Origin of the sequence: Saccharothrix coeruleofusca (assembly GCF_017876325.1) — a bacterium.
In the GTDB taxonomy this organism is placed as follows: domain Bacteria; phylum Actinomycetota; class Actinomycetes; order Mycobacteriales; family Pseudonocardiaceae; genus Actinosynnema; species Actinosynnema coeruleofuscum.
This window is the reverse complement of the sequence record NZ_JAGINV010000001.1, coordinates 508803-565064: the sequence shown is the minus strand read 5'-3', so window position 1 is coordinate 565064 and position 56262 is coordinate 508803. Positions and strand designations below refer to the sequence as shown.

General features: G+C 73.6%; 56 protein-coding genes, 1 tRNA gene and 1 riboswitch (2 of these 58 running past the window's edge). Of the genes, 31 read left to right on the top strand and 26 right to left on the bottom strand.

Going from position 1 to position 56262, the window contains the following annotated elements:
• Window positions 1-354, bottom strand: the 5' portion of a protein-coding gene (locus JOF41_RS02815) for a glycerate kinase family protein (protein ID WP_209615915.1). It extends 654 nt beyond the left edge of the window; 354 of the gene's 1008 nt are visible here — the first part of the coding sequence; it begins with the start codon at window positions 352-354; its stop codon lies off the left edge, out of view.
• A gap of 42 nt (window positions 355-396) precedes the next feature.
• Here JOF41_RS02815 and JOF41_RS02810 point away from each other — a divergent pair, with 42 nt between their 5' ends.
• Together JOF41_RS02810 and JOF41_RS02805 are read left to right on the top strand one after the other, a co-directional pair.
• Window positions 397-1026 (top strand): DUF3043 domain-containing protein, encoded by a 630-nt coding sequence (locus JOF41_RS02810; protein ID WP_189221958.1) that lies wholly within the window; start codon window positions 397-399, stop codon window positions 1024-1026.
• A gap of 48 nt (window positions 1027-1074) precedes the next feature.
• Window positions 1075-2061, top strand: a complete 987-nt coding sequence (locus tag JOF41_RS02805; RefSeq protein ID WP_189221959.1) for an aldo/keto reductase family protein — start codon at window positions 1075-1077, stop codon at window positions 2059-2061.
• A 39-nt stretch (window positions 2062-2100) separates the two neighbouring features.
• Here JOF41_RS02805 and JOF41_RS02800 read toward each other — a convergent pair whose 3' ends face one another.
• The gene (locus JOF41_RS02800) at window positions 2101-2277 is read right to left on the bottom strand and encodes a DUF397 domain-containing protein (protein ID WP_209615910.1); all 177 of its coding nucleotides are present in this window, start codon (window positions 2275-2277) and stop codon (window positions 2101-2103) included.
• A complete protein-coding gene (locus JOF41_RS02795) occupies window positions 2270-3130 on the bottom strand; it encodes a DUF5753 domain-containing protein (RefSeq protein ID WP_209615907.1) in 861 nt (286 codons plus the stop codon). The genes JOF41_RS02800 and JOF41_RS02795 overlap by 8 nt, the downstream gene beginning before the upstream one ends.
• A gap of 122 nt (window positions 3131-3252) precedes the next feature.
• On the opposite strand from JOF41_RS02795, the gene JOF41_RS02790 reads away from it, so the two are divergent.
• A complete protein-coding gene (locus JOF41_RS02790) occupies window positions 3253-4065 on the top strand; it encodes a tetratricopeptide repeat protein (protein ID WP_209615905.1) in 813 nt (270 codons plus the stop codon).
• 340 nt (window positions 4066-4405) lie between these two features.
• On the opposite strand, the gene JOF41_RS02785 is transcribed toward JOF41_RS02790, so the two are convergent.
• Entirely contained in the window at window positions 4406-4609 is a 204-nt protein-coding gene (locus tag JOF41_RS02785; RefSeq protein WP_189221964.1) for a hypothetical protein, read from the bottom strand.
• A 76-nt stretch (window positions 4610-4685) separates the two neighbouring features.
• On the opposite strand from JOF41_RS02785, the gene cobU reads away from it, so the two are divergent.
• From cobU to JOF41_RS02765, 4 genes are all read left to right on the top strand, one after another.
• The gene (gene cobU / locus JOF41_RS02780) at window positions 4686-5228 is read left to right on the top strand and encodes a bifunctional adenosylcobinamide kinase/adenosylcobinamide-phosphate guanylyltransferase (protein WP_209615902.1); all 543 of its coding nucleotides are present in this window, start codon (window positions 4686-4688) and stop codon (window positions 5226-5228) included.
• A 31-nt stretch (window positions 5229-5259) separates the two neighbouring features.
• Entirely contained in the window at window positions 5260-6297 is a 1038-nt protein-coding gene (cobT, locus tag JOF41_RS02775; RefSeq protein WP_209615898.1) for a nicotinate-nucleotide--dimethylbenzimidazole phosphoribosyltransferase, read from the top strand.
• Complete coding sequence (cobS, locus tag JOF41_RS02770) at window positions 6297-7013, top strand: adenosylcobinamide-GDP ribazoletransferase (protein WP_209615895.1); 717 nt, start codon at window positions 6297-6299, stop codon at window positions 7011-7013. Before cobT ends, cobS begins: the two co-directional genes overlap by 1 nt.
• Before the next feature lie 77 nt (window positions 7014-7090).
• Window positions 7091-7588 carry a VanZ family protein gene (locus JOF41_RS02765; RefSeq protein WP_189221967.1) on the top strand — a complete coding sequence of 166 codons (498 nt, stop codon included), beginning with the start codon at window positions 7091-7093 and terminating at the stop codon, window positions 7586-7588.
• Here the strand turns inward: JOF41_RS02765 and JOF41_RS02760 are convergent.
• Both JOF41_RS02760 and JOF41_RS02755 read right to left on the bottom strand, forming a co-directional pair.
• Window positions 7575-8675 (bottom strand): branched-chain amino acid aminotransferase, encoded by a 1101-nt coding sequence (locus tag JOF41_RS02760; protein WP_209615892.1) that lies wholly within the window; start codon window positions 8673-8675, stop codon window positions 7575-7577. The genes JOF41_RS02765 and JOF41_RS02760 overlap by 14 nt on opposite strands.
• Before the next feature lie 16 nt (window positions 8676-8691).
• Window positions 8692-9954 carry an APC family permease gene (locus tag JOF41_RS02755; protein ID WP_209615889.1) on the bottom strand — a complete coding sequence of 421 codons (1263 nt, stop codon included), beginning with the start codon at window positions 9952-9954 and terminating at the stop codon, window positions 8692-8694.
• Between the two features lie 195 nt (window positions 9955-10149).
• Here JOF41_RS02755 and JOF41_RS02750 point away from each other — a divergent pair, with 195 nt between their 5' ends.
• Entirely contained in the window at window positions 10150-11643 is a 1494-nt protein-coding gene (locus tag JOF41_RS02750) for a leucyl aminopeptidase (RefSeq protein ID WP_209615886.1), read from the top strand.
• 40 nt (window positions 11644-11683) lie between these two features.
• On the opposite strand, the gene JOF41_RS02745 is transcribed toward JOF41_RS02750, so the two are convergent.
• A complete protein-coding gene (locus JOF41_RS02745; RefSeq protein WP_189221970.1) occupies window positions 11684-12007 on the bottom strand; it encodes an oxidoreductase in 324 nt (107 codons plus the stop codon).
• A gap of 174 nt (window positions 12008-12181) precedes the next feature.
• Between JOF41_RS02745 and lpdA the strand changes: the two genes are divergently transcribed.
• The 7 genes from lpdA (at window position 12182) to JOF41_RS02710 (ending at window position 19303) form a co-directional block, all read left to right on the top strand.
• The gene (gene lpdA, locus JOF41_RS02740; protein WP_189221971.1) at window positions 12182-13552 is read left to right on the top strand and encodes a dihydrolipoyl dehydrogenase; all 1371 of its coding nucleotides are present in this window, start codon (window positions 12182-12184) and stop codon (window positions 13550-13552) included.
• Window positions 13553-13606: 54 nt separating this feature from the next.
• Entirely contained in the window at window positions 13607-15373 is a 1767-nt protein-coding gene (gene sucB / locus JOF41_RS02735) for a 2-oxoglutarate dehydrogenase, E2 component, dihydrolipoamide succinyltransferase (RefSeq protein ID WP_209615883.1), read from the top strand.
• 145 nt (window positions 15374-15518) lie between these two features.
• The gene (locus JOF41_RS02730) at window positions 15519-16409 is read left to right on the top strand and encodes a TIGR01777 family oxidoreductase (RefSeq protein ID WP_189221973.1); all 891 of its coding nucleotides are present in this window, start codon (window positions 15519-15521) and stop codon (window positions 16407-16409) included.
• Window positions 16409-17014, top strand: a complete 606-nt coding sequence (locus tag JOF41_RS02725) for a phosphatase PAP2 family protein (protein ID WP_209615881.1) — start codon at window positions 16409-16411, stop codon at window positions 17012-17014. Before JOF41_RS02730 ends, JOF41_RS02725 begins: the two co-directional genes overlap by 1 nt.
• Window positions 17001-17744 (top strand): lipoyl(octanoyl) transferase LipB, encoded by a 744-nt coding sequence (gene lipB / locus JOF41_RS02720; protein WP_209615878.1) that lies wholly within the window; start codon window positions 17001-17003, stop codon window positions 17742-17744. Before JOF41_RS02725 ends, lipB begins: the two co-directional genes overlap by 14 nt.
• A 61-nt stretch (window positions 17745-17805) precedes the next feature.
• Complete coding sequence (locus JOF41_RS02715; protein ID WP_209615875.1) at window positions 17806-18822, top strand: serine hydrolase; 1017 nt, start codon at window positions 17806-17808, stop codon at window positions 18820-18822.
• Between the two features lies 1 nt (window position 18823).
• On the top strand, window positions 18824-19303 hold the full coding sequence (locus JOF41_RS02710) for an ArsR/SmtB family transcription factor (RefSeq protein ID WP_209615870.1): 480 nt from the start codon (window positions 18824-18826) through the stop codon (window positions 19301-19303).
• Here JOF41_RS02710 and JOF41_RS02705 read toward each other — a convergent pair.
• Window positions 19288-20223, bottom strand: a complete 936-nt coding sequence (locus JOF41_RS02705; RefSeq protein WP_209615867.1) for an LLM class F420-dependent oxidoreductase — start codon at window positions 20221-20223, stop codon at window positions 19288-19290. The two genes, JOF41_RS02710 and JOF41_RS02705, sit on opposite strands and share 16 nt — an antisense overlap.
• 82 nt (window positions 20224-20305) lie before the next feature.
• On the opposite strand from JOF41_RS02705, the gene JOF41_RS02700 reads away from it, so the two are divergent.
• Complete coding sequence (locus JOF41_RS02700; protein ID WP_209615864.1) at window positions 20306-21232, top strand: oxidoreductase; 927 nt, start codon at window positions 20306-20308, stop codon at window positions 21230-21232.
• Between the two features lie 14 nt (window positions 21233-21246).
• Window positions 21247-22251: a lipoyl synthase gene (gene lipA, locus JOF41_RS02695; RefSeq protein WP_189221980.1), complete on the top strand. Its 1005-nt coding sequence runs from the start codon at window positions 21247-21249 to the stop codon at window positions 22249-22251.
• Here the strand turns inward: lipA and JOF41_RS02690 are convergent.
• From JOF41_RS02690 to JOF41_RS02655, 8 genes are all read right to left on the bottom strand, one after another.
• The gene (locus JOF41_RS02690) at window positions 22226-23272 is read right to left on the bottom strand and encodes a saccharopine dehydrogenase family protein (RefSeq protein ID WP_209615862.1); all 1047 of its coding nucleotides are present in this window, start codon (window positions 23270-23272) and stop codon (window positions 22226-22228) included. The genes lipA and JOF41_RS02690 overlap by 26 nt on opposite strands.
• A 164-nt stretch (window positions 23273-23436) precedes the next feature.
• Window positions 23437-23727 carry a hypothetical protein gene (locus JOF41_RS02685; protein ID WP_209615859.1) on the bottom strand — a complete coding sequence of 97 codons (291 nt, stop codon included), beginning with the start codon at window positions 23725-23727 and terminating at the stop codon, window positions 23437-23439.
• A gap of 70 nt (window positions 23728-23797) precedes the next feature.
• Window positions 23798-24070, bottom strand: coding sequence for a hypothetical protein (locus tag JOF41_RS02680; protein ID WP_209615856.1), 273 nt, complete (start codon window positions 24068-24070; stop codon window positions 23798-23800).
• The gene (locus tag JOF41_RS02675; RefSeq protein WP_209615853.1) at window positions 24037-24249 is read right to left on the bottom strand and encodes a hypothetical protein; all 213 of its coding nucleotides are present in this window, start codon (window positions 24247-24249) and stop codon (window positions 24037-24039) included. The genes JOF41_RS02680 and JOF41_RS02675 overlap by 34 nt, the downstream gene beginning before the upstream one ends.
• Window positions 24250-24371: 122 nt before the next feature.
• Entirely contained in the window at window positions 24372-24554 is a 183-nt protein-coding gene (locus JOF41_RS02670) for a hypothetical protein (RefSeq protein ID WP_189221985.1), read from the bottom strand.
• Between the two features lie 134 nt (window positions 24555-24688).
• Window positions 24689-24763 (bottom strand) — tRNA-Val (locus tag JOF41_RS02665).
• Window positions 24764-24787: 24 nt separating this feature from the next.
• Window positions 24788-25252: a peroxiredoxin gene (locus tag JOF41_RS02660; protein WP_209615851.1), complete on the bottom strand. Its 465-nt coding sequence runs from the start codon at window positions 25250-25252 to the stop codon at window positions 24788-24790.
• A gap of 2 nt (window positions 25253-25254) precedes the next feature.
• Entirely contained in the window at window positions 25255-25686 is a 432-nt protein-coding gene (locus JOF41_RS02655) for a DUF3052 domain-containing protein (RefSeq protein WP_189221987.1), read from the bottom strand.
• 299 nt (window positions 25687-25985) lie between these two features.
• Between JOF41_RS02655 and aceE the strand changes: the two genes are divergently transcribed.
• From aceE to JOF41_RS02640, 3 genes are all read left to right on the top strand, one after another.
• Window positions 25986-28745: a pyruvate dehydrogenase (acetyl-transferring), homodimeric type gene (gene aceE, locus JOF41_RS02650; RefSeq protein WP_209615848.1), complete on the top strand. Its 2760-nt coding sequence runs from the start codon at window positions 25986-25988 to the stop codon at window positions 28743-28745.
• A 146-nt stretch (window positions 28746-28891) separates the two neighbouring features.
• On the top strand, window positions 28892-30952 hold the full coding sequence (locus tag JOF41_RS02645) for a substrate-binding domain-containing protein (protein ID WP_209615845.1): 2061 nt from the start codon (window positions 28892-28894) through the stop codon (window positions 30950-30952).
• Entirely contained in the window at window positions 30949-32235 is a 1287-nt protein-coding gene (locus tag JOF41_RS02640; RefSeq protein ID WP_209615842.1) for an ABC transporter substrate-binding protein, read from the top strand. Before JOF41_RS02645 ends, JOF41_RS02640 begins: the two co-directional genes overlap by 4 nt.
• On the opposite strand, the gene pnuC is transcribed toward JOF41_RS02640, so the two are convergent.
• The 3 genes from pnuC to JOF41_RS02625 form a co-directional block, all read right to left on the bottom strand.
• Complete coding sequence (pnuC, locus tag JOF41_RS02635; protein ID WP_189221991.1) at window positions 32222-32854, bottom strand: nicotinamide riboside transporter PnuC; 633 nt, start codon at window positions 32852-32854, stop codon at window positions 32222-32224. The genes JOF41_RS02640 and pnuC overlap by 14 nt on opposite strands.
• Before the next feature lie 45 nt (window positions 32855-32899).
• Window positions 32900-33020, bottom strand: a riboswitch (FMN riboswitch).
• Window positions 33021-33097: 77 nt separating this feature from the next.
• Window positions 33098-33868: a mechanosensitive ion channel family protein gene (locus JOF41_RS37605; protein ID WP_209615839.1), complete on the bottom strand. Its 771-nt coding sequence runs from the start codon at window positions 33866-33868 to the stop codon at window positions 33098-33100.
• A 299-nt stretch (window positions 33869-34167) separates the two neighbouring features.
• A complete protein-coding gene (locus JOF41_RS02625; RefSeq protein ID WP_244989491.1) occupies window positions 34168-35688 on the bottom strand; it encodes an alpha/beta fold hydrolase in 1521 nt (506 codons plus the stop codon).
• A 118-nt stretch (window positions 35689-35806) separates the two neighbouring features.
• On the opposite strand from JOF41_RS02625, the gene JOF41_RS02620 reads away from it, so the two are divergent.
• From JOF41_RS02620 to JOF41_RS02600, 5 genes are all read left to right on the top strand, one after another.
• Entirely contained in the window at window positions 35807-36994 is a 1188-nt protein-coding gene (locus JOF41_RS02620; RefSeq protein WP_189221993.1) for a PucR family transcriptional regulator, read from the top strand.
• 151 nt (window positions 36995-37145) lie between these two features.
• A complete protein-coding gene (locus JOF41_RS02615) occupies window positions 37146-38096 on the top strand; it encodes an ACP S-malonyltransferase (RefSeq protein ID WP_307867195.1) in 951 nt (316 codons plus the stop codon).
• Entirely contained in the window at window positions 38093-39070 is a 978-nt protein-coding gene (locus JOF41_RS02610) for a beta-ketoacyl-ACP synthase III (protein ID WP_189221995.1), read from the top strand. Before JOF41_RS02615 ends, JOF41_RS02610 begins: the two co-directional genes overlap by 4 nt.
• Before the next feature lie 61 nt (window positions 39071-39131).
• Entirely contained in the window at window positions 39132-39371 is a 240-nt protein-coding gene (locus JOF41_RS02605) for an acyl carrier protein (RefSeq protein WP_189221996.1), read from the top strand.
• The gene (locus tag JOF41_RS02600; protein ID WP_189221997.1) at window positions 39368-40603 is read left to right on the top strand and encodes a beta-ketoacyl-[acyl-carrier-protein] synthase family protein; all 1236 of its coding nucleotides are present in this window, start codon (window positions 39368-39370) and stop codon (window positions 40601-40603) included. Before JOF41_RS02605 ends, JOF41_RS02600 begins: the two co-directional genes overlap by 4 nt.
• Before the next feature lie 56 nt (window positions 40604-40659).
• Here JOF41_RS02600 and JOF41_RS02595 read toward each other — a convergent pair whose 3' ends face one another.
• Window positions 40660-41310: a hypothetical protein gene (locus tag JOF41_RS02595; RefSeq protein ID WP_209615833.1), complete on the bottom strand. Its 651-nt coding sequence runs from the start codon at window positions 41308-41310 to the stop codon at window positions 40660-40662.
• Window positions 41311-41697: 387 nt separating this feature from the next.
• Between JOF41_RS02595 and lanKC the strand changes: the two genes are divergently transcribed.
• The 4 genes from lanKC (at window position 41698) to JOF41_RS02575 (ending at window position 47883) form a co-directional block, all read left to right on the top strand.
• Entirely contained in the window at window positions 41698-44265 is a 2568-nt protein-coding gene (gene lanKC, locus JOF41_RS02590; RefSeq protein ID WP_209615830.1) for a class III lanthionine synthetase LanKC, read from the top strand.
• Between the two features lie 2 nt (window positions 44266-44267).
• Window positions 44268-44429, top strand: a complete 162-nt coding sequence (locus tag JOF41_RS02585) for a SapB/AmfS family lanthipeptide (protein WP_209615827.1) — start codon at window positions 44268-44270, stop codon at window positions 44427-44429.
• 149 nt (window positions 44430-44578) lie between these two features.
• Window positions 44579-46186, top strand: a complete 1608-nt coding sequence (locus JOF41_RS02580) for an ABC transporter ATP-binding protein (RefSeq protein ID WP_209615824.1) — start codon at window positions 44579-44581, stop codon at window positions 46184-46186.
• Window positions 46183-47883 (top strand): ATP-binding cassette domain-containing protein, encoded by a 1701-nt coding sequence (locus tag JOF41_RS02575; protein WP_209615822.1) that lies wholly within the window; start codon window positions 46183-46185, stop codon window positions 47881-47883. Before JOF41_RS02580 ends, JOF41_RS02575 begins: the two co-directional genes overlap by 4 nt.
• 27 nt (window positions 47884-47910) lie before the next feature.
• Here the strand turns inward: JOF41_RS02575 and JOF41_RS02570 are convergent, their stop codons facing one another.
• Window positions 47911-48414 carry a DUF3145 domain-containing protein gene (locus JOF41_RS02570; protein ID WP_189222002.1) on the bottom strand — a complete coding sequence of 168 codons (504 nt, stop codon included), beginning with the start codon at window positions 48412-48414 and terminating at the stop codon, window positions 47911-47913.
• Window positions 48415-48770: 356 nt separating this feature from the next.
• Here JOF41_RS02570 and JOF41_RS02565 point away from each other — a divergent pair, with 356 nt between their 5' ends.
• Window positions 48771-50018, top strand: coding sequence for a hypothetical protein (locus JOF41_RS02565; protein ID WP_209615819.1), 1248 nt, complete (start codon window positions 48771-48773; stop codon window positions 50016-50018).
• A 28-nt stretch (window positions 50019-50046) separates the two neighbouring features.
• Here JOF41_RS02565 and JOF41_RS02560 read toward each other — a convergent pair whose 3' ends face one another.
• From JOF41_RS02560 to JOF41_RS02545, 4 genes are all read right to left on the bottom strand, one after another.
• Complete coding sequence (locus tag JOF41_RS02560) at window positions 50047-50418, bottom strand: hypothetical protein (RefSeq protein ID WP_209615815.1); 372 nt, start codon at window positions 50416-50418, stop codon at window positions 50047-50049.
• Between the two features lie 314 nt (window positions 50419-50732).
• A complete protein-coding gene (locus tag JOF41_RS02555) occupies window positions 50733-52112 on the bottom strand; it encodes a dihydrolipoyl dehydrogenase family protein (protein ID WP_307867194.1) in 1380 nt (459 codons plus the stop codon).
• A gap of 36 nt (window positions 52113-52148) precedes the next feature.
• Window positions 52149-52793 (bottom strand): TetR/AcrR family transcriptional regulator, encoded by a 645-nt coding sequence (locus JOF41_RS02550; RefSeq protein ID WP_307867193.1) that lies wholly within the window; start codon window positions 52791-52793, stop codon window positions 52149-52151.
• Window positions 52794-52917: 124 nt separating this feature from the next.
• Entirely contained in the window at window positions 52918-53595 is a 678-nt protein-coding gene (locus tag JOF41_RS02545; RefSeq protein WP_307867191.1) for a hypothetical protein, read from the bottom strand.
• A gap of 234 nt (window positions 53596-53829) precedes the next feature.
• Here JOF41_RS02545 and JOF41_RS02540 point away from each other — a divergent pair, with 234 nt between their 5' ends.
• On the top strand, window positions 53830-56079 hold the full coding sequence (locus JOF41_RS02540) for a HelD family protein (RefSeq protein WP_209615812.1): 2250 nt from the start codon (window positions 53830-53832) through the stop codon (window positions 56077-56079).
• A gap of 18 nt (window positions 56080-56097) precedes the next feature.
• Here the strand turns inward: JOF41_RS02540 and crcB are convergent, their stop codons facing one another.
• Window positions 56098-56262 carry the end of a fluoride efflux transporter CrcB gene (gene crcB, locus JOF41_RS02535; protein ID WP_189222006.1) on the bottom strand. Its footprint extends 180 nt past the window's final position, so only the last 165 of its 345 coding nucleotides appear in the window; its start codon lies off the right edge, out of view; it ends in the stop codon at window positions 56098-56100.

Genomic DNA, 56262 nt, shown 5'->3' with positions numbered 1-56262 from the left:
GATCAACTCCCCCACGCCGGCGGTCGTCGTCGTCTCGCACACCTGCGGCCGCAGCTCGGCGGGCACCAGGTGCAACCCGCACGCCTGGGCGGACTCGACGTAGGCGGTGCCGTCGTGCTCCAGCCACTCGGCGGTCACCGGGTCGCCCAGCGGGCCGGTCACGGTCTCCCGGTGCACGGTCCCGCCCAGCGCGGCGTGCAGCACGTCCACGAAGCCGGGGCCGCCGTCGGCCAGCGGGCGCAGCAGCAGCTCGTCACCGGGCGCGGTCCGCCGCCACCCCTCCGCGATGGCCTGCGCGGCCTCCCTGGCGGTCAGCGTGCCGCCGAAGCAGTCGGGCGCTATCACGATTCGCACCTGGCGAAGGGTACGGAACCGGGCATCTCCTACCCTGGTCCCGTGAGGTTCCTGCGCCGCAACACCGCCGAGGCCACCGAGACCGTCGAGGACACCCCCGCGGAGGTGACCCAGGTCGACCCGTCGCGCACCCCCGGCAAGGGCAGGCCCACCCCCAAGCGCCGCGAAGCCGAGGGCAAGCGGCGCGGCCCGGTCCCGCCGCCGCCCCGCACCCAGCGCGAGGCGCTCAAGCGGATGCGCGGCAACAAGGTTTCCAAGGAGGAGCGCCGCGCCGCGGCGGCCGAGCGCCGCCAGCGGATGATGGCGGGCGACGACAAGTACCTGCTGCCGCGCGACCGCGGCCCGGTCAAGGCCTACATCCGCGACGTGGTGGACTCCCGGCGCAACCTCATGGGCCTGTTCATGCCGCTGGCGATCGTGGTGTTCGTCGCGCTGCTGGTGCCCTCCCCGCTGATCCAGCAGTACGCGACGCTGCTGACCACGTTCATGCTGCTGGCGATGATCGTGGAGGGCTTCGTGCTGGGCCGCTTCGTCACCAAGCGGGTGCGGGCGAAGTTCCCGAAGGAACCGGTCAAGGGCCTGTCGGTGGGCTGGTACTCGTTCATCCGGGCCAGCCAGCTGCGCAAGCTGCGGGTGCCCAAGCCCAGGGTCGCCCCCGGCGCCAAGGTCTGAGCGCCAACTCGTTAGCAGGACGAAAGACTTCGTATTAGGCTCTCGGGCATGGAGTTCCGACGTCTTGGCCGCAGTGGCCTGAACATCAGCGAGATCTCGTACGGGAACTGGCTCACCCACGGATCGCAGGTCGAGGAGGAGCAGGCGGCGGCTTGCATCCGGGCCGCCCTCGACGCCGGGATCACCACCTTCGACACCGCCGACGCCTACGCCAACACCAAGGCCGAGGAGGTGCTCGGCCGCGCCCTCAAGGGTGAGCGCCGCGCCTCCATCGAGGTGTTCACGAAGGTGTTCTGGCCCACCGGCCCCGGCGGCCCCAACGACAAGGGCCTCGGCCGCAAGCACATCATGGAGTCCATCGACGGCTCCCTCAAGCGCCTCCAGACCGACTACGTCGACCTCTACCAGGCGCACCGGTTCGACCGCACGGTGCCGCTGGAGGAGACGATGCTCGCCTTCGCCGACATCGTCCGCCAGGGCAAGGCGCTCTACATCGGCGTCTCCGAGTGGGACGCCGACCAGATCGCCCGCGGCGCGGCGCTGGCCCGCGAGCTGAGGGTGCCGCTGATCTCCAACCAGCCGCAGTACTCGATGCTGTGGCGGGTCATCGAGTCGCAGGTGGTGCCCACCTCCGAGCGCGAGGGCATCAGCCAGATCGTCTGGTCGCCGATCGCCCAGGGCGTGCTGACCGGCAAGTACCTGCCCGGTCAGCAGCCGCCCGCCGGGTCGCGCGCGACCGACGAGAACGGCTCGAAGTTCATCTCCCGGTTCATGCGCGACGAGGTGCTGGAGAAGGTTCAGCAGCTCAAGCCGCTGGCCGAGGAGGCGGGCCTGACGCTGGCGCAGCTCGCGGTGGCCTGGGTGCTGCAGAACCCGAACGTGGCCTCGGCCATCATCGGCGCCTCCCGCCCCGAGCAGGTGACCGAGAACGTCAAGGCCGTCGGCGTGAAGCTGGAGGCCGAGCTGCTGGAGAAGATCGACGCCGTGCTGGAGGGCGTCGTGGAGACCGACCCGAGGCTGACCGTCAGCCCGTGACACCCGGCGGGGGCGCTCGGACGAGCGCCCCCGCTCCGGTCAGCCCTTCTTCACCCCCACCAGGAACGCGGCGAACGCCGCGCGGCTGAAGCTCAGCGTCCCGGCGTCGCGGTTCTTGGAGTCCCGAACGGCGGTGGAGCCGAGCCCCACCAGGAGTTCGACGCACTGCGGGTTGGTGGAGCTGTAGCTGGACTTGCGCCACTGCTGGTCAGGCATACCGGGTGTCCCTCACTTCTCGGATGAGCTTCGCGGTCCGCTCCGGGCTGAGCGCGAGCTGAGCCGCGTCATCCCACGCAGCGGTCAACACGCCTACCGCACGTTCATCCTCCACTGCCCTCACTCCATCGTGTCCCTCGATGTACACCGACAGCGGCTCGTCCGGTTCGGGGTAGTCGAGCAGGGTCAACGCTCCGAAGTGCGCGCCGTAGGCACCTGCACCGAACGGCAGGACCCGGAGAGTGACATTGTTCTGCTCGCCGACGCACAGCAAGTGCGTCAGCTGCTCGGCCATCAAATCCCGCCCGCCGACAGCCCGGTGAAGCGCCGCCTCGTCGATCAAGGCGTGCAGTTGCAGCGGTTCGGACTCCCTGCTCAGGAGTTCCTGCCTACTGAGGCGTTCATTGGCCGCCTTCTCCGTCCACCCCGTGCCGAAGGTCATGGCCTGCGCCCGGTGGCAGAGCGCCTCGGCATAGCCGCCGAGTTGGAGAAGTCCGGGGATGAGTTGCTGATCAAGCGTCCGTTCGCCTGCCGCTTCACCTTCGTCCATGCGGAATCGCAGGTAGTTCGGCGGCAAGGTCGCCGCGTGCTCTATGACGACCGCGTCCTTGTCGGCCCGCTCCCAGAGCGCGATGCCCTCGGCGAACTCCTCCGGGGTCGCCTTGATGATCATCATGATCGCCAGGAAGGTCGGGTAGCGGGGAAGGTGCGCTCCTGACACCAGGCGGTCGACCGTGTCTCTCGACGTCTTCACGAGCTTGGCGACTTCGGTGGTCTTCAACCCGGTTCGTTCGAGGATCGGCCGCACGTGCCGCCCCAGCTTGCGCTTCGCGCGCGTGGTTCCTACCGCCATGCGGTCACCCTAGCCACTCTCCGTAGCCACTCCGACGCGCGACACCACTCTATTGCGTAAGCGTCTTCTGAGATCGCAAACGATATGGTCCCGGCAACACCGCCGCAAAAAGGAGTCCTCGTATGACTTCACCTGGGGAAGCGCTGCTGGCCGCTCGGCATCTCATGGCCGAGGACGACCCGGACACCGCCGCCAAGCTCCTCCAGTTCCTGTGGGTGCTGCTGCCGAACAACCCGGAGCTGACCAAAGATGAACTGCGGAGCGTGACATTTGATCTGGCGGACCGCTTCCCGTTCTCGCGGTCGGTCCCGCTTCCTCTGCGCGAAGCCGTGGGCGCGTACGTGCGCGCGGGAGACCTCACGACCGCCACCGAAGTCGCGACGCGCATGGTGACGCTGGCACGTGCGCTGTGCCGGGAGGAACCAACCGAGGACACCCTCCACAGCCACGCCTTCGCGCTGGACACGCTCGCGAGCGTCTACCGGCTGCGGGGCATGACCGAGCAGTTCACCGCGTGCCTGGTCGAGCTGATCGACGTGCAGTTCGAGCACGCCAACCCCTGCGGCGCGGCGTGGGGCGTGCGCGAACTGGGCGCGCTGGACCTGCTGGCGGGTGACCTGGACGCGGCGGTGGCGAAGTTCAGCCGCGCCGAGCAGCTGTACCTCGAAAACGGCGAAGACGCCGAGACCTCATCGGAACTGGCGGAGTGCCGCGTGCTGCTGGGGCGAACCGCCCTGGCGCGGGGCGATCGGGACACCGCCCTCGTCCACTTCGCACGAGCACTCGACGGGGTGACCTGCGGCAGCACGCTCGCACGGGAAGTCGAGCGGCTGCGCGACGCCGCGCAGCGCGGTCAGGCGCTGCCGGACACCACCGTGCTGCGAATCGGCGAGTTCGGCACGGTGACTTTCGAACGCCCCTCCCCCACCACTTGACCCACGTCAAACCCCCAACTCCCCAGCCCCTCCTTCCCGTCACACATCACCCATTGGTCCGCGTGTCGCGCACTTCCAAGCCGCGAGTCGAACCTCCAGACACCACGAATTCAACATTCGCGCACGTCGGGTAGTAGTTACCGACCCCCGCACGCCCCTCGGGTAGTACTTGCCGACGCACCAGGGCGGCGCGACCCGCCATCCTTGGCGACCTGCCGCGCGGCGAGCGCACCTCCCGAGCCCCAACGCTCAGTTCGCGCGACCTGAACGTAGAACTCACACGACCTGAGCGTTGAACTCAGGGGTTCTGGGGGTTCGACTCGCGGAGCGAGGGGTGGGGTCAGTCGGCGGGGGAGAGGGACATGGGGCCGTAGACCTCCGACTCGTTGTGCAGGAGGGTCACGCTGGCCACGCCCGCCGCGCGCAGCTCGGGCCAGTGGGCGCTGAGCCAGTCCTCCGCGTCCACCTGGTCGGCGAAGGTGTCCGAACCGGAGGTGTCGACCTCCCGGCCCTGCTCGTCCTGGTACCGCCAGCGGTACTCCACGACGGCCTCCCGCGTTGCGTCCGGGTAACGTTCGACGCCCAGGCTAGGTCGCGCGGGAGAAACGGTGGGGCTTGGTGTGACGCGTCGGACACTCGTGCTGGGCGGCGCGCGGTCGGGGAAGTCCGCGCACGCCGAAGGGCTGCTCACGGCCGACGCGGCGACCTACGTGGCCACCGCGCGGCGCTACCCCGACGACCCGGACTGGGGGCTGCGCATCGCGCAGCACGTGGCCCGCAGGCCCCCCGCGTGGCGCACCGTCGAGGCGCCCGCCCCCAACGACCTGATCTCCCTGCTGGGCGCGGCCGTCGAGGGCGACCCGCCGATCCTGGTCGACGACCTGGCGACGTGGCTGGTGGGCGTGATGGAGGACGTCGACGCCTGGGAGGGGCGCGGCGTCGGCGAGGTGGAGCGGGAGTGCGCGGCGCTGGTCGAGGCCGTCGCCGCGGTGCGCGCCCGGCTGGTGCTGGTCTCCGCGGAGGTCGGCCTCGGCGTGGTGCCCAGCACCCGTTCTGGCAGGCTCTTCCGCGATCACCTCGGCACGCTCAACGCGCGGCTGGCGGAGGTGTGCGACGAGGTCCTGCTGGTCGTGGCGGGCATCCCGTTGAAGCTGCGCGAGTGAGACCGCCTGGAGCCTGAGGAGGCAGCACCCGATGACCGTCGAGTTCCCACCCGTCGAGGCGCCCAGCGAGAGCGCGCGGCGGGAGGCCGTGGCCCGGCACGCGGTGCTGACCAAGCCGGTCGGTTCGCTGGGCAAGCTGGAGGAGCTGGGCTGCTGGGTGGCCGCCTGCCAGGGCGAGTGCCCGCCCCGGCCGTTCACCCGGCCCCGCGTGATCGTCTTCGCGGGTGACCACGGGGTGGCCCGGCACGGCGTGTCCGCCTACCCCAGCGAGGTCACCGGGCAGATGGTGGCCAACTTCCTGGCCGGTGGCGCGGCGGTGAACGTGCTGGCCAACGCGGCGGGCGCGACGGTGCGCGTGGTGGACGTCGCGGTCGACTCCGACACCCCGGTGAGTGATCTGAAGGTGCGCCGCGGTTCCGGGTCCATCGACCGCGAGGACGCGCTGACCCTCGACGAGGCCGAGCGGGCCGTGGAGGTCGGCAGGCGCGTCGTGGACGACGAGGTGGACGGCGGCGCGGACCTGCTCATCGCCGGTGACATGGGCATCGGCAACACCACCCCGTCCTCGGTGCTGATCGCCGCGCTGACCGGCGCGGAGCCGGTCGCCGTGGTCGGTCGCGGCACCGGCGTGGACGACCGCGGCTGGATGCGCAAGACCGCGGCCATCCGGGACGCGCTGCGCCGGGCCCGGCCGGTGCTGGGCGACCCGGTGCGGCTGCTGGCCACCGCGGGCGGGGCCGACCTGGCGGCGATGGCCGGGTTCCTGGCGCAGGCCGCGGTGCGGCGCACGCCGGTGATCCTGGACGGCCTGGTGGCGGGCGCGGCGGCCGTGCTGGCCGAGGAGCTGGCGCCGGGCGCGCGGGAGTGGTGGGTCGCCGGGCACCGCTCGGCCGAGCCCGCGCACGCGCTGGCGCTGGGGCACCTGGGGCTGGAGCCGCTGCTGGAGTTCGACCTGCGCCTCGGCGAGGGTTCCGGCGCGGTGGTCGCGCTGCCGCTGGTGGTGATGGCGACCCGCGTGCTGGCCGAGATGGCGACCTTCGAGGGCGCGGGCGTCTCCGGGCCCGCCTGATGCGCCTGGCGCTGTCGTGGCTGACCGTGCTGCCGGTGCGGGTGGGCGCGGTGGACGCGCGCGCCGCCCGCCGTGCCATCGCGCTGACGCCGCTGGTCGGCGTGCTGCTGGGTGCGGTGGCGGCGGGCGCGCTGACCGCGCTGGCCCAGCTGGGCGCACCGGGGCTGCTGGCCGGGTTGTTGGTGGTGGGCGGGTTGGGGCTGGCCACCAGGGGGATGCACCTGGACGGGTTGGCCGACACGGCGGACGGCCTTGGCTGCTACGGCCCGCCCGAGCGCGCGCTGGCGGTGATGAAGGACGGCGGCGCGGGGCCGTTCGCGGTGGTCACGCTCGTGGTGGTGCTGGGCGCGCAGGCCGTGGCGCTGGGCGAGGTGCGGTGGGGCGCGGTGGTGCTGGCGCTGACCGCCGGGCGGGCCGCGTTCGTGCTGTGCTGCGTGCGCGGTGTGCCCGCGGCGCGGCCGGAGGGGTTGGGCGCGCTGGTGGCGGGCACGCAGTCGCCGCTGGTCGCGGCGGCCTGGTGGGTGCTGCTGGCCGTGGCCGGGTGGTGGGTGGACCCGTGGCGCGGCCCGGTCGGGGTCGCGCTGGCGGCGCTGCTGGTGGTGCTGCTGCTGCGGCACGTGCGCAGGCGCTTCGGCGGTGTCACCGGGGACGTGCTGGGGGCGGCGTGCGAGACGGCCACGCTCGCGGTGCTGGCGGTGTGCGCACTGGCCCCGTGAGTGCGCCCGTGAGCACGCCCGTGAGCACCGGATGATCGGCGACGACCGCCCGCGAGGGCCGTATGATCGGCTCTCTCATGATCACCGATTTCCTGCTCGACCACTCGGCACTGGTCCCGGTGGCGCTGCTCCTGGTCGCGCTCGTCTGCCTCGGCGTCGGCCACCTGCTCCTGCGCGCCAGGCGGCACGGGCAGCGGATCATGTGGGCGCTGGTGGCGCTGTCCGCGCTGCCGGTCCTCGCGCTGACCCTCGTCCCCACCGCCACCGGCCAAGCGGACTACGTGGGCTGCACGGTCCAGTTCGCCCTCCCGGCGCCGGGCAGGGTGGAGCTGCTGGCCAACGTGGCGCTGTTCTTCCCGCTCGTCTTCTTCGCCACGCTGGCCACCCGGCGTCCGCTGCTGGTGCTCGCGGCCGGGGCGGGCCTGTCCGCCGCGATCGAGGCGTTGCAGGCCCTGGTGCCCGTCATCGGCCGCGCGTGCGACACCAACGACTGGGTGATGAACGGCATCGGGACCGTCGTCGGCGTCCTGCTGGCGCGCGCCGCGATCGCGCTCGCGGCGGTCAGCCGAGCTTGACCATCCAGCCGTGCGGGTCGGCGACCCGGCCCTGCTGGATGCCGGTGAGGTGGTCGCGCAGCTTCATGGTGACCTCGCCGGTCGCCCCGCCGGACACGCTGAACCGGCCGTCGGCGTGCTTGACGTGCCCGACCGGGGTGATGACCGCCGCCGTGCCGCAGGCGAAGACCTCGGTCAGCTCACCCGACTCTGCCTTCTTCTCCCACTCCTCGGTGGAGATCCGGCGCTCCTCGACCGCGTAGCCGAAGTCGGCGGCCAGCCGCAGCAGCGAGTCGCGGGTGATGCCGGGCAGCAGCGAGCCGGACAGCTCGGGGGTGACCACGCGCGCGCCCTCGCCCGAGCCCAGGACGAAGAACAGGTTCATCCCGCCCATCTCCTCGACCCAGCGGCGCTCCACCGCGTCCAGCCACACCACCTGGTCGCAGCCCTGCTCGGCGGCCTGGGCCTGGGCGACCAGGGAGGCCGCGTAGTTGCCCGCGAACTTGGCCGCGCCGGTGCCGCCGGGGGCCGCGCGCACGTACTCGGTGGACAGCCACACCGTCACCGGCTTCAGGCCGCCCGCGAAGTACGAGCCCGCGGGCGAGGCGATGAGCACGTAGAGGTACTCCCCCGCCGGGCGCACGCCCAGGCCCTTCTCGGTGGCGAACAGGTACGGCCGCAGGTACAGCGACGCCTCCGCGTCCGAGGGCACCCAGCGGCCGTCGACCGCGACCAGCTCGCGCAGCGACTCCAGGAACACCTCGTCGGGCAGCTCGGGCATGGCGATGCGGCGGGCCGACGCGCGGAAGCGCGCGGCGTTGGCCTCGGGGCGGAAGGACGCGATCGAGCCGTCGGGCTGGCGGTAGGCCTTGAGCCCTTCGAAGATCGACTGGCCGTAGTGCAGCACCATCGCCGCCGGGTCCAGCTCCAGCGGGCCGTAGGGGCGCACCTCGGCGCTGTGCCAGCCCTGGTCGCGCCCCCAGCGGATGGTCACCATGTGGTCGGTGAAGTGCTGCCCGAAGCCCGGCTTGGCGAGTACCTCCGCAACGCGCTCCGGGGTCGCCGGCTGCGGGGCGGGGATCCGGCTGAAAGGCAACGCGGTCGTCATGCGAGCACAGTAGCTCTCACTTCGACCTCAGAAAATCGCCGTCCCGACGCTCGGACGTCCCACCATCCGGCCGAGGGGTGGACCGGCGTCCGGTCACCCACCCGGACAGCCCGCACAGGCCCGTGCCGACGGCCATCACCACCCCGGTGACCACCAGCGCGCCGGTGGGCGCGCTCATCGCCAGCAGCACCGACAGCGCCAGGCCCAGGCACGCGCCGCGCATCGCCCACGTGCCGCCGTCGGTGAGCATCACGCGCGCGGCGGCGTTGCCGAACCCGTAGTGGAAGGCGGTGCCGCAGGCGCCCACGGCCAGCGCCGCGGACGGCGTCATGAGCAGGCCGGACAGGGCCAGCGCGCCCGCGAGGACCTCCAGCGGCCACCGCCCGCGCACCGGCGGCAGGTCACCGGTGCGGGCCATGCCGCCCAGCGTGCGGCCGGCCGAGGCGAGCACGAACCACAGCGCCGAGCACCCGGCCGCCACCGCGGCCACGCCCAGCAGCGGCAGCAGCCACGCGCCGTCGGCCGCGGTCAGCGCGGTGCGCAGCGGCGCGGGCGAGAGCGCCAGCCGCCACTGCCCGAGCTGGCGGTCCAGCGCGACGGCCACCGCCACGCACAGCGCCAGCACCGAGCCGATCGCCACCGGCACGGCGACGCGCAGCTGCCGCGCGGTGAACACGCGGTCGCCGGGGTGCGGGGCGGTGACGCGCTCGAAGCCGGTGAAGGCGACGAACAGCAGGCAGGCGGCCCCCATCAGGCCGTCGAGGCCCGGTCCCGCCGAGGCCGGGACGGTCTCGGGCGGCGGCAGGGCGAAGCAGGTGGCCACCACCAGCACCAGCGTGCCCACCACCACAGCGGTGAGCACCGCGGTGAGCTTCCCGCTCCACCGCAGCCCGGTGGCGCGCAGCCCGGTGACGACCACGACCACGGCGACCGCGGCGAGCGGCCGGTGCTGGGGGAAGGCGTGCGCGGCGACCGCGCCCGCCAGCGCGGCGGCCACGCCCGCGCGCCCGACCAGGTGGGCGCTGGCGGCGATGCGGGCGGGCCACGGCCCGAGGTGGTCGCGGACGTGGGTGTAGCCGCCCGCCGCGTCGGGTCGGGCGCGGTGCTGTTCGGCGGTGGCGAAGGCGCAGCACAGCGCGGCCAGGGCGGCGACCGCCGCGGCGAGCGGGGTCCACGGGCCCGCCAGCGCGGCGGCGGGCGCGAACCCGCTGAAGATCCCGGCTCCCAGCATCGCGCCGAGGGCGAGCACCGCGGCGCTCGCGCGGGGCGTCACTGTCACCGCTCCACAGTTCCAGATGGAGCGGCCGCTGGCGAACGGCCGCACGGTCGACACCTGTTCGTGTTAATTGTTACTCCGAGCTATCGAAGGTGCCCCGACCGGCCTGCTCCGGCGGACCTCTAGCATTCGACCTGATCCACCTCCGTTCCCGTCGCACGACCAGGAAGTGCCGGGAGGAAGCGCCGAGGAGCCGCAGTGACCGCGCCGAAGCTGGCCATCACCGACAGTGATCTGACCGCCACCGCCGACGCCGTGGTGGTAGGCGTCCTGCAGGGCCCGGACGGCCCAGCGCTGGTGTCCTCCGCCGAGGCGGTGAACGCCGCGTTCGACGGAACGCTGCTGGACGTGCTGGGTGCGCTGGGCGCGTCGGGCAAGGCCGAGGAGGTCGTGGCCGTGCCCACCATGGGCAAGCTGGCCGCCCCGCTGGTGCTGGCCGTGGGCCTGGGCAAGCCGGACGCCGACGGCGCGGTCACCGAGGAGCAGGTGCGCCGCTCCTCCGGCGCCGCCGCCCGCGTGCTGGCGGGCAAGAAGCGCGCCGTGACCACGCTGTCCGCGCTGCACCTGGCCGCCGCCGCCGAGGGCACCCTGCTGGGGGCCTACACCTTCACCGCCTACAAGTCCGCCAAGGGCGACGGGCCGGTGGCGCGGGTCGACCTGGTCGCCCCCGCCGAGGGCACCACCAGGGCGCACCGGGCGACGCTGAAGGCCGCCACCGCGATCGCCGAGGCCGTCACCACCGCCCGCGACCTGGTCAACACCCCGCCCAACGACCTGTACCCGGCCTCGTTCGCCGAGCGCGCCGCCGCGCTGGCCAAGGGCGAGGGCCTGGAGGTCGAGGTGCTCGACGAGAAGGCGCTGCGCAAGCAGGGCTTCGGCGGCATCCTCGGCGTGGGCGGCGGCTCGGCCCGCCCGCCCCGGCTGGTCCGGCTGACCTACCGCGGCCCGAAGGCGGCCAAGAAGGTGGCGCTGGTCGGCAAGGGCATCACCTTCGACACCGGCGGCATCTCCATCAAGCCCGCCGCGGGCATGGACGAGATGACCTCGGACATGAGCGGCGCGGCGGCCGTGGTGGCCACGGTGGTGCTGGCGGCGAAGCTGAAGTACCCGCTGGAGGTCACCGCCTGGGTGCCGATGGCGGAGAACATGCCCAGCGGCTCGGCCTACCGGCCCGGCGACGTGCTGAGCATGTACGGCGGCAAGACCGTCGAGGTGCTCAACACCGACGCCGAGGGCAGGCTGATCCTGTCCGACGCCATCGCGCGGGCCTGCGAGGAGAACCCGGACTACCTGGTGGAGACCTCGACGCTGACCGGCGCGCAGGTGGTGGCGCTGGGCAAGCGCACCGCGGGCGTGATGGGCACCGACGAGTTCCGCGACCGGGTGGCCGCGCTGGGCCGCGCGGTGGGCGAGCAGGCGTGGGCCATGCCGCTGCCCGAGGAGCTGCGCGGCGACCTGGACTCCCGCGTGGCCGACCTGGCCAACGTCACCGGCCATCGCTGGGGCGGGATGCTCGCCGCGGGCCTGTTCCTGCGCGAGTTCGTGGCCGAGGGCGTGCAGTGGGCCCACATCGACGTGGCGGGCCCGGCGTACCACACCGGCGGCCCCTACGGCTACACCGCCAAGGGCGGCACCGGTGTCCCGGTGCGCACCTTGGCCGCCGTGCTGGCCGACATCGCGGCCAACGGCTGACCCGCGCCCCGGCGCTCACCCGCGCGGGTGAGCGCCGGGGTCAGCCCTGCCCGGCGGACTTGCGCCGGGAGTACTCGCGCATCCGCTTGGGGTAGCCGACGATGCCCGCGTCGTAGATCGGGATGCCGAGCTTGCGCGCCAGCTTGCGCGCCCCCTCGGTGCCCTCGACGCGCCGCCGGGTCCACTCGCCGTCGTGCGCGACGAACACCACCGTGGTTTCCGTCACGGTCGTCTTCGGCTCGACGTACGCCTCCACACCACGCCGCTGCGCCGCCCACCGCTCCAGGTGCCCGGTGTCGGTGGACGTGGCCGCCCTGAGCACGCCAGGGCGCTGCTTCCTGCGGAAACGGTCGAAAAGACCCATCCGGCCACCTCCTGCGCCGACTCGAAGCGACCATGGTGCCAGGCGGGGTGTTAAGGGGTGGCCAAATCCTCCCAAGAGGACACCGCGTCATCGCCGCCGCCGGACTAATGACAAGATGGCGATACCCGCGCGCACCCGCGCGAAGTAAGGCATCAAGCTCTCCAGGGAGATCCCGTGACCGACACCTCCGCCGACCTTGTGATCCTCGGTGGCGGATCGGGCGGCTACGCCTGCGCCTTCCGCGCGGCGGAGCTGGGCCTGTCCGTCGTCCTGGTCGAGAAGGACAAGCTGGGGGGCACCTGCCTGCACCGGGGCTGCATCCCGACCAAGGCGCTGCTGCACGCCGCCGAGGTCGCGGACAACGCCCGCGAGGGTGACCAGTTCGGGGTCAAGAGCTCCCTGGAGGGCATCGACATCGCGGGCGTCAACTCCTACAAGGACGGCGTCATCGGCAGGCTCTACAAGGGCCTGCAGGGCCTGGCCAAGGCCAACAAGGTCACCCTGGTCGAGGGCGCGGGCACCTTCGTCGCGCCCAACGCGGTCGAGGTCGACGGGCAGCGCTACGTGGGCAAGAACGTGGTGCTGGCCACCGGCTCCTACGCCCGCAGCCTGCCCGGCCTGGAGATCGGCGGCCGGGTCATCACCAGCGACCAGGCGCTGAACCTGGACTTCGTGCCGGAGAAGGTCGTCGTCCTGGGCGGCGGCGTCATCGGCGTGGAGTTCGCCAGCGTGTGGGCCTCCTTCGGCGCGGACGTGACCATCGTCGAGGCGCTGCCCCGGCTGGTGCCCGCCGAGGACGAGTACGCGTCCAAGCAGCTGGAGCGGGCCTTCCGCAGGCGCGGCATCAAGTTCAAGACCGGCGTGAAGTTCACCGGCGCCACCCAGTCCGAGACCGGCGTGTCGGTCTCGCTGGAGTCCGGCGACGTGCTGGAGGCGGACCTGCTGCTGGTGGCCGTCGGCCGCGGCCCCAACACCGCGGGCCACGGCTACGAGGAGGCGGGCGTCGCCATCGAGCGCGGCTTCGTGGTCACCGACGAGCGGCTGCGCACCAACCTGCCCAACGTCTACGCGGTCGGCGACATCGTGCGCGGCCTGCAGCTGGCCCACCGCGGCTTCCAGCAGGGCATCTTCGTGGCCGAGGAGATCGCCGGGCAGAACCCGAAGGTCATCGACGAGGCGGGCATCCCGCGCGTCACCTACTGCAAGCCGGAGGTCGCCTCGGTCGGCCTCTCCGAGGCCGCGGCCAAGGAGAAGTACGGCTCGGTCGAGACGTTCGTCTACGACCTGGCGGGCAACGGCAAGAGCCAGATCCTGAAGACCGCGGGCGGCGTCAAGCTGGTCAAGGCGCCGGATGGCCCCGTGGTCGGTGTCACCATGGTCGGCGAGCGGGTCGGCGAGCTGATCGGTGAGGCCCAGCTGATCTACAGCTGGGAGGCTCACCCCGAGGACGTGGCGCCGTTGATCCACGCCCACCCGACCCAGACAGAAGCCCTCGGCGAGGCCTTCCTCGCCTTGGCCGGCAAGCCGCTGCACGTGCACGGCTGACCGTCGCACCCCAGTCAGCCGATCCCCGACTTACGCACGAGGAGTCAGCGAACGATGGCCTTCTCCGTCCAAATGCCCGCACTCGGCGAGAGCGTCACCGAGGGCACGGTCACCCGCTGGTTGAAGCAGGAGGGTGACCGCGTCGAGGTCGACGAGCCGTTGCTGGAGGTGTCCACCGACAAGGTCGACACCGAGATCCCGTCGCCCGCGGCGGGCGTCCTGCAGAAGATCGTCGCCCAGGAGGACGAGACCGTCGAGGTCGGCGCCGAGCTGGCGGTGATCGGCGACGGCTCCGACGACGCCGGGTCCGGCGACTCGTCCTCCACCGGCGGCGCCACGCCGTCCGAGGAGGCCGAGGAGGCGACGCCGCGGGCCGAGCAGCCGCAGGCCGAGCCCGAGCCCGCCCCGGAGCCCGCCGCGGCCCCGTCCTCGGGCGGTTCCGCCCAGGGCACCCCGGTGACCATGCCCGCGCTGGGCGAGAGCGTCACCGAGGGCACCGTGACCCGCTGGCTCAAGCAGGTCGGCGACTCGGTCGAGGTGGACGAGCCGCTGCTGGAGGTGTCCACCGACAAGGTCGACACCGAGATCCCGTCGCCGGTGGCGGGCACCCTGCTGGAGATCACCGCGGCCGAGGACGAGACCGTCGACGTCGGCGGCCAGCTCGCGGTCATCGGGTCGGGTTCGCCCGCGCCCGCGCGGCAGGAGGCGCCCAAGCCCCAGCCGGAGGCGCCCAAGCAGCAGGAAGCCCCCAAGCAGGAGGCGCCCAAGCCCGCGCCCCAGCCCGAGGCCCCCAAGCCCCAGCCGGAAGCTCCCAAGCAGGAAGCTCCCCAGCAGCAGGCGCCCAAGCAGCAGGCGGGCGAGGAGACCGGCGGCGGCGCGCCGTACGTCACGCCGCTGGTGCGCAAGCTCGCGTCGGAGCACAACATCGACCTGAGCACGCTGAAGGGCACCGGCGTCGGCGGCCGCATCCGCAAGCAGGACGTGCTGGCCGCGGTCGAGGCCGCCAAGGCCCCGGCCCCCGCCCCGCAGCAGGCCGCCCCGGCCGCGTCCGCCCCGGCCCAGCGGGTCGCCTCCACGCCCGCCGTGGACACCAGCGGCAAGCGCGGCACGGTGCAGAAGCTGCCCCGGCTGCGGCAGATCGTCGCGCAGCGCACCCGCGAGTCGCTGCAGGTCTCGGCCCAGCTGACCCAGGTCTTCGAGGTCGACGTCACCAAGATCGCGCGGCTGCGCTCGCGGGCCAAGGCCGCGTTCGAGCAGCGCGAGGGCACCAAGCTCACCTTCCTGCCGTTCTTCGCCAAGGCGGCGGTCGAGGCGCTCAAGCAGCACCCGGTGCTCAACGCCTCGATCGACGAGGAGAAGAAGGAGGTCGTCTACCACGGCGCCGAGCACCTGGGCATCGCGATCGACACCGAGCGCGGCCTGCTCAACGCGGTGATCCACAACGCGGGCGACCTGAACCTGGCGGGCCTGTCGCACAAGATCGCCGACCTGGCCTCGCGCGCCCGCGCGAACAAGCTGACGCCGGACGAGCTGACCGGCGGCACGTTCTCGCTGACGAACCTGGGCAGCAACGGCGCGCTGTTCGACACCCCGATCATCCAGCAGCCGCAGGTCGGCATCCTGGGCGTCGGCGTGGTCAAGAAGCGCCCCGTGGTGGTCACCGACGAGAACGGCGACGACACCATCGCCATCCGGTCGATGGCCTACCTGGCGCTGACCTACGACCACCGGCTGGTCGACGGCGCGGACGCGGGCCGGTTCCTCACCACCGTGAAGAACCGCCTGGAAGAGGGTGCGTTCGAGGCCGACCTGGGCCTGTAGCGCTCCTCGCGTGGTGTTCGACAGGGCCGCTCCCGGAAACGGGAGCGGCCCTGTCGCGTTCGGGAGGGTCGCGTTCGGGGTACGTGGCGCGACCAACACGGTGACCGCTGTGCAACCGGGCCGCCGCTGAGAGACGATCAACCCCATGCGCGTGGTCATCGCAGGCTCCAGCGGCCTCATCGGCACCAGCCTGGTCGCCGCCCTCCGCGGCGGGGGCCACGAGGTGCTGCGGTTGGTGCGCAGGCGGCCCGCCGCGCCGGACGAGCGCGGCTGGGACCCGCCCGCCGGGCGGCTGGACGACGGCGCGCTGGACGGCGCGGACGCGGTGGTCAACCTGTGCGGCGCGGGCGTGGCCGACAAGCGGTGGAACGACGCGCGCAAGCAGGTGCTGCTGGACAGCCGCACGGTGCCCACCGAGGTGCTGGCCGCCGCGGCGGTCGAGCACGGGGTGCCGGTGCTGGTCAACGCCAGCGCGGTGGGCTACTACGGCGACACCGGGGACGCGCTGGTCGACGAGTCGACCCCGTCCGGCGGCGGGTTCCTGGCCGGGCTGTGCCGGGCCTGGGAGCAGTCGGCGGTGGTCGCCGAGCGCGGCGGCATCCGGGTGGTGCGGCTGCGCACCGGGCTGGTGATCAGCCCGGCGGGCGGGCTGTTCGGCCGGATCAAGCCGCTGTTCTCGTTCTTCCTCGGCGGGCGGCTGGGCGACGGCTCCCAGTACATGCCGTGGATCTCGCTGGACGACGCCACCTCCGCGATTCGCTTCGCGGTGGAGCACGAGGCGGTGCGCGGCCCGGTCAACGTGACCGCGCCCAGCCCGGTCACCAACGCCGAGTTCACCCGCACCCTCGGGCACGCGCTGCACCGGCCCGCGCCGTGGGTGGTGCCCGCGTTCGCGCTGAAGGCGGTGCTCGGCGAGTTGGCCGAGGAGGGCGTGCTGGCCGGTCAGCGGGCGGTGCCGAAGGTGCTGGAGCGGCACGGCTTCCGGTTCCTGCACCCGGCGCTGGGCACCGCGGTGGCGGCGGCCGTGCGGGGGTGATGGCGGTTCTCACGGCGCTGGTCGGCGTGCTGCTCGCGGCGGCATCGGTGGTGCTGGGGCTGCTGGTGCGCGGCGAGGAGCCCGGCGTGGACCGCGGGCTGCACGACGCGGCGCTGCGGCTGGGGCCGGGCTTCGAGCACGCGGGCGCGGTGGTCAGCTTCGTGCTCAGCCCCGGTCTGGCCACCATCGTGCTGGTGTCGCTGGCGCTGCGCGCGTGGCTGGCCAGGGACGTGCTGCTGGTCAAGGGGGCGGTGCTGCTGGGCCTGTGCTGGAGCACGGTGCTGGCGCGGCACGGCTACCAGCGGGTGCGGCCGGTGGACTTCCCGAAGTGGAGCTACCCGAGCGGCCACGTCACGGCGGTGACCGCGGTGGCGTTCACCGGGGTGGTGCTGTGCGGCTGGCTGGCGCGCCGCCACCTGGGCCGGGCGGTGGCGCTGGCGGTGGCGGCGGTGGCGCTGACGGCGGCCAGCCGGGTGGTGCTGCGGATGCACTGGTTCACCGACACGGTGGGGTCGGTGCTGGCCGTAACGGGCGTCGGGTTGGTCGCGAGCCTGGCGCTGGGGCTGCTGCCGCCGGGCGTAGGGTCGAGGGGTGAGCAGCACTGACTCCTCCTGCCGCGCCTCGACCGCCCCCTTCGACGTGCGCGTGCTGGGCACCATCGACTACCTGGCGGCGTGGGACCTCCAGCGCGAGCTGGCCACCGCCCGCGCGGACGACGAGATCGGCGACACCCTGCTCCTGCTGGAGCACCCTCCGGTCTACACCTGCGGCAAGCGCACCGAGGACGACGAGCGCCCCAAGGGCGGCGACACCCCGGTCATCGACGTCGACCGCGGCGGCAAGATCACCTGGCACGGTCCGGGCCAGCTGGTCGGTTACCCGATCGTGAAGCTGACCGAGCCGCTGGACGTGGTCGACTACGTGCGCCGCCTGGAGCAGGCGATCATCCACGTGTGCGACCAGCTGGGCGTGCGCACCGGGCGGGTGGACAAGCGCAGCGGGGTCTGGATCCCCGCCGACGACCGGGGCGTGGAGCGCAAGGTCGCCGCGATCGGCATCCGGGTGCAGCGCGGCGTGACCACGCACGGCTTCGAGATCAACTGCAACGCCTCGCTGGACGCGTTCGGGGAGATCATCCCGTGCGGCATCCGGGACGCGGGCGTGGCCTCGCTGTCGCACGAGCTGGAGCGCGACGTGACCGTGGCGGAGGTGCTGCCGATGGCGCGCGACGCGGTCATCGACGCGCTCAACGGCGACCTGCCGCTGACCGACCGGACGCTGGAGCGCCCCCAGCCCGCCGCCGCGGGTGTGACGTTCGCGGTGCGGACCGGCTGACAACACCTCCTCTCCCCCTCTAGAGTTCCGGAATTACGGACCACCAGAGGGGAGACCGGTCGTGCCCATCACCCGACGGCACCTGCTCACCGCGTGCGGTGCGGCGGGGGCCTCGCTGCTGCTGCCCGCCGCACCCGTCCTCGCCGCCCCCCAGGGGGCAGCGCCCGACGACTGGCTCGGCTGGTTCCGCGCGCACCCGCGCGACGTCGCGGTCGTGCTCGACGACGGCCGCGGCGGCCGGGTAGCGCACCGCCCGCATGAGCCGCAGCCCCTCGCCTCCGCGGTCAAGGTCGTGCACCTGGCCGGGTACGAGCTGGCGGGCCTGGACCCCGAGGAGCGGGTGCGGGTCGGCGACTGGGAGCGGTACTACCTGCCGCTGGACGGGGGCGCGCACCCGGCGGCGCTCGCGGAGCTGGGCATCCCGGCCACCAACGGCATGACCGCCGACGACCCCAACCACGAGGTCCGGCTGGACGACCTGGTCGCGGCGATGATCCGGCACAGCGACAACGCCGCCGCCGACTACCTGCGCCACCGCCTCGGCGAGACCCCGCTGCGGGCCGCCGCGGCGCGGTGCGGCTGGCCGGACGCCCCGGCGCCGTGGGTCCTGGGCGACATGCTGCGGCTGGTCCTGGGCAGGCCGGTGAGCGTCGAGCGGTACCTGCGCGACCCCCAGCTGCAACTGGAGGTCATCGGCCGGTTCCCGGACATCCCGGCCACCTACCAGGGGCAGGTGCCGTGGGCGCGGACCACCTGGCGGGGCACCGCCGCCGGGCTGCACAAGACGCACCGCGCCATCGCGGGCGGCCGGTTCCCCCGCGCGCGGGCGCACCTGGAGGCGGGCAGGCAGCTGCCCGACGGGGTCGCGGGCATCGGGCTCAAGGGCGGGTCGCTGGCGGGCGTGCTCACCCTCGGCTGCGCCGTGCGGTGGGCGGACGGGCGCGTCGGCTCGGCCGCCGTGCTGGTCCAAGAGGTCGACGAGGAGCGCTTCGCCGCCGTCGGGGAGCTGTTCGACCTGGTGCTGCGGGCCCTGCTGGAGCAGGCCGCGCTGCGGGAGTTCCAGGTCGTCCTCTCCTAGGATGACCACGGTGGACCTGCTGCAACGACTGGTCGAGCTGGAGGAGCGCGTCGCCGCGCTGGAGGGCGGGCGCGAGGTCGCCACGCCTCCCGAGGCCGGGGACGGCGGCGCCGTCGGCTACCGGGGCCGGGTGACGCTGGCCGAGGGCCAGGTGGAGTGGCGCATCGACCTGGCGCAGGAGTCCGTGCTGGCGCTGGACGACCGGCCGCGCGTCGAGGTGCTGGCCGCGCTGGCGCACCCGGCTCGGGTGGACATCGTCCGGTCGCTGCTGGACCGCGGCGGACAGCCCGCCGCGGCGCTGCAGGAGGCCGCCCGGCTGGGGTCGACCGGGCAGCTCTACCACCACCTCAAGGCCCTGACCTCGGCGGGCGTGGTGGAGCAGGACAAGCGCGGCAGCTACCGGCTGCGCGCGGGCGCGGTGGTGCCCGTGCTCGTCCTGCTCACCGCGGCCTCCGACGTGGCGGGTCAGCTGCGCAGCTGAGGCGCGACCTCGCCTGCGACCAGCTCGACGTGGTCCAGGTCTGACAGGTCGAGCACCTGGAGGTAGACCCGGCTGATGCCGGTGCGCTCGCGCCACTCGCCCAGCCGCTGCACGACCTCGGCGGGCGTGCCCGCCAGACCGTTGAGCCGCAGCTCGTCGACCTCGCGGCCGATGGCGTCGGCGCGGCGGGAGACCTCCGCGTCGTCCTTGCCCACCGCCACCACCAGCGCCGCGGAGCGGGTGATCTCCGCCGGGTCGCGGCCGATCTCGCGGCAGGCGGCGTCCACGCGGGCGAACTGCTCCACGGCGAAGTCGATGCCCACGAACGGCAGGTTGAACTCGTCCGCGTGCTTGGCCGCCAGCGCGGGCGTGCGCTTGACGCCCTGGCCGCCGATCAGCACCGGGATCCTGGCCTGCGCGGGCTTGGGCAGCGCGGGCGAGTCGGTGAGCTGGTAGTGCTTGCCCTGGAACGAGTACGTCTCGCCCAGCGGCGTGCCCCACAGCCCGGTGATGATGTCCAGCTGCTCCTCGTAGCGCTCGAACCGCTCGCGGACGGGCGGGAACGGCAGGCCGTAGGCGGTGTGCTCGGCCTCGTACCAGCCCGCGCCGAGGCCGAACTCCACCCGGCCGCCGGACATCTGGTCCACCTGCGCCACGCTGATCGCCAGCGGGCCGGGGTAGCGGAACGTGGCCGCGGTCATCAGCGTGCCCAACCGGATGGTCCGGGTCTCGCGCGCCAGTCCCGCGAAGGTGATCCACGGGTCGGTGGGGCCGGGCAGGCCGTCGACCGAGCCCATCTTCAGGTAGTGGTCGGAGCGGAAGAACGCGCCGTAGCCCGCGTCCTCGGCGGTGCGGGCCACGCGGAGCAGGTCGTCGTAGGAGGCCCCTTGCTGGGGCTCGGTGAAGATCCGGAGTTCCACGCCCCCAAGCTAACGGCGTCGACCGCGAGATCGCGATTCGGCTCCCGATCGGGGAGCGGCTCCCGGCTGGTAATCATGACGCATGGCGAAGTGGACTGAGGCGGACATTCCCGACCAGAGCGGCCGGACCGCGCTGGTGACCGGCGCGAACTCGGGGCTGGGGCTGCGCACGGCCCAGGTGCTCAGCGGCCGGGGCGCGCGGGTGCTGATGGCCTGCCGCTCCCCCGAGCGCGGGCAGCGGGCGCTGGAGCGCGTGCTGGCGGGCGGCGGCGAGGCCGAGCTGGTGCGGCTGGACCTGGCCGACCTGGCGTCCGTGCGCGCGGCCGCCGCCTCGGTGCGCGAGCTGACCGGGGACGCGCTGGACCTGCTGGTGAACAACGCGGGCGTGATGGGCGGGCCGCTGCGCCGCACCGCCGACGGCTTCGAGCTCCAGTTCGGCACCAACCACCTCGGGCACGCCGCGCTGACCTGGCTGCTGATGCCCGCGCTGCGCGCCCGGCCGGGCGCGCGCGTGGTGACCGTGTCCAGCCTGATGCACTCCGTCGGCGCGCTCGACCTCGCCGACCCGAACTACGAGGTGCGCAAGTACCGCCAGTGGCACGCCTACGGCCAGTCCAAGCTGGCCAACCTGCTGTTCGCCCGCGAGCTGGACCGCAGGCTGCGCGCCGCCGGGCTGGACGTGACCTCCGTCGCGGCGCACCCCGGCACCACGGCCACCGAGCTGAGCGCCAACACGGCCCGCGCGCACGGCAGCAGCGTCATGGAACTGGGCAACAAGATCATCGGCCGGTTCTCCCAGCCGGTCGAGGTGGGCGCGTTGCCGCAGCTCTACGCGGCCACCGCGGCGGGAGCCGAGGGCGGCGGCTACTACGGCCCTGACGGGTTCCGCGGGATGCGCGGCCACCCCGCCCCGGCGACCTCCAGCGCGGCCTCCCGCGACGAGCTGGCGGCGGCCCGGCTGTGGGACCTCACCGCCGAGCTCACGGGCGTCGCGCCCGACCCGGCGTGACGTAGTGTTGACCCGTGACCGTCGTACCTGAGGGTCGGAAGCTGCTGCGCCTGGAAGTGCGCAACAGCCAAACGCCCATCGAGAAGAAGCCCTCCTGGATCAAGACCAAGGCGAAGATGGGTCCCGAGTACCGGGAGCTCAAGGGCCTGGTCAAACGCGAGGGCCTGCACACGGTGTGCGAGGAGGCGGGCTGTCCCAACATCTACGAGTGCTGGGAGGACCGCGAGGCGACGTTCCTCATCGGCGGTGAGCAGTGCACCCGCCGCTGCGACTTCTGCCAGATCGACACGGGCAAGCCCGCCGACCTGGACCGCGACGAGCCGCGCCGGGTCGCCGAGTCGGTGCAGGCGATGGGCCTGCGCTACTCGACGGTGACCGGCGTGGCCCGCGACGACCTGCCCGACGGCGGCGCGTGGCTGTACGCCGAGACGGTCCGCCAGATCCACGCGCTCAACCCCGGCACGGGCGTCGAGCTGCTGATCCCGGACTTCAACGCGGTGCCCGAGCAGCTGGCCGAGGTGTTCGACTCCCGGCCCGAGGTGCTGGCGCACAACCTGGAGACCGTGCCGCGGATCTTCAAGCGCATCCGGCCCGCGTTCCGCTACGAGCGGTCGCTGGAGGTCATCACGCGCGCCCGCGAGGCGGGCCTGGTGACCAAGTCCAACCTGATCCTGGGCATGGGCGAGACGCCGGAGGAGGTCACCGCCGCGCTGCGCGACCTGCACGGGGCGGGCTGCGAGATCATCACCATCACGCAGTACCTGCGGCCCTCGCCGCGGCACCACCCGGTCGAGCGCTGGGTGAAGCCGGAGGAGTTCCTGGTGCACAAGGAGACCGCCGAGTCGATCGGCTTCAGCGGCGTGATGGCGGGCCCCCTGGTGCGCTCGTCCTACCGCGCGGGGCGGCTCTACGCCCAGGCGGTGACCAAGCGCGGCGACGCGCTGCCGGAGAACCTGCGGCACCTGCTGGAGGCGGGCGGCGCGGCGCAGGAGGTCACGTCGCTGCTCTCGGCTCGCTGAGCACCACGCCGTCCAGCTCCAGCGCGTAGTGCGCGCCGAAGGCGCTGGACGGCGTGTGGCAGCCGGGTTCGACCCGGTCCGGCCCGCGGGTCAGCGCGGTGATCGCGCGGACCACCGAGTCCGCCGTGAGGCTGTAGGGGTTGGGGCAGGTCAGCGCCGCCTGCACGCGGTTGCCGCGATCGTCGCGGACCTCGCCCCAGACCTCGGCGCGGGTCTTGGCGCGGGTGCTCGCGCCGGGACCGCCGACCACCCGTCCCAGCAGGGCCTTGCCCAGCGCCCGCACCGGTGGCAGGCGCAGCAGGGGCGCCAGCGCGCCCTGCGCGACGGCCGCGAAACCGGGCAGCGCGGTGAACGTGGTGATGTTCGGGATGCCGGTGGAGCGGTAGGCGGTGCTCACGTCGCCCCACGGGATGGCGACCACCTCGCGCGGCCCCGACCGGAACCCCGCCACCCGCTTGCGGTGCCCCACCGGCACGGCGCGGATCTCGCCGTCCACGCGGGCCCTGCCACCGCTCCCGGCTCCTTCCAGGGCGGTCCGCGCGGTGCCCGCGCTGGCCCCGCCGCCGACGACGAAGGCCAGGTCCAGGTGCGTGGCCGAGGGCAGGGCCCGGTGCAGCAGCGCGGCCAGGCAGTCGGTCGGCACGACGTCGAAACCGGCACCGGGCAGCAGCACGACCCCGGCGGCCACCGCGTCGTCGTGGCGGCGCGCGACGGCTTCGAAGACGTCGATCTCGCCGGTGATGTCGACGTAGTGGGTGCGCGTGTCCAGGCAGGCGCGCACCATCGGGGCGGAGGTGGCGGAGAACGGGCCCGCGCAGTGCGCCACGGCGTCGATGTCGCGCAGGTGCTCGGCGGCGTCCCGCAAGTCGAACGCGCGGTGCTCCAGGCCCAGCTCGCGCGCCAGGGGTTCGAGCTTGTCGCGGGAGCGGCCCGCCAGCACCGGCCGCTCCCCCGCCGCCACGGCGCGCTCGGCCACGAGCGCGCCGGTGTAGCCGTTGGCGCCGTAGACCATCCACGTCATGCCCCGGAAGCTACCAGCGAGTAGCACGGCGTGCCGAACACCGCCCACCCGCACCCGATGCCTCGGCAAGTACTACCCGACGGGGCCGGGAGGGCCGGTAACTACTACCCGACGTGCGCGAACGCGGAGTTCGGGGTGTCCGGGGGTTCGACTCGCGGGGTGGACTAGGAGGCGGAGCGGCGTCGGGCGATCGCTCCGCCTGCCAGGAGCAGCAGGCCGAGCACCGCCACCGGCGCCGCCCAGGCGAGCCGCTCGGCGCGCAGTTCTCCGCAGATTTCGGGCAATGCTTCGGACTCGGCTTCCAGCTCGATGTCGTCGTACCCCATGCCCACGCTGTTGCCGCAGGACACGGAAAGCCCCGAGGGGGAATCGGTTTCCAGCGGCAGGAGCATGATCAACAAACCGGCGAGCAGAAAGGCCGCGCCGACCACCGCGGTGACCGTCCTGGGCGACATGGCGCAACATTACGATGTGTGATGCCGATCGCCTAGGGGGTTGACGGATTAGGGGGTGAACCGTCGTCCCCTAACGGGCCGAATGCCGCAAGTGACCACCGGTCGACGTGGGAACGCGGTTCCTCGCCCCGATCGGTGACGGCGCTACGACGCGCTCAGCGAGTTCGGCGATCCGCACCATTTGAGACGTCGGCGCGCGAAGCGCGGCGGTGAACGGCGACGACCGGTCGTCGGTGTCGTCCAGGACCGCCAGGGTGGCGAGTACAACGGCCACACAAAGGCCGGCCACCACCAAGCCGATGATGGCGATCAGAACCCTGGAGCCGACACCCGGTTGATCCACGCGCGCAGGCTATCGCCCTGGGAACCGCCCTCGACCAGGTCGACCAGGTCGACCAGTTCCGGGCAGGCTTCGGGGACGTCCCACAACTCCAGCAGGCTCGACACGGCGCGGGCGATGTCGGCATAGCGGCTGTCGGGCAGCCCGGAGGGGAGTTCCACCCGCAGCTCCGGACGATCCATGCGCCCCAGCATTGCCGTCACGCGCACGCGAGGGCAATACCACGATCGTGCGCTATTCAGCGGTGGAAATGACCTGGACTGATCACCGCATTTCAGAAGTGACGGGCGTCACTCCCGGTCGGCTAACCGCAGCGCTCCAGCTCCGCCTCGCAGACGCACACCTGCCCGACCACGCCGATCAGCAGCGGGCACACGCCCGGAACGCCCCACAGCTCCAGCAGGCTGGCCACGGCGTGCCGAATGCCGTCGTAGTGCTGCGGGGGCAAGTCGGGCGGGAGCTTGAGATGGAGCTCCAGGTGACTCATGCCCCACAGAATCACCGTTGCGCCGGAGCAACGCAACCCCCGTTCGAGCTACTCCGACCATTCTTCGTGGAATTTGGAATCAATGGTTCGAAACCACGGGCGAATAGTTCGGAACATTTTCGTGACGGGGTGGGTGGTGGGCGCGGCAGGATTCGAACCTGCGACCGCTCGGGTGTAAACCGAGTGCTCTTCCACTGAGCTACGCGCCCGTCGGGCGGGCCCCGGCGGGCGGGCTACCCCCGCAGTGCCGCCACGGCCCTCTTCCACGTCTCCTGGTCCCGCGGCTCACCGGGACCGCGGACCTCGGCGAACCGGACCACGCCCCCGGTGTCGACCAGGAACGTCCCCCGCGTCGCCACCCCGGCGCGCTCGTGGAACGCGCCGTAGGCCCTGGCCACCTCACCGTGCGGCCAGAAGTCCGACAGCAGCGGGAACGGGAACCCCTGCTGCTCCGACCAGACCTTGAGGCTGTACGGCGTGTCCACCGAGACCCCGAGCACCTGGACGTTCCCGTCATCGTAGACGGCGATCTCGTCGCGCACCCGGCCCAGTTCGCCGGTGCACGTGCCGCTGAACGCGAACGGGAAGAACACCAGCAGCACGTTGCGCTCGCCGCGGAACGACGACAGCGCGACGGGCCGCCGGTGGACGTCCTCCAGGGTGAAGTCCGGGGCGGGCCCGCCGACTCCCACCGCCATGCCTAGCGCTTGGACTTCGCGTTCTTCGGCGAGACCAGGCGGATGCCGGTCCAGTCGTCGCCCACGCTGATGTTGGAGGTCAGCGCCAGGCCCGCGGTGGGCACCGCCTCGGCGATGTCGCTGGGCTCGACGTGCCCCGGCCGCCCCGTCTTCGGGGTCAGCACCCAGATCACGCCGTTCTCCGCCAGCGGCGAGGTCGCGTTGATCAGGGCGTCCACCAGGTCACCGTCGTCCTCACGCCACCACAGCAGGACCACGTCCACGACTTCATCGTCGTCCTCGTCGAGCAGATCGCTGCCGATCCGCTCCTCGACCGCGGCGCGCAGGTCGTCGTCGACGTCCTCGTCCCAGCCGATCTCCTGGACCACGATGCCCGGTTCGATCCCGAGCCTGTCGGCGACGCCGACCTTGCCGGCGTCTTCCGCGGCGACCACGGTTTCCACTCCTCCAAGTATGCAACAAGCGGCAGCCGGGGGTCGACTGCCGCGCGGTGTCTCCTACCAGTCGCGGTTAGCGAACACTGTCACCCGTGCCACGCGCAACCGTAAGGGGCAGGACACGCCGCATCGGGTACCCCGGGATGCGCTCCCCTACCCCGATGAGGCAGGCTCTACATACCTCCTATTCGCGCGCGCGCGATGGACACGATCCAGAACTACCGACCGGTAGTGGTGACGGGAAGGTGTCCGGCGGGCAACGATGGAGCTAGAGAACCCAGGAACGAGGAGATCCCTTGGCCCCGCAGAACAACGGCACCACTCCCGAGCGGGTGCGCGTCATCCGTGACGGCTTGGCCGCCCACCTCCCGGACATCGACCCGGAGGAGACCGCGGAGTGGCTGGAGTCGTTCGACGCCGCGCTCAAGGGCGGCGGGCAGCAGCGCGCCCGCTACCTGATGCTGCGCCTTCTGGAGCGCGCCAGGGAGAGCCACGTCGGGGTGCCGTCGCTGACCAGCACCGACTACGTCAACACCATCCCCACCGAGCGGGAGCCCTGGTTCCCCGGTGACGAGGAGGTGGAGCGCCGCTACCGCGCCTGGATCCGCTGGAACGCGGCGATCACCGTGCACCGCGCCCAGCGGCCGGGGGTGAGCGTCGGCGGCCACATCTCGACCTACGCCTCCAGCGCCAGCCTCTACGAGGTGGGCTTCAACCACTTCTTCCGGGGCAAGGACCACCCCGGCGGCGGCGACCACGTGTTCATCCAGGGCCACGCCTCCCCCGGCGTGTACGCGCGCGCGTTCCTGGAGGGCAGGCTGACCGCCGACCAGCTCGACGGCTTCCGCCAGGAGCTCTCGCACGCGGGCCCCGGCGGCGGCCTGCCGTCCTACCCGCACCCGCGGCTGATGCCGGACTTCTGGGAGTTCCCGACCGTCTCCATGGGCCTCGGCCCGATGAACGCGATCTACCAGGCGCGGTTCAACCGCTACCTGCACGACCGCGGCATCAAGGACACCTCCGACCAGCACGTGTGGGCGTTCCTCGGCGACGGCGAGATGGACGAGCCGGAGTCGCGCGGCCTGCTCCAGCTGGCCGCCAACGAGCAGCTGGACAACCTGACCTTCGTGGTCAACTGCAACCTGCAGCGCCTGGACGGCCCGGTGCGCGGCAACGGCAAGATCATCCAGGAGCTGGAGTCGTTCTTCCGCGGCGCGGGCTGGAACGTCATCAAGGTCATCTGGGGCCGGGAGTGGGACGCGCTGCTGCACGCCGACCGCGACGGCGCGCTGGTCAACCTGATGAACACCACGCCCGACGGCGACTACCAGACCTACAAGGCCAACGACGGCGCGTACGTCAAGGAGCACTTCTTCGGGCGCGACCCGCGCACGAAGGACCTCGTGGCGAACATGACCGACGACGAGGTGTGGAACCTCAAGCGCGGCGGCCACGACTACCGCAAGGTCTACGCGGCCTACAAGGCGGCCGTGGAGCACCACGGGCAGCCGACGGTCATCCTGGCCAAGACCATCAAGGGCTACGGCCTGGGCCCGCACTTCGCGGCGCGCAACGCCACGCACCAGATGAAGAAGATGACCCTGGAGGACCTCAAGCTCTTCCGGGACAGCCTGCGCATCCCGATCCCCGACGACCAGCTCGACCCGTACCTGCCGCCGTACTACCACCCCGGCCCCGACGCCCCGGAGATCCGGTACCTGCAGGAGCGGCGCAAGCAGCTGGGCGGGTACGTGCCGGAGCGGCGGGCCAAGTCCAAGGCGCTGGTGCTGCCCGGCGACAAGGTCTACGACGTGATCCGCAAGGGCTCGGGCAAGCAGGAGGTCGCCACCACGATGGCGTTCGTCCGGCTGGTCCGCGACCTGGCCAAGGACCCGGAGATCGGGCCGCGCATCGTGCCGATCATCCCGGACGAGGCGCGCACGTTCGGCATGGACTCGATGTTCCCGGCGCAGAAGATCTACAACCCCAACGGGCAGCTCTACACCTCCGTGGACGCCCAGCTGATGCTGGCGTACAAGGAGTCCGAGCAGGGCCAGATCCTGCACGAGGGCATCAACGAGGCGGGCTCCACGGCCTCGTTCACCGCGGCGGGCACGTCCTACGCCACGCACGGCGAGCCGATGATCCCGATCTACATCTTCTACTCGATGTTCGGGTTCCAGCGCACCGGCGACGGCCTGTGGGCGGCGGCGGACCAGATGGCGCGCGGCTTCGTGCTGGGCGCCACGGCGGGCCGCACCACGCTGACCGGTGAGGGCCTGCAGCACGCGGACGGCCACTCGATCCTGCTGGCGCACACCAACCCGGCGGCGGTGGTGTACGACCCGGCGTGGTCGTTCGAGGTGGCGCACATCGTCAAGGACGGCCTGCGGCGGATGTACGGCGAGAACGCCGAGAACGTCTTCTACTACATGACCGTCTACAACGAGCCCTACCAGCAGCCCGCCGAGCCCGCCGAGCTCGACGTGGACGGTCTGCTCAAGGGCCTGTACCGGTACCAGCCCGCGCGGGGGCAGGACGGTCCGCGCGCGCAGCTGCTGGCCTCCGGCGTGGCCATGCCGTGGGCGGTCAAGGCGCAGGAGGTGCTCGCCGAGGAGTGGGGCGTGCAGGTCGACGTGTGGTCGGCCACCTCGTACTCGGAGCTGCGCCGCGAGGCGGTCGAGGTGGACCGGCACAACCTGCTGCACCCCGACCAGGAGCCGCGCGTGCCGTACGTGACGCAGGCGCTGTCCGGCGCGCCCGGCCCGGTGGTGGCGGTGTCGGACTGGATGACGGCGGTGCCGGACCTGATCCGGCCGTACGTGCCCACCGACATGACGACCCTGGGCACCGACGGGTTCGGCTTCTCCGACACCCGCCCGGCGGCGCGGCGGCACTTCCTGGTCGACACCGAGTCGATCGTGGTGGCCACGCTGGCGGCGCTGGCGCGGCGCGGCGAGGTCGACCGGTCCAAGGTGGTCGAGGCGGCCCGCAAGTACCGCATCGACGACGTGAGCGCGGCGGGCCCGTCCACCTCGGACGCGGGCCTGGCCTGATCCAGGGGCGCGGACGGAGGACCTGACGGAGGTCCGGCACGGGGCGTTTCCCCCACACGGGGGAAGCGCCCCGTGCTCATTCCGCCCCGGTCCGTGTGATCCACCCCATAGAATCGGACAAGACTCCGCGTCCGACGAGGGGATCAATGGGGACGCCTCAGCCTGCGGTGCACCGCACCATCGTCGCGGTCGACGTGGTCGCGTTCGGCGAGCGCAGCAGGCCCCAGCAGGACGTCATCCGGCGCGGCCTGTACAGCGCGCTGGAGCACGCGTTCGACGAGTGCGGCATCCCCTGGGGCGGCGACTGGCCCGGCACCTACCGGGAGGACCGCGGGGACGGGCTGTTCGTGCTGCTGCCGCCGGGGGTCGCCAAGCGCCGGGTGGTCAGCGCGCTGCTGCACCTGCTCGACGGCGAGCTGCGCCGGTACAACGCCATGCTGGTGCCGCAGGCGCGCATCCAGCTGCGCGCCGCGGTCACCGCGGGCGACGTGGCGCACGACGGCAACGGCGCGGTGGGCGCGGAGCTGGTGCTGGCGTTCCGACTGCTGGACTCCGCGCCGCTGCGCGCCGAGCTGGCCCGCTCCGGGGCGGTGCTGGGGCTGGTGGTGTCGGAGCGGTTCTTCGACGACGTGATCCGCGACGAGCCCGCGTGCGAGCCGGAGCTGTACCACCGGGTCGAGGTGGACCACAAGGAGGTGCACACCGCGGCGTGGCTGCGGCTGTACGGCAGCCCGGCGCGGGCGGAGCCCGCCGGGCCGCCGTGGTGGTCGCGGTTGCCGCGCCCGAAGCGGTCGGCCGTCCTGCTGGTGCTGCTGCTGGTCCTCCTGCTGCCCGGTGACGCGCTGCTGGCCGTGCCGCCCGCCGTGCCGCCATGTCCGGCCCCGGTGCAGCTCAACGTGCTCACCTCGGCGGAGAAGGCCACCGCGCTGCGCGGGCTGGCGGTGGACTTCGAGCGGGACTCGCGCGGGGTCGACGGCGACGAGCGCTGCCGCCTGGTCAACGTGCACGTCGGGGTGGACGGGTCGGCGCACGAGGTGGTGCGGGCGCTGAGCCGGGGCTGGCCGGACCAGGACCTGGCCGCGCGGGGGCCGGAGCCGCACGTGTGGCTGCCGGACACCTCCTGGGAGGTGGCGGAGGTGGCCGCGGCGCTGCGGGCCGACGACCGCGACGTCCGGCTGGCCGACCGCGGCCCGGTGGCCTATTCGCCGCTGGTGCTGGGCGTGCCCGCGGCGGAGTGGTCGGGGTGGCCCAACCAGGAGTTCCGCTGGCGCGACGTGCCCAACGCCCGGCTGCCGCTGGCCGGGGTGGACGCCCGGAGCACCGGCGCGGGCGCGGCGGCCGCGGCCGCGCTGGTGCACACCGCGCTGGGTGGTGCGAACACCGCCGCGCTGACGGGCGACGACGTGCCGCGCAGGCTGCGCGAGATCGCCCTGCGCACCGCCGGGGAACCCGCCCCCGCCTGCCCCTCGGCCGACCGGATGGTGCTGGCCTCGGAGAAGGCCGTGCTCAAGGACCACCCGTGCCTGAAGGTGCTCTACCCGTCGGAGGGCACGCTGCACCTGGACCACCCGTTCGTCGAGGTGCGGCGGACCAGCACCCCGCCCAACGAGCGCAGGCAGGCCGTGGTCGGCCGCTTCCTGGACTACCTGCGCGCGCCCTCGGCGCAGGGCACGTTCCGCTGGGAGGGCTTCCGGGACCTGAACTGGGTGCCGCCGTGGCGCGAGGACGTCCGGCCGGACAAACCCGCCCAGCTCGACGCGGCGGTGGACGTGGCGGCGGTGCGCGAGGCGTGGGAGTCCGCGCGCCGCGCGGTGGACGTGGTGCTCGCGGTGGACGGCTCGGCGAAGGCGGCGGAGCTGGCCGACCGGCTGGAGGACCTGGTCGGCGGGCGGGGCGAGGTGCGCCGGCGGGAGTTCTCCGCCGACCGGCTGCCCTCGGCGGTGGCCGAGGCGGTGGCCGAGCGCGGCGCGGGCGTCCCGGTCGTCGTGCTCGTCGAGCGGCCCCGGCCGGTCTCGGAACCGCTGGAGCCCGTGCGCGGCCCGCCGGTGCGGGTGCACGGCGTCGGCTTCACCGCGGGCTCCTGCTCGGCGGTGACCCAGCTGGGCGCGATCAGAGCCGCCTACGGCGGCACTTGCTTCGACAGCACCGAGCACGACGTCCGAGTCGCGCTGGACCGCGTGGCGGGCGGGTTGTGGGGGAGCCGATGACGCGCGTGAGGACCGCACTGGCGGTGGTGGCGGTGGTCGTGGCGGCGGGCTGCGCGGGGCCGCAGCACGACCCGGAGAGCGATGGCACCGGGCCGATCACCTTCGTGGACAGCTCCGACAGCTCCGCCGGGCAGCGGATCGCCGACCTGGTCGAGCAGTGGAACGCGCGCAGCAGCTCGCGCGAGCAGGTGACGTTCGTCCGGATGCCCACGGCCACCGACGCCTACCGGGCCCAGCTCACCTCCAGGGCGCAGGACCTGGCGGCCGGCCGCGGCGGCCAGTACCAGTCGCAGTGCTACGACGTGGTCACCCTGGACGTGGTGTGGACCGCCGAGTTCGCCGACGCGGGCTTCCTGGAGCCGCTGGACCCGGCCGAGTTCGACGCCGGGTTCGACAACGACCGGTTCCTGCCGTCGGCGGTGGAGTCGGTGCGCGCGGGGGGCCGGACGTGGGCGGTGCCATGGCGGGCCGACGCCGGGCTGCTCTACTACCGCGCCGACGTGCTGGCGCGGGAAGGGCTGGAGCCGCCCCGGACCTGGGAGGAGCTGGCCGCGCAGGCCCGCGCGGTCGCCCCGAAGCACGGCCTGGCCGGGTACGTGGGCCAGTTCCAGCAGTTCGAGGGGCTGGTCGTGAACGCGCTGGAGGCGGTGTGGGCCCACGGCGGCGACGCGCGGGACCTGGCCTCGCCGCAGGCCAAGGCCGGGGTGCGGATGCTCGCCGAGGGCGTCGAGCAGGGCTGGATACCGCGCGAGGCGCTGGACTACAGCGAGCAGGAGGGGATCAGGGAGTTCCGCGAGGGACGGGTGCTGTTCATGCGCAACTGGCCCTACACGCGCCAGCTGTTCGCCGCGCCGGACTCGCCGGTGCGGGACGGGTTCGCCGTCACCGCGCTGCCCGGCGTCGACGCGCGGCCCGGTGTCAGCGCGCTGGGCGGCTGGAACCTGGCCGTGTCCCGGTGCTCGACCCGGCAGGCCACCGCGCGGGCCTTCGTCCGGTTCCTGACCTCCGAGGCCAGCCAGCGCGAGCTGGCCGAGCAGGCGGGTTTCCCGCCCACCCTGCGGTCGCTGTACCAGGAGCCGGAGCTCAACGCGCGGCTGCCGCACCTGGGGGTGTTGCGGGCGAGCGTGGAGAACGCCCGCAACCGCCCCCAGTCCAAGCGCTACGACGAGCTGACCGGCGTGATGCAGCGGGCGCTGCACAACGCCCTGCGCAACCCCCGGTCGGTCGACGCCGAACTGGACCGGCTGGCCGCCGACGTCGAGGACGTGCTCAGCGAGCGGTAGCGGCGGCGGCCACCGCCGAGCGCTTGGCCTCCCGGTTCCAGTCGATCCAGCCGCGCACGACCAGCACCGCGAACACGCCGTAGACCAGCGCGCTGAACCACAGCCCGGACTGGATCTGCAGCGGCACGCCGATCGCGTCCACCACCAGCCACACCAGCCAGAACTCGACCAGGCCCAGGCCCTGCAGGGCGAACGCCAGCACGGTGCCGATGAAGATCGCCGCGTCCGGCCACGGCGCCCACGAGGCGTCCAGCGCGTCGAGCACCAGCGCGAACGCGACCGTGCCCACCACGAACGCGGCCGCCACGGCCAGCCGCTCGCGCGGGGTGCCCTTGCGCACCACGACGCCGAACGCGGGATCGCGCCTGCGCGTCCACGCCCACCAGCCGTACACCGTGATCGCCGCGATCACCACCTGCCGCGACGCGAGGCCGCCCAGCTGGGCCGAGGTGTAGACGACGAACAGCAGCGCCACCGACGCCAACTGCACCGGCCAGGTGATGATCGAGCGGCGCTGCGCGAAGAAGACCACCACCAGCGCGCCGACCTGGCCGATGAACTCGGCCCACGACACCTTCTGCCCGAGCAGTGAAAACCCGTGCTCCAACAACACGTGCACCGCGTCCTCCATCCCCGTTCCAGGGCATGGCGGGGCGGCGGACCGCCTGCGCGCCTCTCATCCGGACTTTCACCGTCGGCTCCGGAGTTCCACCGGATCAACCGCCTGGCGGCGGGTCGCGGGCTGTACCGCCGGTTCGGACTTTCACCGAGCCCCGGAGCGCATGTCTCTACTGCCGCAGAACATCGTCCCGCACGGACCTGTTCCCCCACCAGAGGTGACCTGGGGCACAGCGCAGGGCCGTCAGGCGTCGCGGGACGGGATGCGCAACCCGATCGGCGGAGTCGGCGTGGCGTCCACCCGCACGGCCTCCCAGGACCGCGTGCCCGGCGCCTCGGCGTGCTTCGGGGGCGGCCCCACCTCCGCCGCCCGCTCCAGCCAGACCTCCCAGCGCTGCTGCATCGGGCGCACCAGGCCGCCACCGACCCCGACGACCACCACCCCCGCCACCGTGGCCAGCACGGCGATCAGCAGCGGGGTGGTCACCGACGCCGCGATGCCCAGCTGGTTCAGCGCCGCGACCACGCCCAGCGCCACCACGAAGCCGTGCGCGGCCACCGCCGCGGGCCTGGCCCCCGCGCGCCCGCCCAGCGCGCCAGCCACCAGGCGGCGCACCGCCCGCGCGACCGCCGCGGCGACCAGCACCAGCACCAGCGCCACCGCGACCCTCGGCAGGTAGGCGGTGATCGCGGCGACCAGCGCGCCGACCACGTCACCCGCGCCGAACAGCTCGAAGGCCAGCTGCAGGGCGATCAGCAGGACGAAGTAGTGCGCCAGCTTGGCCAGCAACGCCCTGGGCTCGACCGGGACGTGCGCCAGCGCGCCGCGCAACCCGGACCGGTCCACCAGGCGGTCGAAGCCCACCCGCTGCAGCAGGAAACCGACCAGCCTGGCCACGGCCACCGCCACCAGCCACCCCACCAGCAGCACCAGCAGGAAGCCGACCAGCCTGGGCACGAACGTCGCCGTGGCGGTCCACGCCTGGCCGATCCCGTCAGTGATCCGCGTGCCCACGACTCCTCCAGGCGGTGTCCGCGCGATGCCGTCGCGGCGATCCTTTCCCGCCCCCCGCACCCCGGCAACCCGAAGCCGTGGCACGAAAGGGTGACTGACGTGGCGCTCCGCCGCGCGACGGTCCAGAGTGGAGGGACCGGTGGGGACCGGGGAGAGGAGAACGCCCGGCGCGCACGACGCGCCGGGCGTTCTCGCGTTCGACGGCCGCGCCTCCGGCGCGGCCGTCGAACGCTGGTCGGGAAGGCGGCCCTGGCGCGTCGGCAAGTACTACCGGGGGCGGCGGCGAGGGCCGTTCGCCACTACCCGGCGTTGTTCGGGCCGGGTGCCACGCCGATGCGCAGTCCGTCCAGGTAGGACTGGACCTCCTGGGCGGAGGACGTCGCCGTGGGGGCGGGGCGGGGGGTGCCCTGGCAGGTGGCGCTGCTGGGCGGCAGCACGCCGTCGACCAGGTAGCGGTCCACCAGCTTGTCCACGCACGGGTTGCCGGTGCCGTAGAGGCCGTGCCTGCCCTCGTCCAGCACGGTGATCAGGTTGTGGCTCAGCCGGGTGGCCATGGCGGGGCCGCTCTCGTACTGCGTCTGGGTGTCGCCCTCGGCCTGCACGACCACGCCCACCTGGTAGCCGTCGCGCTTGAGCTCCACGGCGGGCTCGGGCGGGGTGAACGAGCGGAAGGCGCAGGTGGTGGGCGCGGCCCGGAGCACGCCGTAGCCGTACGGGTAGCGCTCGCGGAAGATCCGCATGTCCTCGAAGTAGGTGGCCACGTCGGTCGGCCAGTCCACCTCGCAGGTGACCGTGTCGAAGACCCCGGAGCGCAGCTCCTGGCGGGCCGCCAGCGCCATGGCCTCGCTGGTCTCGGCGGGCCCGCCCGCCTTGAGCCGCATGACCACCTTCGCCAGCTCCGACCACAGTGGACGGTAGCGGGCGCCGACCCCGACCGAGCCGTCGAACACCGTGCGGGTCTGCTCCCCCACCGGCTTGACCGCCAGCGCGGCGGCCACCGCCTCGACGGTGTCCAGCACCTGCGCGGCCGTGCCGCCGAGGCCGAAGACGGCGTCGTGCTGGGCCGCCCACGCGGCCCACACCTCGACGTTGCGCCGGTAGGCCACCGCCTGGGCGCGGAACTGCTCGCGCCACACCCACTCCGGGTGCACCGCCGAGTCCAGCACGCTGCGGCCCATCCGCTGCGGGAACAGGCTGCCGTAGACCGCGCCGAGGTAGGTGCCGTAGGAGTAGCCCAGGTAGTTCAGCTTCTCCTCGCCGAGCACCGCGCGCACCACGTCCATGTCCCGCGCGGTGTTGGCGGTGTTGATGAACGGCCGGATGCCGCCCGCGCTGCGGCGGCAGGCGTCCTCGGCGGCGCGCGCCTCGGCCGCCCACTTCGGGAAGTCGGCGTCGGTCGGCCGGGTGTCGGCGGTGGCCAGGTCCGGCACCGCCTGGCAGGTCAGGGCGGTGGAGCCGCCGACGCCGCGCGGGTCGAACCCGATCACGTCGTAGACCTCGGCGGCGCCGGTGCGGGCCAGGTGGGTCGGCATGTTCATGCCGGAGCCGCCCGGCCCGCCGGGGTTGACCACCAGGATGCCGCGGCGGCGGGCCTGGTCGGTGGCCTTGCGGCGGCTGATGTCGACCGAGATCCGGTCCTCCTGGGGCCGCCGGTAGTCCAGCGGCAGCACCAGGGTGGCGCACTCCAGCCCGTCCCGGCACGGCGTCCAGCTCAGCTGCTGGCCGTGGAACTCGGCCAGCGGGTCCGGGTCGGCGGACGAGGGCGCGGCGGTGGCCGCCACCGCGGCGACCACCAGTCCGACTGACACGTACCTGCGCAAGGGCTCCTCCAGGTGGCTCGCGGGACCGGGGTGCTCCGAACCTAGGGGGAGCGCGCCCGCGCTTCAGGCTGAGTCACTCCTTCGGGTCGTCCACCGGGCGACGTGCGAAGGTGGGGGTATGAGCAGCTCAGCCGCCTCGTCCCGGACCACCCTGTCCCGGACCACCCTGCGCGATCTGCGGCGCGCCTCGGGCGACCTGGCGGCGGCCGCCGTGGCCGAGATGGAGCGGCGGCTGCCCTGGTTCCGCCGGATGCCCGCCGACCAGCGGGCCAGCGTGCTGATGCTGATCCAGAGCGGGGTCAACGGCTTCGTCTCCTGGCTGCACGACCCGCAGCAGGCGATCAAGCTGACCGCGGAGGCGTTCCGGTCCGCGCCCAAGGACATCTCCCGGTGGGTCAGCCTGCGCCAGACCGTGGAGCTGGTGCGCATCGCGCTGGAGCTGTTCGAGCAGCGGCTGCCGCAGGTGGCCGCCGACGAGGCCGAGCGCGCGCTGCTCACCGAGGGCGTGCTGCGCTACGGGCGGGAGATCGCCTTCTCCGCGGCGACCTCCTACGCCGCCGCGGCCGAGGCGCGCGGCGCGTGGGACGCCCGGCTGGAGGCGCTGGTGGTCGACGGCATCGTGCGCGGCGACGCCGAGGAGTCCCTGCTGTCCCGCGCCACCGCGCTGGGCTGGGACCCGGCCGCCGAGGCGACCGTGCTGGTGGGCAACCCGCCGTCGGACGACCCGCCCGCGGTGGTGTTCGAGGTGCGCAGCCGGGCCGCGCGCAGCGGGCGCCAGGTGCTGCTGAGCGTGCAGGGCTCGCGGCTGGTGGTGGTGCTGGGCGGGGAGTCGGGCGGGGACGTGCTCGGCCGCATCTCCGAGGCGTTCGGGGCGGGCCCGGTGGTGGCCGGGCCCACGGTGGGCAGCCTGGCCGAGGCGCACCGCAGCGCGGGCGACGCGCTGTCCGGGCTGCGCGCGGTGGTCGGCTGGCCCGCCGCCCCGCGCCCGGTGCGGTCGCTGGACCTGCTGCCCGAGCGGGCGCTGGCGGGCGACCCGGAGGCGGAGTGGCAGCTGGTGGACCGCATCGCCCGGCCGCTGGAGGACGCGGGCGGCTCGCTGCTGGAGACGGTGGACGCGTTCCTGGAGGTGGGCGGGGTGCTGGAGGCCTGTGCCCGCAAGCTGTTCGTGCACCCGAACACCGTCCGCTACCGGCTGCGCCGGGCGACCGAGCTGACCGGGCGCAACGCCAACGACCCGCGCGACGCGCTGGTGCTGCGGGTGGCGCTGTCGGTGGGCAGGCTGGCCCGCGCCCGCGGCCTGTGGTGAGAACCACAGGCACTTCACCGGACCGGTATGGGCGCTTTCCGACAACACCTGACGTCCTTCGACGTTCATCGCCGAGTCGCGATTGTCGGAACCCTACAAACCGAGTCCTGTCGTTTCGTGTGCGGCGGCATCCCGGCGGACGCCGGTCACCGTGTTCAGTGAGCGGGTGATCGCGCTCCTCGCCCCTGGACAGGGGTCCCAGGCACCCGGAATGCTCGCCCCCTGGCTCGACGTCGAGGGGGCGCGCGAGCGTGTCGAGGCGTGGTCGGAGACCACCGGGCTGGACCTGGTGCGGCTGGGCACGACGGCCGAGGCCGAGGAGATCAAGGACACCGCGATCACCCAGCCGCTGGTGGTGGCGCTGGCCCTGCTGGCGTTCGAGGAGCTGCGCCGCCGGGTCGAGCTGCCCTCGGACACCGTGGTGGCCGGGCACTCCGTCGGCGAGCTGGCCGCCGCCGCCGTCGCGGGTGCGCTCAGCTGCGACGACGCCGTGGCGCTCGCCGCGGTGCGCGGCGCCGAGATGGCCGCCGCCTGCGCGCTGACGCCCACCGGCATGGCCGCGGTGCTGGGCGGCGAGCAGGACGAGGTGCTGGCCCGCCTGGCCGAGCTGGGCCTGGTCGGCGCCAACCGCAACGGCGCGGGCCAGATCGTGGCCGCGGGTCCGCTGGCGGCGCTGGACGAACTGGCCGAGCAGCCCCCCGAGCGCGCCAAGGTGCGCAAGCTCCAGGTCGCGGGCGCGTTCCACACCGAGTACATGGCCCCGGCGCAGGAGGCGCTGCGCGCCCGCGCCGAGGGCGTCGTGGTCAAGGACCCGGTGCTGCCGCTGCTGTCCAACGCCGACGGCGCGGTGCTGACCGACGGCGACGAGGTGCTGCGCAGGCTCGTCTCCCAGGTGACCCGCCCGGTGCGGTGGGACTCCTGCCAGGCGGCGATGGCCGAGCGCGGGGTGACCGCCGTGGTCGAGCTGCCGCCCGCGGGCACGCTGACCGGACTGGCCAAGCGCGAGCTGAAGGGCACCCCCGCGGTGGCGATGAAGACCCCCGAGCACGTCGACCAGGTCGTCGAGCTGATCAGCGCGAACCGGACGGAGGCCGACGCGTGAGCACCTTCGCCACCCCTGCCGGTCGCGCGGGCACCCGCATCGTGGGCCTGGGCAGCTACCAGCCCGACACCGTAGTCAGCAACCACGACCTGGCCCAGCGCATGGAGACCTCCGACGAGTGGATCCGCGAGCGGGTGGGCATCGTCAACCGCCGCTTCGCCCGGCCCGAGGAGAAGCTGGTCGACATGGCCGTGGAGGCGGGCGCCAAGGCCGTCGCCGACGCGGGCCTGTCCCCCTCGGACATCGGCGCGGTCGTGGTCGCCACCTGCACCATGCCCTCGCCGATCCCCAACGCCGCGGCGCAGGTCGCCGACCGGATCGGGGTCAAGGCCGCCCCGGCGTTCGACCTCAACGCCGCCTGCGCGGGCTTCTGCTACGCCCTGGGCACCGCCTCGGACATGGTCCGCAGCGGCAGCGCGGACCACGTGCTGGTGATCGGCGCGGAGAAGCTCACCGACTGGGTGGACCCGGTGGACCGGTCCACCGCGATCATCTTCGCCGACGGCGCGGGCGCCGCGGTGGTGGGACCGGCCGACGAGCCCGGCATCGGCCCGGTGGCCTGGGGCAGCGCGGGCGACCTGGTCGACACCATCCACATCGCCGACCGCAACTCGTTCATCTTCCAGGAGGGCCAGTCGGTGTTCCGCTGGGCCACCACCCAGATCGCGCCGGTCGCCCAGCGGGCGGTCGAGGCGGCGGGCCTGACGCTGTCCGACGTGGACGTGTTCGTGCCGCACCAGGCGAACCTGCGCATCATCGAGGCCATCGCCAAGAGGCTGCGCGCCAACGGCGCGCGCGAGGACATGCTCGTCGCGCGCGACATCGTGGAATCGGGCAACACCTCGTCCGCGTCGATCCCGCTCGCCATGGACCACATGCGCGCGGCGGGCCAGATCTCCAGCGGGGACGTGGCACTGCTGGTCGGCTTCGGCGCCGGGCTGTCCTACGCGGGACAGGTCGTCCGTTGCCCGTGACACATCAAGACCCCGGTGGGACAGCCCAGCCGGCGGAGCGTGGAGAAGGAAGGGACTTCCAGTGAGCAACGAGGACATCCAGAAGGGGCTCGCCGAGATCGTCGAGGAGGTCGCGGGGGTGGCGGCCGACGACGTGACCGCCGACAAGTCCTTTGTGGACGACCTGGACATCGACTCGCTGTCCATGGTGGAGATCGCGGTTCAGGCCGAGGACAAGTTCGGCGTCAAGATCCCCGACGACGAGCTGGCCAACCTCAAGACCGTGGGCGATGCGGTGAAGTACATCGCCGCCAGCGCATGACCACTGGCAACGACGTCGTCGTCACCGGGCTGGGTGCCACCACCCCGCTCGGTGGCGACGTCACTTCCACCTGGGACGCCCTGCTGGCGGGCCGCAGCGGTGTCAAGCCGATCACGGCCGACTTCGTGGAGCGGTTCGAGCTGCCGGTGAAGATCGCCGCGCAGCTGGCGGTCGAGCCGACCGACGTGCTGCCCAGGGTCGAGGCGCGCAGGCTGGACCGGTGCGAGCAGGTCGCGGTGGTCGCCGCCCGGCAGGCGTGGGCCGACGCGGGGCTGGGCGAGGACGGGGTGGACCCCGAGCGGCTCGGCGTGGTGGTCGGCACGGGTATCGGCGGCGCGATGACGCTGCTCAACCAGGACGACCTGATCGAGTCCGCGGGCCTGCGCAAGGTCTCGCCGCTGACCGTGCCGATGCTGATGCCCAACGGCCCGGCCGCGCACGTGGGCCTGGACCTCAAGGCCCGCGCGGGCGTGCACGCGCCGGTGTCGGCGTGCGCCTCGGGCGCGGAGGCGCTGGCGTGGGCGTGGCGGATGCTCAGGTCGGGCGAGGCCGACGTGGTCGTGGCGGGCGGCGCCGAGGCGTGCATCACCACCATCACCATGGCGGGCTTCATCCAGGCGCGGACCATGAGCACCCGCAACGACGACCCCGAGAGGGCTTCCCGCCCCTTCGACGTCGACCGGGACGGCTTCGTGCTCGGCGAGGGCGCCGGGATCATGGTGCTGGAGCGCGAGGAGTTCGCCAGGGCGCGCGGCGCGCGCGTCTACGGCAGGCTCGCGGGCATCGGCACCAGCTCCGACGGCCACCACATCACCGCGGCCGACCCGGAGGGCCTCGGCCAGTCCAGGGCCATCGCCGCGGCGATGCGCAACGCGGGCGTGGACCCCGCCGACGTCGGCCACGTGAACTGCCACGCCACGTCCACCCCGGTGGGCGACGTGATCGAGCCGCTGGCCGTGCGCCGGGCCATCGGCGAGCACCCGGTGCTCACCGCGCCCAAGGGCAACCACGGCCACCTGCTGGGCGCGTCCGGCGCGGTGGAGGCGATCACCACGCTGCTCTCGGTCCGGGACGGCATCGTGCCGCCGACGCTGAACCTGGTCAACCAGGACCCCAGGGTGGACCTGGAGGTGGTCACCGGCGAGCCGCGCAAGATCGACCTGGTCGCCGCGGTGAACAACTCGTTCGGGTTCGGCGGGCACAACGTCTCGCTGGTCTTCACCCAGGCCTGACCTCCCACGCCACCGAGGAGGGGGCCGCCCGCGGACCGGGCGGCCCCCTCCTCGCGTCAGCAGGGCTGGAGCTGGGAGGAGGAGCCGTTGACGCCCACCGAGTCCACCCGCAGCTCCCCGCCCTCCTCCTTGAGGGGGTAGACCACGCGCCAGCGGATGCAGTCGGACTGCATGCCGACCGGGGCCTTGGCGATGTCCTGGACGCTGGTGAACGTCATGAGCACGCGCAGCCTGCCGTCGGCGGCGCTCTCCACCCGGTGCACCAGGATGGTGCCGTCGCGGGTGCTCTCGTAGTCCGACATCCAGAGCGAGCGCGGAGTGGTGGTGGAGCGCTCGGCGGTGACGGTGCGGCTCCACCGGTCGTAGTCGTGGGCGTTGATCGCGTCGAAGAACTCCTGGAGCACCGTCCGCACGCGGGCGCCGTCGGGGTGCTGCGCGGCGTCCACGGACAGCCGCACGGTGGGGTCGCCGGGCTGGGCGCTGCGCGGCACGGAGCTGGGCGCGGAGCTGGGCACCGCGATCTGGTCGGCCTTGGCCACGGCGGGGCGGTGGTAGAGGTCCCTGGCGAGCAGCCCGACGCCGACCGAGGCGGCGGCGACCACGAGCACCACGGGCAGCAGCAGGCGGGGCGACACGCGACGAGAGTGCCACAGCGCCCGCGCCCCGCGCAGCCGACCCGGCGCGGCGTCCCCCCGGAGCAGCACCACCACCCGGTTCCGGGCGCTTATTTGCGGCACCTCCCGGACGTACTCGGAACCGAATGGTGCCGTTGCCGTCCGACAACGCCGCGGACCCACTGACAGTAGCTTTCCGGGCACCCTCGCAGGGGGTGCCGTTGAATCCGCAGCTGAGCCGCGCACATCCCGCTGAACTGAACAGTGCCGTTTAGCGGGCGAACATCTTTTTCACCTGTCCGATATGCTTTAAACACCTCTTTCGAGTGATCAGCACACCGCGTATAACACCGACAGTAGGAGTCGACCCCGCTCACCCCGCCCTAACGGTTGGGGCAACTTCCCCTGGTTGGCGGATTGGCCCAGCAGGCTGCGACGTGCGGAAATATGCCGGTCGAAAGTCCAGGGAGGCGAATTCCGATGGATCTCCGCTACGAGGCTTACTGCTTCGCGGACCGTCACTTCTACGACGTGCAAAGTCCGTCGGAAACCGCTGACGACGATTTCTCGCACATCCTCCCGGCCCTGCCGGAAGGCTGGACCGAGACCGATAGGAACATCTGGCGGCACCTGCACCCGGACGGCGTCCGACTGCCGAAGCAGGGCTGGAAGATCCACGTTTCGGCGACCGTGCTCAACGCCGCGCGAGTGCTCCTGGAGACCTTCGAGCACCTGGTCCCGAAGCGAATTCCTTTCAAGTACCTGCGCACCCGGTCGATCGTGCTGGCGCGCAACTCGAAATACGCGCCGAGGGAGGGCAGCGGCAAGCTGATCACCGTCTACCCGGCCGACGAGGCGGAGCTGGAGAGCACGCTGCGCGAGCTGTCCGAGGTCCTGCGGGGCCAGGCAGGCCCCTACATCCTCAGCGACCTGCGCTACGGAGCGGGCCCGCTGCACGTGCGCTACGGCGGGTTCGTCGAGCAGTGGCTGGAGGAGGACGGCAAGCGGGTGCTGGCCATCGAGGGCCCCGACGGCGCGCTGGTCCCGGACCGCCGCAAGCCGACGTTCTCCACCCCCGACTGGGTGGCCCTGCCCGCCTGCCTGGAGCCGCACCTGGCCGCGCGCCGCGCGGGGGACGCGGGCTCGTTCTCGTACGACGTGCTGAGCTCGCTGCACTTCTCCAACGGCGGCGGCGTGTACCTGGCCGAGCGCGAGTCCGACGGCGCGCGGGTGGTGCTCAAGGAGGCCAGGCCGCACGCGGGCCTGGACCGGGACAACGTTGACGCGGTCGCCCGGCTGGTCCGCGAGCACCGGGTGCTGACCCGCCTGGCCGGGGTGCCCGGCGTGCCCGCGGTGCTCGACCGGTTCACCGCCTGGGAGCACGAGTTCGTCGCCATGAGCCACGTGCCGGGCATCCCGCTGGGCCAGTGGCTGGGCCGGCACTACCCGCTGACCCACCACCGGGTCGACGAACAGGCGCTGGCCGCCTACGCGCAGCGCGCGCTCAAGCTGGTCGGCGAGGTCGAGCGGATTCTCGCCGCCGTGCACGAGCGCGGCGTGGTGTTCGGCGACCTGCACCCGCTCAACGTGCTGGTGGACACCGACGACTCGGTGTCGCTGATCGACTTCGAACTGGCCTCCGGGATCGAGGAGGGCCGCAGGCCGACGCTGGGCGCGCCGGGCTTCCAGGCCCCGCCGGACCGCGAGGGCTTCGAGATCGACGAGCACGCGCTGGCCGCGCTGCGCCTCTACGTCTTCCTGCCGCTCAACGCGGTGGTCGAGCTCTCGCCGGTGAAGCTGCGCTCGCACGTGGCGTTCATCGAGCAGCGGTTCGGGCTGCCCCGCGAGTACTGCGCCCGCATCGTGGAGGTGCTCGAACCCAGGGACGCCGCGCCCGGAGGACCGGCGGCCACCCCGCTGGACGAACCGGAGCCGGACTGGGCGGTGGTGCGCAAGTCCATCGCCGCGGCGATCCTGGCCAGCGCCACGCCGCACCGCCACGACCGGCTGTTCCCCGGCGACGTGGAGCAGTTCGAGGTCGGCGGCGCGTGCTTCGCCTACGGCGCGGCGGGCGTGCTGCACGCCCTGGACGTCGCGGGCCAGGGCCGCTACCCCGAGCACGAGCGGTGGCTGCTGGAGGCGGTGCGCCGCGACCCGCCCAAGGAACCCGGCTTCTTCACCGGCGCGCACGGCATCGCGCACGTGCTGGAGAACCTCGGCCACCACGACCTGGCGGGCGAGCTGGTGGACTCCTACGCCGCGCTGCTGCCGGGCACGCGGGACCACGGGCTCGCCTCGGGCCTGTCCGGCATCGCGCTGAACCTGCTGCACTTCGCCGACTCGCGGGGCGAGCAGGCGCACGCCGCGCGGGCGGTCGAGCTGGGCGAGCGGCTGGCCACCGCGCTGGCGCAGGCCGCGCCGCCCGGCGGCAAGGCCAGGGCGGGCCTGCTGCACGGCTGGTCGGGGCCCGCGCTGCTGTTCACCCGGCTATTCGAGCACACCGGCGAGCGGCACTGGCTGGACCTGGCCGAACGCGCCGTCGAGCGCGACCTGGCCGAGACGATGACCGCGCTGGACGGCTCGACGCAGGTGCGCGACGGCAACTTCCGCACGCTGCCCTACGTGGGCGTCGGCAGCGCGGGCATCGCGCTGGCGCTCAACGAGCTGGCCGTGGTCGCGCCGGACCGGCCGGTCGTCGGGCGGCTGCCCGAGCTGGTGGACGCCTGCACCGGCGAGTTCGTCATCCACCCCGCGCTCGCGCTGGGCCGGGCGGGCCTGCTGGCCGCGCTGGTCCACGCGGGCGGACCGCGCGCCGCGGTCGACAAGCACCTGTCCGCCCTGGCCTGGCACGCCGTGCCGCACCAGGGCGGGGTGGCCTTCCCCGGCATCCAGTTGCGACGGCTGTCGATGGACCTCGAAACCGGTGGCGCGGGCGTGCTGCTCGCCATCGCCGCCGCCGTGGACGGAGTCCCCGCGCTGCCGTTCCTCAGAGCTCCGGCCCGCACGGGCCGGTGGGCACAACCCCGTTCGATCCCCGAAGAGGAGTAGTCATGGAGTTCATCCTCGACCTGCAGGACCTCGAGGTCCCCGAGGCCCAGTCCAACGCGATGGCCAGCGGCGGCAGCAGCGGCGGCGGCGGCAGCACCACCGCCTCCAACGCGAGCCTGCTGCTGCCCTGCAGCCACTCCACCGTGAGCCTGCTGGCCTGCTGAAAACCCTGAAGAGGGCCTCCCGCTGAGCGGCGCAGGCGAAGTGCGCCGCTCAGCGGGCCACGCAGAGGGTCCGACGGCACCCACCGACTCCACTCGGTGGGGCCGTCGGGCCCTCGCCCCATGATGCGCCCACTTCCCTGGAGGACGGAATGCTGCTCCGCACCGTTGTGCGCCGCGACCCGCGGTGGCTCCTGCTGGGGATCAACGCCCTGGTCGCCACCGCGGCGGGGCTGCTGCTGCCCACCGCGCTGGCGCGGGCGGTGGACGCGGCGCTGACCGGGCGGCTGGACGCGGGCACCGTGCTGGCGCTCGCGGGCCTGGCCGGGGTCGAGCTGGTGGGCGACGCCGTCGGCGTCGTGCTGGCCGCGTCGCTGACCGCGCGCGGGGCGAGCTGGTTGCGGCGGCGGCTGGCCGAGCACCTGCTGGCGCTGGGCCACCCGTCGCCGTTCGCCGCCGGGGACGCGGTGAGCAGGCTGACCGGGGACAGCGCCATCGCGGGCGGGGTGGCGGTGCTGCTGGTCAACCTGGGCATCACGGTGCTCACCGCGGCGGGCGCGGTGCTGGCGCTGGCGCTGCTGGACTGGCGGCTGGCGGCGGTGTTCCTGCTCAGCGTGCCGCCCGCGCTGCTGCTGGTGCGCTCGCACCTGCGGCTGACCGCCGAGGACGTGACCACCTACCAGGAGGTCTCCGGCGAGCTGTCGGCCCGGCTGGTGGACGCGGTCGGCGGGCTGCGCACGATCGCCGCGGCGGGCGCGGCCGACCAGGAGGCGCACCGGGTGCTGCGGCCGCTGCCCCGGCTGGCGCTGGCGGGCGTGGGCATGTGGCGCACCCAGGCGCGGATGATCTGGCGGGCCGGGTTGCTGCTGCCCGCGGTGGAGCTGGCGGTGCTGACCGCCGCCGGGTTCGGCGTGGTGGCGGGGCGGCTGAGCGTCGGCGACGTGCTGGCCGCGCTGGGCTACGTGGCGCTGGGCATGGCCGTGGTCGGGCAGGCGGCGGTGCTGACCGCGCTGGAACGCGCCCGCGCGAGCGCGCGACGGCTGGAGGAGGTGCTGGCCGTGCCCGTGCCCGAGGTGGTGCCGCCGGGATCGGCGCCACCGGGTGAGGTGCGGCTGCGCGGGGTGTGCGTGCCCGACGCGCTGCACGACGTGGACCTGACCGTGCCCGCCGGCGCCTTCTTCGCCGTCGTGGGGCGCTCCGGGGCGGGGAAGTCGTCGCTGGCCGCGGTGATCGGCGGGGTGGTGACGCCCTCGTCCGGGCAGGTCCGCCGCGGCGGCTCGGCGGGGTGCGCGTTCGAGCGGCCCGCGCTGCTGGGCGCCACGGTGGCCGACGCCGTCGGGTACGGGGTCTTCGAGCACGGCGCGACCGCCGACGCCGACCGGGTCGAGCGGGCCTGCCGGGCCGCCCAGGTGCACGACGTGGTGGTGCGGCTGCCCGAGGGCTACCGCACGCCGCTGGCCGACACCCCGCTGTCCGGCGGGGAGGCGCAGCGGCTGGGCCTGGCGCGGGCGCTGGTGCGCGACCCGGACGTGCTGGTGCTCGACGACGCCACGGCGAGCCTGGACACCGTCACCGAGGCCACCGTGGAACGCGCGCTGCGCACGGCGCTGCCGGGGCGCACCCGGATCGTGGTCACCCACCGGGCCGCCACCGCGCGGCGGGCGGACGCCGTGGTGTGGCTGGAGGACGGGCGGGTGCGCGCGGTCGGCCCGCACTCCGCCCTGTGGCGGGACGCGGAGTACCGGGCGGTGTTCGGGTGAACGCCTACTGGAGCGCGCTGGCGGGTCGCAAGCGCGAGGTCGCGGTGCTGCTGGGCTGGTCGGTGGTGGAGGGCGTGCCCGCGCTGCTGGGCGGGCGGCTGGTGGGGCTGGCGGTGGACCGCGGGTTCGCGGTGGGCGACGTGCCCTCGGGCGTGCTGTGGCTGGTGCTGTTCGCGCTGGTCGCGGTGCTCGGCGGGTTCGGGCTGCGGCAGGTGTTCACCCGGCTGGGCGGGGTGGTCGAGCCGATGCGCGACGCGCTGGTGACCGCCGTGGTGCGCGGTGTGCTGCACGACGGCCGGTCGCACCGCGGGCTGCCCGACGCGAGCGCGGTCGCCCGGATCACCCGGCACGTGGAGGTCGTGCGGGACGCCACGGCGGGGGTGCTGGTGCAGGCGCGCGCGCTGCTGGTGACCACGACTGCGGCGCTGGTCGGGCTGGCCACTTCGGTGGCCGAGCTGGCCTGGCTGGTGGTGCTGCCGGTGGTGGCCGCGCTGGTGCTGTTCGGGCTGCTGCTGCCCTCGCTGGCGCGCGGGCAGCGCGAGCTGGTGCTGGCCGACGAGGACGCCGCCGAGGTCGCGGGCGCGGCGCTGCTGGGGCTGCGCGACGTGGTGGCCTGCGGTGGCGCGGCGCGCGCCGCCGCCGAGGTGGGCGAGCGGGTCGACCGGCAGGCGGCGGCGACGGTGCGGATGGCGTGGGCGAGCGCGTTGCGCGGGGTGGTGATCACCCTGGGCGGCTTCGCGCCCCTGGTGCTGCTGCTGGTCGTCGCGCCGGGCATGGTGGCCTCGGGCGCGCTGAGCGCGGGCGAGGTGCTCGGCGCGGTGGTGTACCTGAGCACGAGCGTGCAGCCCGCGCTGCGGCGGCTGGCCGACACCACCAGCACGGTGGTGCTGCGCCTGGTGGTGGCGCTGCGCCGGTTGGCCGAGGCCGCGCCCCCGCCCGCCGCCCCGCCGGGCGGGCTGGAGCCGTCCGGCGGCGGGCTGGAGCTGCGCGGGGCGACCTTCGGCTGGGGCGCGCGCGCCGAGCCGGTGGTGCGCGGGTTGGACCTGGTGCTGCGGGCGGGTGACCACCTCGCCGTGGTGGGGCCCAGCGGCATCGGCAAGTCCACGCTGGCCGGGCTGGTGACCGGGCTGGTGGCGCCGCAGGCGGGCGAGGTGCGGTTCGGCGGGGTGCCGGTGCACCTGGTGCGCCCGTCGGTGCGGCACCGGCGGATCGCGCTGGTGCCCCAGGAGACCTACCTGTTCACCGGCACCGTGCGGGAGAACCTGGCGCTGCTGGCCCCCGAGGCGTCCGACGCCGACCTGCTGCGCGCGGTCGAGGCGGTGGGCGCGGCCGGGGTGGTGCGGCGGCTGGGCGGGCTGGACGGGGCGGTCGGCCACGCGGGCGGCGGGCTGTCGGCGGGGGAGGCGCAGCTGCTGGCGGCGGCCAGGGTGCACGCGTCCCCGGCCGAGGTGGTGGTGCTGGACGAGGCGACCTCGCACCTGGACGCGGCGGCCGAGGCGCGCGTGGAGGAGGCGTTCGCCGCGCGCGGCGGGGTGCTGGTGGTGATCGCCCACCGGCTGTCCTCCGCGCTGCGGGCGCGGCGGGTGCTGGTCATGGACGGCGGGCCCGCGCTGCTGGGCGCGCACGAGGAGCTGCTGGCCGCCTCGCCCGCCTACGCGGACCTGATGGCGGCCTGGCAGCCCGCGTCGACCGGCTGAGCCGACCGGCTGAGCCGACCGGCGGGCTCAGCCCACCCGGTGCAGCCAGGTGACCGGCGCGCCGTCGCCCGCCCTGCGGAACGGCTCCAGGGCGTCGTCCCAGGCCGCGCCCAGGATCTCGTCCACGCCGTGCGCGAAGGACTCGCCGCCCCGGCTGCGGGCGGCCAGCGCGCGCAGCTGGTCCTCCGAGACCACGATGTCGCCGTTGGCGCTGGTCCGGGCGTGCCACAGGCCCAGCACCGGCGCGAAGCAGTAGCGCACGCCGTCCACACCGGGACTGGGGTCCTCGGTGACCTCGAACCGGAGCATCGGCCACGCCCTCAACGCGGCCACGAGTCGGGCGCCCGTCCCGGCTTCGCCGGTCCAGGCGCATTCGGCGCGCAGTTGCCCTGGCGCCGCGGGCTGCGCCGCCCACCTGAGGTCCACTCGCTCACCGAGGGTGCCCGAGATCGCCCACTCGACGTGCGGACAGACCGCAGACGGCGACGAGTGGACGTAGACCACGCCACTGGTGCTGCCACGGGTGCTCACAGCTGACCTCCGCTACTCGACGAGGGACGTCTTCCCCTACGACCTCTCGACAGCGGACGATCTTGCGAATTCCCGACTTGGTCATTCTGCCCGCTGCGGGAGAAGTCCGCCAGAAGAACCAGCACGTGCATCACTCGGGTGGGCGGATACAGGACTTTCGACCCTAATGTGCCGCTCAACGGTCCAAGCGGCGGACCGCCGGGTCACTTTCCGAGGTCAAACGACACCGTCGGGTGATGGGCACATGCCCCTGGTGACGGTGGTCACCCGTGTCGATCGCACGAACCGCCCAGGTCCGCCGTCGCGTCCCGGCGGACGGCGATACCGTGTCCGATCGTGTGGAACGGGGTGATCGCGTGCGCCTGATCAGGCTGGGGACCGAGCCCTCGGCGGTCGGCGCCGACGTGCGCGCCGCCCTGACCGCCTGGGGCGCGGGCGGCTCCGTGCTCGGCGGCGTGGCCCTGCTCGGCGTCCAGCCGCCGGGCTGCCCCCGCCCGCTGGACGCGGTGGTCGTGCTGCCGCGCGGCGTGCTGGTCGTGGTGGGCGTGGACCTGCCCGAGCCCGCGGTGCGGCTGGAGGCCCCGCTGGGCGACCGGTGGAAGACCGACGGCTGGCCGCTGATCCGCCCGGACGGCGCGGTCAGCCCGGCCGCCGAGGCGCTGACGGCCACCACCGCGGTGGCCCGGCGCATCCAGGACATGCGCGGCGAGCCGCTGCCGGTGACCACCGTCGTGGCGGTCGGCCCGTACGTGGGGCAGGTCGTGCAGCCCACCGCTGACCTCAACCGGGGCCTGCGCGTGCTGCACCCCAAGCCGACCACGCTGCTGGCCGCCGCGCGCGAGCTGGCCACCAGCGACCGGCCGTGCTCGGTGGAGCACGCGGCCAGGCTCATCGCCGTGCTCGCGCCCACCGGCTCCCCGCCCGGCCCGGCCGAGCTGCGGGCCGAGGGCTTCTCCGACGCGGCCGCTGATCTGGCCTCGGCGCGCACCATGCTGCTGCCCAAGGTGGGGCCCGCGGCGGCGCGCCGCCGCAAGTGGCTGCCCATCGCCGCGGTGGCCGTGGCGGGGCTGCTGGCGCTGGTCGCGATCGTGGTGGCGGTGTCCTCCGGCGACGCCTCGGACGCCTCGCCGCCTGCCGACGCGCCGCCGGAGCCGACCACCGTGGTGGTGGACGGCCGCAACTTCACGCCGAGGGGCGCCGCGCTGAGCGAGGACTGCGCGGCCCACGCGTTCGGCGACGTGCAGGCGTGGCTGGCCGACCACGAGTGCGCCGAGCTGCGCCGCGCGCAGTACGAGACCGCCGTGGACGGGCGGGCGGTCGGCGTGGCGGTGGCCGAGCTGAGCCTGCCGGACCCGGCGCGGGCCGCCGAGCTGCACGGCCTGGCCTCGGCCGCGGGCACGGGCGGGATCACCGCGCTGGTCAAGGAGGGCAAGTCCTGGGAGGGCGGCCCGAGCTCGTTCGACCGCTCGGCGATCCGGGTGGTGGCCAAGGGCGCCAAGGTGCGGGTGGCGCAGGCGGTGTGGGCGCGGGACGGGTCCGACCCCGCCGACCCGGTGCTGGCCGCGGTGGCCGAGGAGGCGCTGCGGCTGCCCGCCGGGCAGTGAGGCGGTCGGCGAGGCGGTCGGCGGGCGCTCAGTAGTCGGTGCGGGCCAGTCCGATCGCGATCAGCCCGAACGCCACGTGCAGCACGATGACCAGGCCCGCCACCGCGCTCAGCGTCTCGGTGCCCGGCCTGCCCACCAGCCCGCCCCAGGAGAACAGCCAGCCGATCACGGCCACGGCGGACCCCGCCACCAGCACCGGCCACGGCACGTGGGCCACGCACAGCAGCGCGTTCTCGCGCGCCCGGTGCAGCGTGTAGGTCACCACCGGCAGGACCAGGAAGCCCGGCAGGTACACCGCGGTCGGGGCGAGCGCCGGGCCGTCGGGCAGCAGCGTGGTGATCAGGACGAAGGCGCACCACGCCACCGCGGCGCCCGTGACGACGACGGTCCCCCTGGTCACCTCTGCAGTGTAAGCCGCATTTTTCGGCGACCGACCACCATTCGGCGGTACGGCCGCGCGTCGATTGGCGGTGCGGTCTTCTTCGGGAATGTGCACGCGCACCCCACAAGGGTTCATATGCATTCCGGCGGACCCACCCAGCCCGCCGGACCGTCCACTGTGGAGAGTACTGGCCGGGTCCGACCAGCGCCACCGCGCGCGCGTCGCCCCGGCAAGTGACACCGGATCGTGATTTCCCGGCGCACCGGGAAATCCCGCCGCGGCAATTCCGAACAGCCGCGGCAAATTGATCGGGGTCATCCCAGGGGAATGCCTCAGAGGCCGTAGGCTTCCAGCAGCCGCAGCCACACCTCGCTGATCGTCGGGTAGGACGGCACCGCGTGCCAGAGCCGGTCCACGGTCACCCCGCCCACGATCGCCACGGTCGCCGCGTGGATCAGCTCGGCCACGTCCGGCCCGGCGAAGGTCACGCCGACCAGGGTGCGGGTCCGCTCGTCGACCACCATGCGGGCCTTGCCCCGGTAGCCGTCGGCGTGCAGCGCGGACCCGGCCACCGCGATGTCCAGGTCCACCACCCGGACCTCCAGCCCGGCCTCGCGCGCCTTCGCCGCGGTGCGCCCCACCGCGGCCACCTCGGGATCGGTGAACACCACCTGCGGCACGGCGGTGTGGTCGGCCGTCGCCGCGGCCGCGCTCCACGGCTCGGGCGACACCGCGCCGGTGACGATGGCGGTGCCCACCGCGCGGGCGGCGTACTTGCCCTGGTGGGTCAGCGGGGCCCGGCCGGTCACGTCGCCCGCGGCGTAGAGCCAGTCCAGCCCGGCCACCCGGCCGGTGTCGTCCACCGGCAGCGCCTCGCCCGCGGTGAAGCCGAACCGCTCCACGCCCAGGCCGGAGGTCGCGGGCCTGCGCCCGGTGGCCACCAGCAGGTGCTCGCCCACCACGTCCACGCCATCACCGCTCAGGCGGGTGCCGCCCGCCACCAGGGACACCGACCTGGCCCTGGCGTTGGTGACGACCTCGACGCCGTCCGCGCGCAGCCCCTCCAGCACCAGCTCACCGGCGAAGGGCTCGAAGGCGGGCAGCGGCCGCTCCCCGGAGACGACCAGGGTCACCGCCGAGCCCAGCCTGGCCCACGCCTGCGCCATCTCCACGCCGACCACGCCGCCGCCCAGCACCACCAGGGACGTGGGCACCTCCTGGGCCGAGGTCGCCTCGCGCGAAGTCCAGTGGGGCACCTCCGCCAGCCCCTCCAGCGGCGGCGTGCGCACCACGCTGCCGGTGCACACCACCACCGCGCGGGAGGCGGTGAGCACCCGGCCGCCCACGTCCACGCGACGCTCGCCGACCAGCTCGCCGTGACCGCGCACCACGGTCAGCCCGGCGCCCTCGGCCCACGCGACCTGACCGCTGTCGTCCCAGTCCGAGGTGAACCCGTCGCGCCGCTTGAGCACGGCGGCGGCGTCGAGCCGCTCCCCCACCGGCACGCCGGGCACCCGGCGCGCGGCGGCCAGCGCGTGACCGGGGCGCAGCAGCGCCTTGCTCGGCATGCACGCCCAGTAGGAGCACTCGCCGCCGAGGCGCTCGTGCTCCACCAGCGCGGTCCGCAGCCCGCCCGCGGCGGTCCGGGCGGCGGCGTTCTCCCCCACCGGGCCGCCGCCGATCACGATCACGTCGAAGTCGTCGCCCGTCACCGGTCCACCCCACACCACCGGGACCGGCGCGGCAAGTCACTCCGGGTCGAACACCCCGGCCAGCATCTTCAAGATCATGCCGTTCGCGGTCTCCAGCACGTGCTGCCGCTCGTCGGGGGCCACCCGCTCGGCGAGCTTGAACAGCGCGTCCGCGGTCTGCGCGGCCATCCGGAAGGTCAGCATGACCGGCGCGGGCCCGCGCACCTCGTAGCGCCCGCAGAACAGCTCGCGCAGCCGCTCGGCCATCAGCTCGTACTGGTCGATGCTGGCGTCCAGGCGGTGCCCGTCGAGCAGGTCGCTGAACCGCACCCGGCCGAAGCCCGGCACCTCCACCAGCATCCGCAGGTAGACCGCCACGACCTGGCCGATCGCCTCCCGCCAGTCCGGCGCGGGCCCGTCGTCGGCGAACAGCTCCTCCACCTGGGCCAGGTAGTCCTCCATGCCGCGCAGCGCCAGCGCGTGCACCACGGAGCGCTTGTCCGGGAAGTACTGGTAGAACGAACCGATCGGCACGCCCGCGAGCTCGACGATGCGGGCGGTGGTGATGTCGTCGTAGTCGTGCTCGTTCAGCAGCGCCGCGCAGGCGTCGACAATGGCGGTGACGGTCGCCGCGCCCCGCTGCTGAACGGGCTGACGGCGCATCACCTTGGCTAAGCGGTTTTCGGCGGGATTGTCATGCACGCGGGTCATCTTGCGGTATACGGACGAGTAAGCCAAACGCCGGGTAACAAAGACTCGATAACGTGATCCGCACATGAGCACCACTCACATGCCAGTCCGCTAAATAACGGTCCCGCGCGCCGGATCAACCGCGCGGCGCGGGCACCCCGACCGGTTCGACGCTTTCCGAGCGCGGTTTTGCGGAACTCCATTGGCGCGGACGCGGCGGCCGGGTGACGTAGGGCCGCAGCAGCGCGGCCACCGCCAGGCCGGGCGCCACCAGCGGCACGACCGCCGACAGCGCGAGCGCGGTGGAACCCGCGCGCAGCACGTCGCGCGGGATGAGCGCCACGCGGTCCACCACGAACGCCCGCCTGCCGGGGATGGACGCCACGCCCAGCACCACCAGCAGGCAGGCCAGCGCCAGCAGCGCCCGGTGCACCGCGCCGTAGCCGGTCGACTCCGCGGCCAGCATCACCGCCACCCACCCGAGCAGCGCGCTCAGCTGCTGGCGCTCGGTGGTCATCGCCCACAGCAGGCCGCCGACGACCGCCAGGAACGACGTGCGGCCCTCGCACCAGGCGGACGCGGCCTCCAGCCAGCCGGTCGGCGCGCCCGCCCAGGCCACCGGGGCGCGCAGCACGTCCAGCGGGCTGGGGGCGCCGCGGACCTGGCCGAGCACCCAGGCCGCCGACCACAGCGAGACCGCGACCGCGGCGACGAGCTGCCAGCGCGGCCGGGCCACCGCGCACCGGCACAGCCGGACCAGTTCCTGGCGCTGCTCCTTCACCCGTCCCAGCCTGCCCGCGAACGCGGCGCCCACCGCCGGGTTTCACCCGCGTGCCCGCCGCACGCCCCTCAACAGGCGGAACGCGCTCACCGCGGGTACCGACCGGGATCTCACCCGGACGGGTGAGGACCGGGCGGGATCGCTGCGCCGGAGGGGGTCGGCCAAGGGCCGGGGAACGTGTAGATTAGTCGTTCTGCGCGCGCGCAGAACAGCGACAGGCGAAAAAGTAACTGCCTGACAAACGACGGTATCGAGAAATGAGGCACGTTGTCAAGCCCCTCCGACGACCTCCGACTCGTGGAAATCGAATCGGAGCAGGAATACGTGTCGATGCTGTACGGCAGGCTGGACGACCTGCGCGAGCAGAGCTCGAAGCGCCTGGCGGGCGCGCTCCGGCAAACCGGCGGAACGCACCAGATGAGGTCGGAGCGGGACACCTCGGTGGCCATGTACTCCGATCAACTCGCCCAGTACAGCGCGGTGGAGAACGGGCTGTGCTTCGGGCGGCTGGACTTCCACACCGGTGACCGGTTCTACATCGGCCGGATCGGGCTGTTCGACGAGGACAAGGAGTACGAGCCGCTGCTGATGGACTGGCGCGCGCCCGCCGCCCGCCCGTTCTACCTGGCCACCGCCGCCGCGCCGGACGGCGTGCGCAGGCGTCGCCACCTGCGCACCAGGCAGCGCAAGGTGGTCGGCTTCGACGACGAGGTGCTCGACATCAACTCCGCCGAGGCCAGGCACAGCCGGGAGGGGCTGACCGGCGAGGCGACCCTGCTGGCCGCGGTCAACGCCAGCCGCACCGGCCAGATGGGCGACATCGTCGCCACCATCCAGGCCGAGCAGGACCGGATCATCCGCACCGACCTCAACGGCGTGGTGGTCGTCCAGGGCGGTCCGGGCACCGGCAAGACCGCGGTGGCCCTGCACCGCGCGGCCTACCTGCTCTACACCCACCGCCGCCAGCTGGCCAAGCGGGGCGTGCTGGTGGTCGGCCCGAACTCCACGTTCCTGCGCTACATCGGCCAGGTGCTGCCGTCGCTGGGCGAGACCGGCGTGCTGCTGTCCACGGTGGGCGAGCTGTTCCCCGGCCTGACCGCCACCGGGCGCGAACCCGCCCGCACCGCGGCGCTCAAGGGCCGCATCGAGATGGCCGACGTCGTGGCGCGCGCGATCAAGGACCGGCAGGAGGCGCCCTCGCTGGTCGAGATCCCCTTCGACCAGGACGTGCTGCGACTGGACCGGCGGATGATCTCCGACGCGCGCGGCCGGGCCCGGCGCACCCGCAGGCCGCACAACGAGGCCCGCCGCACCTTCCAGCGGGAGATCATCAGCGCGCTGGCCGCGCAGGCCGTGGCCAGGCTCGGCAGGCACCTGCTGGACCAGGCCGACATCGACGACATCCGCCGCGAGCTGCGCGAGGACGACGCGGTGCGGGCCGCGGTGGAGCGGCTGTGGCCCACGCTGACCCCGCAGCGGCTGCTGGAGGAGCTGTTCGCCTCGCCCCAGCGCATCGCCAAGGCCGCGCCCAAGCTCAGCGCCGAGGAGCGGGCGCTGCTGGTGCGCGAGCCGGGCTCGCCGTGGACGCCCGCGGACGTGCCGCTGCTGGACGAGGCCGCCGAGCTGCTGGGCGAGGACGACACCGAGGCCAAGGCCCGCGCCGAGCGGCAGCGCAGGCAGGCCGTCGACTACGCCCAGGGCGTGCTGGACATCCTGGACCTGGAGGACGACGCCGACCCGGACATCCTGATGGCCACCGACCTGGTCGACGCCTACCGGCTGGCCGAGCGGCACGGCGCCGAGCGCTACGAGACCGCCGCCGAGCGCGCCGCCGCGGACCGCACCTGGACCTTCGGCCACATCATCGTGGACGAGGCGCAGGAGCTGTCGGCGATGGCGTGGCGGACGCTGATGCGCCGCTGCCCGTCCAAGTCCATGACCGTGGTCGGCGACATCGCGCAGACCGGCGACATCGCGGGCGCCACGTCGTGGGACCAGGTGCTCTCGCCCTACGTGATGAACCGCTGGAAGCTGACCGAGCTGACGGTCAACTACCGCACGCCCTCGGAGATCATGGCGGTGGCGGCGGACGTGCTGGCGAGCGTGAACCCGGAGCTGGTGCCGCCGACCTCGGTGCGCGACAGCGGCCACGCCCCGTGGTCGCGCCGGGTGGCCGACCTGACCGCCGCGCTGCCCGCGGCGGTGGCCGAGGAGTCCGCGGCGATCGGCGACGGCAAGCTGGCGGTGATCGTGCCCGCCGCCCGGCTGGCGCAGCTGCGCGCGGCGGTCCCCGACGCCACCGACGACCTGGACGCGCCCGTGGTGGTGCTGGGCGTGGTGGACGCCAAGGGCCTGGAGTTCGACTCGGTGCTGGTGGTCGACCCCAGCGGCATCCTGGCCGAGTCGCCGCGCGGGGCCAGCGACCTGTACGTGGCGCTGACCCGCGCCACGCAGCGGTTGGGCGTGCTGCACACCGACGACCTGCCGCCGGTGCTGAGCAGGCTGACCCCCGCCTAGCGGAGTGCGGCGGCGGCGTCAGCGGCCGATCCACCACCCCAGCGCCGCCGCCCCCACCCCGACCACCACGTTGGCCAGCACGTTGGCCAGCGCCCACCCGTACCGCTCGCGCTCCAGCAGCGCCACGGTCTCGTAGCCGAACGTGCTGTAGGTGCTCAGCCCGCCGCAGACCCCGGTGCCCGC

Coding starts and splice junctions, on each gene's coding strand:
- JOF41_RS02765 (WP_189221967.1), top strand. CDS start 7,091: ATGATCACCGATTTCCTGCTCGACCACTCGGCACTGGTCCCGGTGGCG.
- JOF41_RS02800 (WP_209615910.1), bottom strand. CDS start 2,277: ATGCCTGACCAGCAGTGGCGCAAGTCCAGCTACAGCTCCACCAACCCG.
- cobT (WP_209615898.1), top strand. CDS start 5,260: ATGACCGTCGAGTTCCCACCCGTCGAGGCGCCCAGCGAGAGCGCGCGG.
- JOF41_RS02580 (WP_209615824.1), top strand. CDS start 44,579: ATGCTGCTCCGCACCGTTGTGCGCCGCGACCCGCGGTGGCTCCTGCTG.
- JOF41_RS02805 (WP_189221959.1), top strand. CDS start 1,075: ATGGAGTTCCGACGTCTTGGCCGCAGTGGCCTGAACATCAGCGAGATC.
- JOF41_RS02585 (WP_209615827.1), top strand. CDS start 44,268: ATGGAGTTCATCCTCGACCTGCAGGACCTCGAGGTCCCCGAGGCCCAG.
- JOF41_RS02660 (WP_209615851.1), bottom strand. CDS start 25,252: ATGGCGGTGGGAGTCGGCGGGCCCGCCCCGGACTTCACCCTGGAGGAC.
- JOF41_RS02795 (WP_209615907.1), bottom strand. CDS start 3,130: ATGGCGGTAGGAACCACGCGCGCGAAGCGCAAGCTGGGGCGGCACGTG.
- JOF41_RS02760 (WP_209615892.1), bottom strand. CDS start 8,675: ATGACGACCGCGTTGCCTTTCAGCCGGATCCCCGCCCCGCAGCCGGCG.
- JOF41_RS02675 (WP_209615853.1), bottom strand. CDS start 24,249: ATGGATCGTCCGGAGCTGCGGGTGGAACTCCCCTCCGGGCTGCCCGAC.
- JOF41_RS02790 (WP_209615905.1), top strand. CDS start 3,253: ATGACTTCACCTGGGGAAGCGCTGCTGGCCGCTCGGCATCTCATGGCC.
- JOF41_RS02620 (WP_189221993.1), top strand. CDS start 35,807: ATGAGCAGCTCAGCCGCCTCGTCCCGGACCACCCTGTCCCGGACCACC.
- JOF41_RS02700 (WP_209615864.1), top strand. CDS start 20,306: ATGGCGAAGTGGACTGAGGCGGACATTCCCGACCAGAGCGGCCGGACC.
- JOF41_RS02645 (WP_209615845.1), top strand. CDS start 28,892: ATGGGGACGCCTCAGCCTGCGGTGCACCGCACCATCGTCGCGGTCGAC.
- sucB (WP_209615883.1), top strand. CDS start 13,607: ATGGCCTTCTCCGTCCAAATGCCCGCACTCGGCGAGAGCGTCACCGAG.
- JOF41_RS02745 (WP_189221970.1), bottom strand. CDS start 12,007: ATGGGTCTTTTCGACCGTTTCCGCAGGAAGCAGCGCCCTGGCGTGCTC.
- JOF41_RS02725 (WP_209615881.1), top strand. CDS start 16,409: ATGGCGGTTCTCACGGCGCTGGTCGGCGTGCTGCTCGCGGCGGCATCG.
- JOF41_RS02640 (WP_209615842.1), top strand. CDS start 30,949: ATGACGCGCGTGAGGACCGCACTGGCGGTGGTGGCGGTGGTCGTGGCG.
- JOF41_RS02685 (WP_209615859.1), bottom strand. CDS start 23,727: ATGTCGCCCAGGACGGTCACCGCGGTGGTCGGCGCGGCCTTTCTGCTC.
- lanKC (WP_209615830.1), top strand. CDS start 41,698: ATGGATCTCCGCTACGAGGCTTACTGCTTCGCGGACCGTCACTTCTAC.
- JOF41_RS02600 (WP_189221997.1), top strand. CDS start 39,368: ATGACCACTGGCAACGACGTCGTCGTCACCGGGCTGGGTGCCACCACC.
- cobS (WP_209615895.1), top strand. CDS start 6,297: ATGCGCCTGGCGCTGTCGTGGCTGACCGTGCTGCCGGTGCGGGTGGGC.
- JOF41_RS02690 (WP_209615862.1), bottom strand. CDS start 23,272: ATGACGTGGATGGTCTACGGCGCCAACGGCTACACCGGCGCGCTCGTG.
- JOF41_RS02710 (WP_209615870.1), top strand. CDS start 18,824: ATGACCACGGTGGACCTGCTGCAACGACTGGTCGAGCTGGAGGAGCGC.
- JOF41_RS02730 (WP_189221973.1), top strand. CDS start 15,519: ATGCGCGTGGTCATCGCAGGCTCCAGCGGCCTCATCGGCACCAGCCTG.
- JOF41_RS02670 (WP_189221985.1), bottom strand. CDS start 24,554: ATGAGTCACCTGGAGCTCCATCTCAAGCTCCCGCCCGACTTGCCCCCG.